This is a genomic window from Streptomyces sp. SID5469 (genome assembly GCF_009862865.1).
In the GTDB taxonomy this organism is placed as follows: domain Bacteria; phylum Actinomycetota; class Actinomycetes; order Streptomycetales; family Streptomycetaceae; genus Streptomyces; species Streptomyces avermitilis.
On sequence record NZ_WWIN01000001.1, the window covers coordinates 6,920,528 to 6,976,840 of the forward strand.

Below are 56,313 nucleotides of genomic sequence, written 5' to 3' on the forward strand. Positions count from 1 at the left end.
CAGTCCGGCGGCACACTGACCGAAGGGCGCAGCCGGCCGCCGCTCGTCGATGTCGGGTCCTTCACCGGCGGCGTGCTCACCGGCGTCCGGGGCAGGGCCGTGCTCGCGCGGCTCGGCGACGGCGTCGAGCCCACCGCCCTCGCCCAGGCCGCCCAGGACGCCGGCGCCAAGGCCCTGTTCGTGACCGACGACAGCGCCGGACGCCTGACCGCCTGGTGGGGGACGGACGACAACGCGGACCGGCCGTTGCAGATCGCCACGGTGAACGCGGCGGACGCGGCCCGGCTGCGGGCGGCCGGGGGGAGGATCGACATGACCGGGACGCCGAACACGCCCTATGTGTACGACCTCTCGGAAGGTCACCGGGGGCGGATTCCCGACCGTGACCTGACCTATCGGCCGGGCAGGCGTGAACTCGCCACAGTGCGGGCCAGGTTCCACGCCGTGCGGCCGGTGGGCGGCGGCGAGTTCCGGTACTCGCTCACGGACGCCTTCCCCGTCGGGATCGGCTTCCGGGAGCGGATCGACTACCCGGCCGAGCGAACGGACCACGTGTCCACCGGCCCCGGTCAGCTGTGGCACGAGTCGGTGACGGTCGGGGACGGCACGCTGGAGGAGCGCGGCGGGCTCAACCGCTACCAGGGCGGGGCGCACACGGCCCTCGACTGGTTCAAGCCGGTCTGGCATCCGTGGCTCGGCACCGGGCTCGGCTGGGGGCAGGAGCGCTCCGGCGCCATGATGCGGTTCAACACGCCCGGCTGGGGGGACTCCGGGCCCGACCACACCGGCTTCGGCGACGTGTGGAGCGACGACAGCGGCATGACCCAGGTCACCGCCGTCCACCAGGACGGCACGCTCGTCGACCGGCGGACCGGCTCCGGCGCCTACGTGTGGGACGCGCCGGCCGACGAGCACACCTACAAGGTCGTCACGGACACCACCCTGGACCCGGACCGCTGGAAGCTGTCCACGAAGGGCCACGCCGAGTGGACCTTCAGGTCCTCCGCCACCCCCGACGACCGCTGGACCTTCCTGCCGCTGCTCAACCTCGCCTTCGACATCGGCACCGGCCTCACGGGCGACGTGCGGGGCGGCGGCCGGGTGCCGGTCGGGCTCTTCGCCTCCTACGTCGCGGGCGCCCCGGACACCGGGACCATCGGCGCCGGGCACCTCGAAGTGTCGTACGACGACGGGACGTCCTGGCAGCCGGTCCGCCTCTCGGGCGGCACCGCCTCCTGGCACGGGACGCTCACCGTGCCCGGCACCGCCCACCACATCTCCCTGCGCGCCTCGGCGCGCGACGACCGGGGCGGCTCGGTCGAGCAGGAGATCATCCGGGCGGTGGGGGTGAGGTAGCGGCGCCACCGGGCACGATGCCGCGTACGACCCCCAGGGCGACCAGGTCCTGGGGGCGGACGCGGAGCTGGTCGGCGGTGCCGGGCGCCTCCTCGGGCGGGCGTTTGAGGATCGCGGCCGCCAGTTCGGGGGCTATGACCGAGAAGTAACTGTCCGGCGTGGCCCAGGTGTTGCCGGGCGCGGCCAGGGCGAGCGCGCCGCCCGAGCCGCCCTCGCCGATCAACAGCGTGGTGAGGGGCGTACGGGCGGTCGCCACCGCGCCGAACAGCTCCGCGATCGCGGCACCGACGCCCTGCCGCTCCGCCTCGGCGTCGTTGGCCGCACCAGGTGTGTCCACCAACGTGAGTACGGGGATGCCGAGTCGGTCCGCCAGCCGGATCAGCCGGGTGGCGGTGCGGTAGCCGGCGGGGCGGGTGGCGGTGCCGGTCTGGGCGGCGTACGCGACGACCCGCCCGCCGTGCTCGCCGGAGCCGGAGCCGGAGCCGGAGCCGGAGCTGAAGCCGAATCCGCAGAGCATCCCGTCGTCGGTGCCGCCGCAGCGGTCCCCGGCGATGGCGGCCCGGCGCGTGAAGTACGCGTCCAAATAGGCCTGCGCGCGGGGTCGTTCGGGAGAACGGGCACGCTGGACGGCGCTCCAGCCGGTGTCCGGGAGCCTGTCGGAGGTGCCGAGCGCGGGCGGAGGCGGCGCGGGCTCCGTCGACGGTGCCGTGAGCAGGGCCAGCCACAGGCCGACCGTCTCCCGCAGCTCCTGAGGCCGGACGACCGCGTCGATCGAGCCCGCCGCCAGCTGTGCCTGAGCCGTGTACGCGGCCGGATCCGCGTCGGGCGGGCGGACCCGGGAGCCGGCGAAGCCGACCTGGACGCCCGGCAGGGCCAGGACGACATCGGCGCCCGCGCCCAGCGTGGCCCAGCCGCCGCCCGTCGTCGGATCCCGCAGGACCGCGAGCTGCGGCAGCCCGGCCGCGCGGGTGAGCGCCGACTGCCGTGCCACGCGCTGGAGTTGGGTGAGCGCGAGCATCCCCTCCTGCATCCGGCTGCCGCCCGTCGCGACGAGCGAGACCACGGGCAGCCGGTGCGCCCTGGCGTAGGTGTACGCCGCCTCCAGCCGGTCCCCGGTGCGCTCGCCGAGCGAGCCGCCGAGGAAGCCGAACTCGAACGCGATCAGCACCGCCGGGGTGCCGTCGATCCTCGCCCGGCCGCAGACGACGGACTCGTCCTCGCCGGTGCGCTCGGTGGCGCGGGCGCGCGAGGCGTCGTAGCCCTGCCAGGACAGGGGGCCGTCGGGTGCGTACGCGCCTTCCGCGACGGGGAGCCGGTCGAAGTCGTCGCTGAGGAGGGCGATGGCTTCGCGGGCCGAGAGCCGGTCAGCCATGCGTCAGTGCCCGCTTCCCTGCGGCAGCGCCCGCTTCATGATCTTCCCCATGTCGTTGCGGGGCAGCGAGTCGAGGAAGCGCACGGTCCGGGGCCGCTTGTGCGGGGCGAGGCGGCGGGCCACATGGCCGGCCAGCTCGTCGGCGTCCGGCGGGGTGCCGGGGTCCGCGGGCACCACCCAGGCGACGATCCGCTCGCCCAGATCGTCGTCGGGCTCCCCGGTGACGGCCACCTCGCGCACCCCTGGGTGCTCCAGGAGCGCGTTCTCGATCTCGCCGGCGCCGATCTTGTAGCCACCGCTCTTGATGAGGTCGGTGGCCTTGCGGCCCACGATGCGTACGTACCCGTCGGCGTCGCGCACCGCCATGTCGCCGGTGCGGAACCAGCCGTCCTCGGTGAACGCGGCGGCGGTGGCGTCGGGCCGGTTGAGGTACTCGGTGAAGAGGTTCGGGCCGCGGACCTGGATCTCGCCGACGCTCTCGCCGTCGCAGGACGGGACGGGCGAGCCGTCCTCCTCGACCAGCCGCAGCTGGACGCCCGGCAGCGGCACGCCGACGGTACCGGCGCGCGGTTCTCCGTCCGCGCGGACGCTGGTGTTCATGAGGGTCTCTGTCATGCCGTACCGCTCGATGACCCGGCGCCCGGTCGCGGCGGCGATCCGCTCGTGGTCGTGGACGGGCAACGCGGCGGAACCGGAGACCAGCAGCCGGGCCCGGCCCAGCGCCTTGGCCAGCCCGGGGTCGTCGGGGAGGGCTTCGGCGATCCGGTGGTACATGGTGGGGACGCCGAAGACCATGGTCGCGCCGTCGTTCAGCTCGCGCGCCACACCGTCCGTGCCGAACCGCCCGAGGTGCCGTACGGAGCCGCCGCGGCGCAGCGGACCGAGGATGCCCAGGATCAGCCCGTGCACATGGAACAGGGGCAGCGCATGCACGAGGACGTCGTCGGCGGTCCACTGCCAGGCGTCGGCCAGCGCGTCCAGGGTCGTGGCGATGGCGTGGCGGGGGAGGACGGCACCCTTGGGCGGGCCGGTGGTGCCGGAGGTGTAGACGATGAGCGCGGGGGCGTCGTCCGTGACGCTCCCGGTGGCCGGGGCGGGGGCGCCGGCGGCGGGTGCGTTCACCTCGACGTCGACGCGCTCCAGTCCCCGTACGGCGGACGGGAGTTCGTCCCCGGCCGCGGCCAGGATCAGGGACGGCGCGCTGTCGGCGAGGATGTGCCCGAGCTCGCTCTCTCCCGACCTGGGGTTGAGCGGTACGGCGGGCACCCCGGCGAGCAGCGCGGCCACGACGCCGACGGCGGTCTCCAGAGTGGGGGTCGCCCAGACGGCGACCCGCCCCGAGCCGCTGATCCGGGCCGCCAGACAACCCGCGGCCGCGGCGAGTTCCGCGTAGGTCAGTGCGCGGTCGCCGAAACGCAGGGCGGGCCGCCGCTCGGCCGCACCGCCTGACAGGGCCGGGAAGAGGGAGGACACGCGGCGTACTCCTTGCCTGGACGTCGGGGAAAGCCTGCGGAACACCAAGAACGTTCCTACACCAGGGCCGGCGCAACCGTCCCTCGTAAGTGATGTGGGCGACCCCGGCCGCCGTTCACCGGGGCGGTGTGAAGCGGTCGATCAGGAGGGTGAGGCGGCGGGCATGGGCCTCGCGGGGCAGGCGGCCGCTGCGCATGAGCGTGACCAGGCCGTGCAGACCGCTCCAGAAGGTCTCGGTGAGCAGGCCCGGGTCGTCGTCGCCGGCGAGCGGTTCGACGGCGTGCAGCAGCCCGGCGAACGCGCCCTGGAGGGCGGCGGGCGCCTCGGGTGTCGCGAACGGCAGGTCGACGGCGTGGGTGAACATCGCGTCGTACAGGGCCGGGCGGCGCTCGGCGAACGCGGCGTAGGCCGTGGCGACGGCGGCGAGGGTCCCGTGCGTGCCGTCCGCCGCGGCGCGGGCCGCGCTCAGTTCGACCGCCAGCTCGGCGAAGCCCTGCACGGCGACGGCGGCCATGATGGCGTCCTTGCCCTTGAAGTGGCTGTAGAGGACGGGCTGGCTGTACTCGATCTCGGCGGCGAGGCGACGCGTGGTCACCGCGTCCCAGCCCTCGGTCTCGGCCAGCTCCCGCGCGGCGGTGATGATCAGCCGCTCGCGCTCCGCTCGTTCGCGTTCCCGACGCGTCTGGATGGACATGCTTGGAATTCTAGCAGCGCTAGCGAACATGTCGACGCTATGCTAGCGTCGATTTCATTGCTAGCGCCGCTAGAAAACAGTCTGGAAGGCAGGCGGCGCCGCGCCGAAGCGACGAGCGAGAAGGCCGCGGAAGCGCCCGGCACCAACAACCGCAGAAGCACCGAGCAAGGGGGATCCGGACATGCTCACCGCCACCGCCTACGGCCTCGCCGCCGTCCTCGACCTGTTCGTTCTGTTCATCGGCGCCCGTTTCCTGTTGCGGCCCCGGCCCGCGGCGGCCGGCTACGGCGTCCCCGCCAAGCCGGACGGGGACGCCGCCTACCTCGAGATCAAGGGCCTGCGCGACGCCACCTTCGGCATCCTGGGCCTGGTCCTGCTGGTTTTCGCCGGTGCCCGCCCCGAGGCGTGGTTCATGCTCGTCGTCGCGCTGGCGCCGCTCGGCGACACACTGATCGTGCTGCGCCACGGCGGCACCAGGGCGGTCGCGTTCGGCATCCACTTCGCCACCGCCGTCGTCGTCCTCGCCAGTGCGGCCCTGCTGTTCGCCGTCTGAGCCCGGTCACCCCTTCACACCCAGGAGTCATGAGATGACGCTCATCGTGCCGGACTTCGACGAGTCCGTGATCGTCCGTTCCGTGGACGCCGAGGTCGTGGGCCGGGCCCCCACCACCGTCCGGCTGCTGGCCGACAGCAGCTCGACCGGCGGCGCGCTGTCCATGCAGCGGGTCACGCTCACCAACGGCGCCGACGGCGCCAGGCCGCATCACCACGCGGGCTCCGCCGAGCTGTTCTATCTGCTCGACGGCACCGCCCAGATCCTGTCCGGCGAGCAGGTCGTCACCCTGGAGCGCGGCGACCTGGCCGTCGTACCGCCCGGCCTGCCGCACGCCTTCGCCGCCGCGCCCGGCTGCGACGCCGACATCCTCATCGTCATCACGCCCGGCGTCGAACGGTTCGAGTACTTCCGCCATTTGGAGCGCATCGCCTACGGCAAGGTGCCGCCGGAGAGCCTGCTGGAGGTCCAGGAGCTGTACGACACCCACTTCCTGAAGAGCCCGGCCTGGGACGAGCGACGCTGACGGTCCCCCTGGCCCGGCGGGCCGGGCGGCGTTCCTACTGCCGCCCGGCCTCCACCACGTCCGCCACCACACAACTGACGTTGTCCGGACCGCCGGCGGCGTTCGCCGCGTCGACCAGGGCCCGAGCCGCCGCCTGGGGAACGGGAGCGGCGGCCAGGAGCCGCCGGATCTCCTCGGTCGGTACGACGGTGGACAGGCCGTCCGAGCAGAGCAGATAACGGTCGCCCGGGCGGGCGTCGTGCAGCTTCAGGTCGGGGTCCGGCACCGGGCCGCCACCCAACGCCTTCAGAAGCAAAGCGCGTTGGGGGTGGACGGTGGCCTCCTCGGGCGTCAGCCGGCCCTCGTCGACCAGCGACTGCACGACCGTGTGATCGTGGGTGATCAGGAACAGCTCGCCGTCGCGGAGCAGATACGCGCGGGAGTCGCCGATGTGGACGAGGGCGAGCTGGGAGCCGGTCCACACGGCCGCGGTGAGGGTGGTGCCGATCTCGTCCCGGGCGGAGCCGCCCACGGCGGCGGCCACGTCCTGGACCGCCCGGCCCGCGCCCTGGACCGCGTCCTCCAGGATGTTGAGGACGCCCCCGGCGGGGAGCGGCTCCTCGTCCAGGAACTTCAGGGCCTCCACCGCCGCCGTACTGGCCGACGCGCCGCCCGCGCCGCAGCCGTCGGCCACGGCGAGGACGCGGGCGCCCGCGTAGGCGGTGTCCTGGTTCGCGTCGCGGACCAGGCCGATGTCGGAAAGGGCTGAGTAACGCAGCTCCAGCATGATGGTGTCCTTCCTCGATGACGGAGATGACTGAGATGACTGAGGCGACGGGGATGACGCGGACGACTGCGACGCCTGGGGCGCCTGCGACGACTGGGTGAGGTGGTCCACGAGAAACAGGGCCAGGTCCCGGCGCGCGGTCGTCTCGGCCTCGACCCGGGCCCAGTACGCCCGGATCTCCCGCGCCGCCCCGCCCGGGTCCAGCGCGCACACCTGCCGGATGCGGGCCAGCGGCATGCCGAGCCGCCGCAGCCACGCCACCAGACGTGCCCGCTCCAGCTGCTCGGGCGCGTAGTAGCGGTAGCCGGTGTCCGGGTCGACCCGGGCGGGGCGCAGCAGGTCCAGTTCGTCGTACAGCCGCAGCGCCTTCGGCGAGAGCCGGCACGCCTTCGCGAAGGCTCCGATCGTGAGCATTCCCGCTTCCCCCGTGGTCTCGTTCCTCGGTCCTCGTTCCGCCACCGATGCTGGGGCTTCACCGAAGGGGAAGGTCAAATGGGTTGCGCCGGTTGCGCGGCCGCTTGTTAGCCTGCGGCGGCATCCGACGTACGAAGAGGAGAGTCCGACGTGGCCCGTATCGCGCTCGTCACCTACCGGCCCGACGAGGGCGAGACCAGCGCGGACCGCGACCTCCCGGTGCTGGTCGAGGCCTTGCGGGCGGCCGGGGCCGACGCGGCGTCCCGGTACTGGGACGATCCGGACGCCGACTGGGGCTCGTACGACCTCGTGGTGATCCGCTCCACGTGGGACTACAGCTGGCGGGCGGCGGAGTTCGTGGCCTGGGCCGAGCGGTGCGGACAGCTCACCCGCCTCGCCAATCCGGCGGCGGTCGTGCGCTGGAACACCGACAAGCGGTACCTCGGGGAGCTGGCGGGGGCAGGGGTTCCCGTCGTCCCGACCCGGTATCTCGCGCCGGGTGACCCCCTCGGCCTGCCCGACGACCACGAGTACGTCGTGAAGCCCACCTCAGGCGCGGGCGCCCGGCTCGCCGCCCGCTACACCCCGGGCGAGCGGGAGACGGCCGTACGACAGCTCGCGCGGATGCACGAGCAGGGGCTCACCGCGATGGTGCAGCCGTACCTCACCCACATCGACACCACCGGCGAGCGGGCGCTCCAGTTCTTCGGCGGTCGCTTTCTGCACGCCAGCCGAAAGGGGGCCGTACTCGCCCCCGGCACGCCCTACGACGCCGACAAGATCCCCCACCCCCGGCTGCGGCCCTGGCAGCCGACCCCGGACGAACTCGCCGTCGCCGAAAGCGCGTTGGCCGCCGTACCGGACGCCCCCGAACTGCTCTACGCGCGCGTGGACCTCGTCGACGACGAAAAGGGCCGTCCGGTCGTCATGGAGCTGGAACTCGTCGAACCGAACCTCTTCCTGTGGCTGCACCCAAACTCGCTGCCCGTGGTCGTGGACGCGGTCATCGCGGCTGCCCGGTGACCGACACCCGCTGAAGCAGCCCCCAGGTGAACTCCGCCGCGCACTCCCGTCGGACGCCCTCCGCGTCCGCGGCCGTGAACGACAGGCCCCAGCGGGTGGGGGCCGTGCCCTCCAGCGGGCGGGCGGGGGCGAAGGCGCGGGCCACCTCGTCGACCGTGCAGCACCAGGGGCGCAGGTCCGCCGACGTGCGCAGCTCAGGGGCCGGCGCGCCCGGTGCCCGTACCAGCCACTCGTTCCAGACCGCGCCCTTCTGGGCCACCAGGACCTCGAAGCGCAGGTCGGGCCAGAGGGGGAGCGGCCACTGCCAGGCCTCGCAGGTCAGGTCGCCGATCCGGCGCTCGGTCACGGATTCGGGGGTGCCGAGGACCGAGCGGTAGCGCGAGGCGGCGGCCCGCCCGCGCGGCGCGTGCAGCATCGCCTGCCAGCGGCGGTTCGCCTCGCGCATGTCGGCGGCCGAGACGCCCAGTTTCCGGCGGGCGTCGTCGACGAGGTCCGGGTTGTGGTCGGCCATGCGGCGCAGCAGGACCAGCTGGAAGTCGAGAGACGTGAACGGGCCGGCGGATCCGGCGGCTCCGGTGGACCGAGCGGGCCTAGGGGGAGGACCGGATCGGTCGGGTCGCTTTGCGGAGGGCATGCGGTCCATCGTCGCGCACCCGCCGGGCGCCCGGGCGGCGGCCGTCCGGGAGGAAGAGCGCCGAGTTCACATAGCGCGGGCCGCGGAAGGGGAGGGCCCGGCGCAGCAGGCCGTGCGAGACCACGTACGACGTCCGGGCCTGGTGCGCCTCCAGGATCGCCCGGTCCAGCGGCAGCCAGGTCCGGCCGGGGAGGACCCAGCCCGCGTAGCCGAGGCCGGCGAGGAAGTCGACGACCGGGCCGATCGGCTGGATCCTGGTCTCCAGTTCGATGAACAGGGCCGGCCGGTCGCGGGTGAGTAGGGTGGTCGCGCCCCGCAGGACCGCCAGCTCGTTGCCGTCCACGTCGATCTTGACGAAGCCGACGTCGCGCAGGCCCAGGCCGTCGAGGGTGACGCACGGGACCTCCAGCGCGCGGGCGTGGATGTCCCGGCGGACCAGGGAGGAGACGCCCCGGTCGCCCGCGTCGTCCGGCGGCAGCCAGAGAGGGGCCGTGCCCGGACGGTCGGACGCGGCGGCCCGGACCACGCGGACGTTGGGCGGGGCGACGGCGGCCAGCAGCCGCGCCAGGTGGGGGACCGGTTCGATGGTGACGACCCGGTCGGCCCGTCTCGACATGAGGCGCGTCCAGGGGCCGTACCAGCCGCCGACGTCCACCGCCGTGCGGCAGTCCGGCGGGCAGAGGTCGCCGAGGCGGGCGAGTTCCGGTTCGAAGCGAGGGTAGAGGAGCCGGGCGGCCGCCGCGACCAGGCGGGTGGGCAGGAACGGGGCGAGCCGGGCGGCCAGTGTGAGGGTCATGGGGTCATCCGCCTCAGCAGCTCCTCGTGCTCGTCCTCGGTGACCTGTTCGCCCGAGGACGGCAGCAGCTGCGGGATGCCGTCGACGATGGGGTAACGGCGGTGCAGGCGCGGGTTGTAGAGCACCCCGTCCTTCTCGGAGTCCGGTACGAGCAGGTGCAGCGGACCCTTGTCCAGCGGGCAGGCCAGTATCTTCAGCAGCGGGTCGTCGGGGTTCACGGTGGCGTCAACTCCTTTGGCGCGGCGGAGGGTTGGGGTGCGGTGTCGTGCTTCGGCATGGCCAGCAGGACGGAGACCGCGAGCGCCGTGCCCGCCAGGCGCAGAGCCAGCCGCAGCGGTTCGTGCGGCAGCGCCTCGCCGAACGCGAGCGTGCCGAGCACCGCCGTGAACAGACACGTCACCGTGGTGCACACGGGCACGATCAGCGAGGCCCGGCAGCGCTGGAGCGCCGCCTGCGACATGACCAGGCCGAACACGCCGGTGAAGAGCAGGAGGTACGGGTAGGGGGAGCGCAGCAGGCCGACCACCGCCCCGCCCAGCCCGTCGGCCGGCGTCAGATAGCTCGACACCCCCTTGATCGCCAGCGAGCTGACCCCGTACAACAGGCCCACCGCCACGCCGTATTCGACCCCGGTCGTGGGCATCCGGTGCCGATGGCGGGCGCGGCGCTCGGCGGACCCGTACAGCCAGACGCCCATCGCCAGCGACGGCACGCAGACGAGGAGGATCAGCGGAACGGGGGCGCTTCGGCTGACCTTGTCCGAGCCCTCGCGCAGCGACAGCACCACCATCAGCAACGCGGCGAGGATGGCGCCGAGCGCGTACCGCTCGCGGCCTGTCGTCTCCTCGCCGAGCAGGCGCGCGGAGAGCAGGACCAGGAGGACCAGGCCGGAGACGAAGATGCCCTGGGCGGCGGCGATCGGCAGGGTGCGGTAGACCGCGAGCTGGGCCCCGAATCCGGCGGCCAGGGACAGCGAGCCGCCGATCCACAGCGGGCTGCCCAGGACCAGGCGCAGCAGTCGGGCGGGGCGGCGGATGTCCACCTCAGGCAGGCTCGCGAGCGCCCGCTTCTCCAGGACGAACCCGGTGCTGTAGAGGACGTTCGCCAGCAGGGCCGCGGCCACTCCCCACCACACGGCCTACGTCCTTCGGGCGTGCAGAAGCAGCAGCGAGGCCGCCGACGGGACCGCGCAGGCGAGGCGGTCCAGCGGGCGCAGGGGGCGCGGTACGCCGTGGAAGGGCGCACCCCGCAGCCGTACGACCTCGAAGCCCGATGCCGTCATCAGCTCCCGCAGCGCACGGGCGGTGCACAGCCGCAGATGGCCCACCACCTCGGTGCCCGGGCGGCCGTGGATCGCGCGCAGGCTGACCTCCGAGAAGACGGGCTGTACGCCGGCGAGCAGCAGCGCCCGGTTGTACCAGGCGGCCAGGTTCGGGGTGGAGAGCATGAGATGACCTCCGGGGCGCAGCACGCGGCGGATCTCGTCGAGGGCGCCGTCCGGGTCCACGAGATGCTCGATCACCTCGCTGAACAGGACGGCGTCGGCGGTGGCGGACGCGAACGGCAGCCCCCCGTCGGTGAGTTCACCGCGCACGGCGTACGGCAGCCGGGTGTGCGCGCGCCTGAGGGCGTCCTGGGACCAGTCGACACCGACGAGCCGGTGCCCGGCGAGGAACGGGGCCGCGGTGGCGGCCGCGGTGCCGTCGCCGCAGCCGATGTCGAGAACGGTCTTCGCGCCCGCGGTGGCCGGGCCGAGGGCGGCGGCCAGCATGCGGGCCTGCCGCAGGCTGCGCGGGGTGCCGGAGGCGACGGGGACGGCGGGATCCTCATAGAAGTCCCGAAGTCCATTGCGTACGGGGGTGGTTGTCGTCATGGGTGGCGCTCCTGCGTGGCGTGCAGACTCTGCTCGAACAGATCGCGGAGGTGGGCGCCGTCGCCGTGGCTGAGCAGGGTGCGCGACCAGCGCAGGGCCAGATGGAGGCGGCCGGCGGTGGAGGCGGTGGTGACCGTCAGGCCCCGGGGCATCCGCGCGGGCGCCGAGAACCACACCGCGCGGGCCCGGCCCGCCGTGTCGCCGAAGTCCAGGGCGTACGGGATGCGGCCGATGTTGCTCAGCAGGGTGGTCGACGTCCAGGGTGCGGCGGCCCTGCGCAGACCGCGGGTCAGGGCCGCGCGCCAGGGGACGGGGACCACGGGCGCGGTCAACAGAGCAGCACCGTGCCCCAGTTGGGGGCGCGGAAGGGATTTGAGGGCGCGGGTGCGGTCGGCGGTGCGGCGGAGCAGGTCGGGCATGGAACCGCGGTCGACGGAGGTCAACTCCGCGGGAGCGAAGGGGACTTCGACCAGGCGGGTGCCGTTGCCGATGGGCATGTCCGTGCCGCGCGGGCGGTCGTCGACGGGCATGGTGATGCGCAGGGGGCGGGGGCGGGCGCCGTGTTCCCGGTTCCAGTGGGCGATCATCAGGGCCGTGGCGACCATGAGCTGGTCGTTCACGGTGTAGGGGGCGCCCTTGGGGCGGTGCGGGACGGACAGTTCGGTGACGAGTACGCCGTTGCCGGGGGAGGGCTCGGGAGCGCCGTGGGCCACGCGGGCGGGCGGGGTCCAGGTCGACGGGGTGTCCACCTGCTCCAGGGGAGCGTCCGGCGTCCGTACGGGAGGCGCCGACGGGGAGTTGTCGCGGCCGCCGTACAGCTCCGCCGCGGTGGCCAGGACGCGCAGGCACGCGGGGCCGTCCAGGGCGGTGTGGTTGATGGTGAGGAAGAGGACGGTGCCGTGCGACGGGTCGTCCTCGTCGACCACTTCGAGGCGGATCGGCGGCGAGGCGGTGAGCGGCGGGGCGGCGCCCAGGGCGCGGTCCCGGGCGTGTTTGAGGGCGTCCCGGTCCGGCGGCGGGAACGACACCACGTCCACGTCCGGGTCCGGCGTCAGCTCCCACTCGTAGCGACGGCGGTACCAGGGGCCCTCGGCCTCGCGCATCAGGATGCGGGGGTGGCGGTGCAGGGCCCGCGTGAACGCCGTGCGCAGGCGGGCCGGGTCCAGGCGGCCCGGCAGATGCACCTCGATGTGGACCGTCTCCGGCTCCTCCTCCTGGAGACAGTGCCGGGCCACCTCGTCGACCACGGGGAACGGGATGCGCCGCGGCCGCCGCGCGGGGCCGTTCGTGCCGTCGCGTGCCGGGTGCTCCACCGCGGTCATGGGGTATCTCCCTTCCCCGTGTCGTCGTCCGGCGCGGCGTCCCTGAACCCCGGCCCGCGCAGCGGCGGACGTGCCGTCGGCGGATCGGGCTCCTGGCGGCCGGGACCGCGCGCGGAGACGGTGTGGCCGGCCGCGGGCTCACCCTGCGGCGAGCCCGCGGGCTCGGCATGCGGTGTCCTTGCGGGCCCGGCGCCCGGTGCGCTTGCGGCCTCGGCGCCCGGTGCGCCCGTGGCCCCCGGCTTCTCCTCGCTGGGCTTCGCCCCCGGCTTCTTGCCCAGGAGGCTCCCGCCGCGAGGCCGCCGCGGCAACGGCTCCGTCCGCAACGGCTCCGCCGGGGCCTGCGCCCCGGGCGGTACTCCGCCCCGGTGCGTCGTCCCGTCACCGCCGGAGGCAGCGCCCCGGTGCGTCGTCCCGTCACCGCCGGAGGCAACCGGCTCCGGGATGCTCACCAGACCGGCGAACAGCCCGATCAGCGCGAGCAGTTGAGCCACCGGACCGAACGCGCCCTCGCTCGCCGACACCGGCGACCCGGCCCCCGTCGCCGCCGCGATCCCCGCCCCCGCGAGCGCCAGGAACGCGATCGGTACGAGCAGCGCGTGCCGTTTCCACGCCAGCAGCGCCAGCACCGGCACCAGCAGGGCGAAGAACCCGGCGATCACGACGCCGACCAGCGTCAGCGCCACCGTGCCGAGCCAGAGGCCGGGCGCCGGCGGCAGCGGCTGCGGCTCGTCGGCGTTGGGGGCGCGGCGCCGCCACAGGGCGAGGCCCACGAGGGCCGCCACACCGGCCCCGCCGCCGATCAGCCCGGCCTCGTACGTCGTCGAGGGCGCGTACGACAGCTTGACCGTGCCGCCCGCGCCGGCCGGGACGCGCCAGCCCTGCTGCCAGCCGTCGAGCCGTACCGGCGTGAGTTTCCTGCCGTTCAGGGTGGCTTCCCAGCCGTCGTTGTAGTTCTCGTACGTCGTCAGGTACGAGGCCGCGCCCCCCTCGACCGTCACCGCGCGGCGGTCGCCCAGCCAGTCGGCGATCCGCAGCGCCCGCCCGGCGGCCGCGGCCTCGGTGACCGTCCCACGGGTCAGCGTCACGTCCGTCACCGCCAGCGGCCCCGCGTCCCCGGCCTCGACCCGGTGCGCTCCCGAGCCGAGGTCCACCGCCGCGCTCGCACGCCCCTTCCGGCAGAGCGTCAGCTCGATGCCCCGGCGCTCGACCAGATCCCGTACGGTCCCCCTCGCGCTCGTCTCGTACAGCTTGCCGTCGATCGCGAGCACCGGCCCCTTCCCACACGGCAGCGAGAACGTCCGGGTGCTCGACGGCTGCGGCGTCCGGTACTGGTCGAGGGCCGGGATGTACGCCTCCGTGAGGCCCACGGGGAGTTGCAGGTCGTCGTCCGCGACCGGGTTGTGCACCGTGACGGGGGCCGTCTCCGTGACGGTGATGTCCAGCCGATCGGTGGTGATCGGGTCGAAGCGGACCCAGCCGTTCTCGTCGACCCCGGCGATCGCCGCCCCGTCCGGGGAGCTGATCGACACCTTCGTCGGACGGGACGAGAGCCCGCCCGCCGGGGCGAGGACGAGGGAGCCGACCGCTTGCTTGCCCGGCCAGCTCAGCTGGATCGTCGGGTTGTCCCCGGCGATCCACGCGGTGGTCAGATCCCCGTCGGTGAGATTGCGCGCCGACAGGCCGGCGCCGAGCTTCGCCGTCGAGCCGGCCGTCGCGGTGATCCGGCTCCGCTGGTCCGGAGCCACCTCGTACAGCAGCCGGTCCAGCCCCTCGCCCGCGATCGGCACCGCGCTCGCCTTCACCTCGTACGTCCCCGCCGCCGCCGTCGAGAAGCGGCGGTGCAGGCCCGCCTCCGTGCCCGTCGGGGAGAGGCCGGTGGGGTCGGCGGCGCGGTGCAGCGACACGATCTCGGCCGCGGCGTCGGACCCGGAGGCGTCCGTGGGGAGCCGGAGCATCCGGGTCACCTGCACACCCGGGATCCGGATCTCCGAGAAGCCCGCTCCGGTGAGCCCGGTCCGCCGCTCCACCGAGTCGAGGATCGTGATCTTCAGCCAACTCGTCGAGCCGGGACGGACGTTGATCTTCTGGGTCATGCCGTCGGGCTGGAGATAACTGGTGACGGAACCCTTCTCCGTCTCCACGCGCACCCGCGTCGCCGCCGACCGCACCCCGCCCTGCGGCAGCGGGGTCACCTTGAACGACGACGGCAGGTCCACGGACCCGGTGAAGGCGATCCGCAGCCACTGCCCGTCGGCCGAGCCCGCCGCGCCCTCCGCCCACGCCGTGTCCGGGTTGCCGTCGAACGCGTTCACCGGGTCGTACTGCGGGAGGTGGAACAGCCAGTTGCCGCTGGAGGACGCCGTCACCGAGCGGGCCCCGCGCAGTTCGGCCACCGTCTGACGGTCGAGGCCCTTGGCCGGCAGGATCTGGTGCGGTGGCCTGCCGGGATCCTGGGCGCTGTCGCTCGCGTTCCGCTCGTCACGCGTATACGTGTACGAGGTGTTGGAGTTGACCAGCCCGAAGCGGGTGTCCGCCCTGCGCAGCCCGTCGCCCACCACCTGCATCTCCGGGGCGCCGAGGCCGGGGTGGCTGTCGCCGGTCAGCACGGCCGCCCGGTCGCGCATCGCGGGGTCGGCGGACAGCGGCAGCAGCGACTCCGGGCCGCCGGAGACGACGGCGGTGCCCGCGACGGGGGTGAGCCCGGCCTGCCCGGGCCGGGGTACGTCCGTGCCCGGCTCGTAGATCTCCACGGCGCGCTGGCGCGGATACAGGCCCTCGACCTGCATGGGGGTGTCGTCCGCGATCCGTCCCCCGGTCATGACCGGGCCGAAGCCGGTGACACGCTGGAAGCCGGACTGCTCCAGCGTGCGCTTCACGGTCGTGGTCGGTACATAGCCGATCTGGTCGGGGTCCAGGTCGTTGCGTACGACGACGTAGTAGAGCCCGGCCCGGCTCAAGTAGTCGGCCAGGCCCGGGACTTCGCCACCCGTCATCAGGGCCTGCTCGACCGCGTCCAGCGCGCGCCGGTTGCCGGGGGTGCCGAAGGGCACGTAGTCACGCTGGGCCCAGCGGGAGTCGGCGAGCACGTCGAGGGGCTGGTCGATGGGGGAGCCCCAGGTGTAGATGCCGTGCGCGGTGGCCGGGACGACGAGCGCCCGGGAGTCGGGCGAGTACTTCTTCAGCCAGTCGGCCGTCGTGTGCCAGTACCGGGGGAGTTCCTGGAAGGAGCCGGGCTGCAGGACCGAGCCGTTGAGGTAGGGCCAGGCGAGTCCCGGAAGGATCAGCACGGCGGCGATCAGCGGAGCGAACCGGCGGCCGCGCACGGGACGCGCCCCGCGGGCCTGCGCGGCGACCCCCAGCAGATGGGCCAGGCCGAACACGAGCGCGAGAGCGAGCCCCGTCTGGAACTTGTAGATGTTGCGGAAGGGGACGAGCCAGCCGTTCAGCCAGTCCTGGACGACCCCGTGGAAGGGCGCGCCGAACGAACCGCCGTACCCGGCCAGGGTGATGAGCGCGACCGCCAGCACGGTCAGCACCAGCCAGCGACGCTCGGGCAGATCCCGTCTGGCGAGCCCGGCGAGACCGAGGCCGGCCGCGAGCGCCGAGCAGACGATCACGAGGACGGAGGACGCGACGGTCCAGCCGGCCGGCAGCCAGGCCTCGCCGAAGTGCAGATACGCCACCCAGTTCCCGGCGCCGCGCAGCGACTCGACCGCCGACATGGTGTCCGTCGTGGTCCGCGCAGTCTCCACGTAGGGAAGGAAGTTCTCGCCGTAGATGCCGAGCATCAGCAGCGGGACCACCCACCAGGCCGTCGCCAGGAGCACGCCGAGGACCCACCAGCCGATCAGCTTGCGCCGGCGTGGTCCGCGCGGGCGGGACAGCAGGTAGAGGCCGACGGGCAGGAGCGAGGCGAGGGTCGCGGCGGCGTTGACGCCGCCCATGAACGGGATGAACAGGGCCGAGCGGAAGGCCGCGACCCGGGCGCTGTGCCGCTCGTTCGTCAGCGGCAGCAGCACCCACGGGAGGAACGCGCCGGGCAGCGCGGCGGCCGAGGTCGAGCCGACGACGACCGTGAACACCGGCCACAGCGCGTACGCCACGGCGGCGAGCAGCCGTGCCGGGCCGGTGCCGATCCGCAGCCGCTCGGCCAGCCGCAGCGCGCCCCAGAAGGCGACGGACACGACGAGGGAGAACCACAGCCGCTCCGCGAGCCACACCGGGAGGTGGATCAGCTTGCACAGCCCGTAGTACGGCAGCATCGGCCAGGCGTAGCCGACGTACTGGTCCTGGATGCCGCCGAAGCCGCCCCGGTCGTGCCACAGCTGCCCCAGGTCGGACAGGAACTGCCAAGGATCGAGGGCGACACCCAGCTTGGTGTCGAACGTCGTCCGCCCGGGGTGCACGGCCAGGAACAGGACGAACACCACGGCCCAGAACCCCAGCAGCCAGCGCCGCGACCGCGGGCCTTCCGGCGGCCCCTCGGCGGTCCCTACAGGTCGTACCGGCGCGGGAGGAGGGGCCTGGACCGTGCTCGTCATGGTGGACACCGCCGGAGGATGAGGAGGAGGTTCCAGGTGGCGAACTCGCGCAGCCCCGGCGCCTTCGCGACGGCTTCCGCGAGGAACGGCCAGTAGCGGGAGCGCGCCGAGACGACCGTGACGTCGTCGCGGGCGCGCACCTGCCGCAGGGTGGGTCCGATGTGCACGGCGAAGAGGTTCTCGCCGAGGGTGTGCTTGGCGGGCCGTCCGGTGCGCCGGCGGTAGCGGGCGCGGGCCCGCTCGGCGCCCAGGTAGTGCCATGGCGCCCACTCGTGACCGCCCCACGGGGACAGCCAGTTGGTGAACGACACGTAGATCAGCCCGCCGGGCCGGGTCACCCGCACCATCTCGCTGAGGAAGGTCTGCGGATCGGCCACGTGTTCGAGAACGTTGGAGGAGAAGCAGACGTCGGCGACCGCGTCCGCGAGGGGGAGCAGATATCCGTCCGCGACGACGGACCCGGCGGGGGGCTTCGGGCCGAGCTCCCCTACGTCCGGCTCGAAGAGGTAGGCGCCGGCCCCGCGCCGCCGGAACTCCTCGGTGAAGTAGCCGCCCCCGCCGCCGACGTCGACGACGGTACGGGCCTTCACCGGGCCGCCGTACGCCTCCACCTGGTCGGCGGCGTCCCGGGCGAGCAGGGAGTAGCAGGCCTCGGGGTCCTCCTGCTCGTGCCGGAAGGCACGGAAGAGGGCGAGGGAGCGGCGTATCGAGGGATCCTTCATGGGGTCCGGCCCCTCACCGCCTCCGCCGCCACCGCTCTGAACTGGCGGACCGTGTGCTTCCAGCGGTACTGGGCGGCGCGGTCGCGGGCCGCCTTGCCCATCAGTTCACGGCGGTGGGAGGAGAGCGCGAGGGCGCACCAGGCCGCCGCGAAGGACGACTCGCCGCGGGCCAGCACTCCCGTCTCGCCGTCGGCCACGGAGTCCCTGAGACCGGGTACGTCGAAGGCGATCGCCGGGGTCTCACGGGCGGCGGCCTCGGTCACCACCAGGCCCCAGCCCTCGACCGCCGAGGGGTGCAGCAGGAGCCAGGCCGCGCACAGCAGCCGGTGCTTCTCGGCCTCGGAGACATGCCCGGCGAACTCCACGCCGGGCCCCGCGAGCTGCTCCAGGCGCGCCCGTTCGGGTCCGTCGCCCACGATCACCAGGCGGCCGCCGGTGACCGGCCGTACCCGCTCCCACAGCCGCAGCAGCAGATCGATCCGCTTGTACTCGACGAGCCGTCCCATCGCCACGAACAGCGGCTCGGGCGAACGCGGCGCGCGCGGCCCCGGTTCCTCGACCCCGTTGTGCACGACCCGGATGCGCTCGCGCTCGACGCCGATCGCGCGCAACGCGTGTGCCGTCGACGGCGAGACGGCGACCAGCAGGTTCCGGCGCTGCGCACCGGCCAGTGCCCAGTGTTCGAGTCTTCGGCCCAGCCGCGCGGCCGGCGCCAGGGGCCCGCCGAACCGCATCCGCCACAGGTCCGTGTGGACGTGGTTGACCAGGCACAGGGTCGGCCCGCGATGCCACAGCGGAGCCAGGTACGGCATGCCGTTGCACACCTCGACGAGCAGGTCGCAGGCGCCGACCCGGCGGTGGAAGGCGGACCGGGCGCGCAGGTAATGGCCGAGGTCGCCGCCCGCCGAGACGACGCGGTAGTCGTGCCGGGGGGTACCTCCCCGCTCATGGGGGTCCCCGTTCGAGCGAGGCCGAGAGCCCGGGGGAGGAGCCGGGAGCCCCGGGGAGGCCGGTCCGCCGCACAGCAGGGTGACCTGATGTCCGAGGCGGGTCAGTCCGTCGGCGAGCCGGTCGACGAGCAGTTCGGAGCCGCCCGCCGCGGGATTGCCGAGATCGCGATGGGCGAGGAAGACGATACGGCGCGGCTGTGGGGGGAGCGCCGGAGGGTCCGGAGGGTACTGCGCGGCAGGCGGGAAGGCGTCGCGCAGTGAGGACGGCACGTGCTGGGGCATGGGTGCTCCAACTCGTCTCGGGGTGCGGAACTCAGCGTGGGGAGGGCGGGCGGGCAGCTCGCCGGTCGGCCGTGCGGGGGGACCTTCTGGGGGGTCTGAGCTCTTCTTGTCGCTCGGGTGTGGCCGGGTTGTGCTCGGGTGGGGTGGGACAGTTTTCGCCGAGCGGTCCGGCGCGGCTACTCACCGAGGTGACAATTTCCGGGGTTTGTGGAGCTGACGCCACGTCATATCGTGGGCGGAGGCGGGGAGGACTCGGACGTATCGGGATGTGAGCGCCCGCGTACCACCAAAACGGCACCCACCACAGCGAGGACGAATCCCGCCACACCGGCACCGATGGGCAACGTCCGCCCCACCATGCGCAGTTGACCACTCTCCTTCTTCGCCTGCTCGACCTGGTCCTTCTGGGTGGCCGCGGTGAAGGCGATCTTCCGGCTGTCGAGGAGGACGACCGCGTCCTTCTTCGCGCCCGGCGCCCGCAGCGTCTTGCGGGGCCCGACCTGGGCGTAGAGCACCCGTCCGGTGCGCTGGTCGGCGACCAGTTCGATCCCGTGATTGGCGTACCACTCCTCGGCCAGTACCTGGCTGCTCTTCGGGCGGCCCACCAGGGCGCCCGGCACCAGGCGGGTTCCGGTCCGCGTCGCGGGCACGGTGCCGGTGAAGCGGTAACCCTCGTAGCCCTGGATCTTCTTGACGCCCGAGTAGGTGAGGGTCACGGTCGCGCCGAGGGAGTTGTCCCACCAGCGGTAGGCGTGTTTGCGCACGTCGAAGGGGAACTTCAGATAGGCGTCGCCCTCGAAGTAGGGCTTCTCCCGGCAGCAGTGCGCCGGCCGGTTGGTCTTCCGGTCGGTGACCCAGCGGCCCGGCATGAACTCCAGCGCGTCGTGCGGGTCGGCGGCCGGCAGCGACTTGTCCGTGTCGACGGTGGTCGTCACGTCCCAGACCGCCTTGCCGCTGCGCTCGCTGTCGGCGACGTTCCCGCGCACGCGCTGGGTGACGGTGATCTTCTGGCCGGCCACGGTGTCGACCTTGTCGACGTCGAAGACGCTGCCGGTGCCGGTGTAGACGGCGGTGGTGTCGATGTCGATCGGATTCACGGCGGCACGCGGTTTCACGTACCAGGCGAGCAGCGGGGCCAGCACGAGGAGGAACGTCCCGAGGCCCAGCAGGATCAAGGAGACGGGTGAGGCGGTTCGGCGCATCCGGGCACTCCAGGGGCGTGAGACGGCTCGACACACCAGGTGAGGCGGATGGTACGGGTGGATATGCATGTCCACGGGTGAGTCGACACCGAGAGGGAAAGTGCGCGTGCGGTACGGGCCGGGAACCGTAGGCGCACCCTTGACGGGGTGTCAATGCATTGCCGAGACTGAGGACTTGCCGGACGGGACCGGCAAGCCGGGCAGGGACCACGGGGCCGTGCGCCTTCGGTCCCGTGGAGCGCTGGGGTGGGGACGACCTCCGACAGAGAGGCTCACCCTGCGATGTCCAGACTGCTTGCCGCCGCTCTCACCGTCGTGGCCGCCACCGCACTCGCCGTGGGCGCCGCGCTCGGCATCGTCGCCCTGCTCGACGCGACCCCGGACCAGCCGAACACCCCACTGATCACATACGAGCACACCGGCCAGGAGCGCTGACGGTGCCTGCCCGCCGGGAGAAACCGACTCCAGGAGCAGCCCCGTGACCGCCCGTCCGTCGGCCCTGCCGACCCGTTCGGCCTGGCGGGATGTGCCGCGTCTCCAGGTGCGGCAGTTCGCGGCGCTCGCGATGGCCGAGGCACCCTTGCTCGCCGAGGAGATCCTGTGCGAGATCCGCCGTGAGTACCCGCATCTGCCCGTCGTTCTCGACGACTCCGGCGAGCCCATGGCACTGGTCGGCATCCGCCGCGCCATCGAGGTCTTCGTCCAGCACCTGGAGACCGCCGAGGGCCGCCCCCGCGTCCCTCCCGAGGTCTTCCAGGAGTTCGGCCGCGGCGAGGGACTGAACGGCCGCAGCCTCGACTCCCTCCAGGCGATCTACCGGCTCGGCGTACGCCTGGCCTGGCGCCGCTTCGCGGAGATCGGCCAGCAGGTCGAGATCCCGCCTCCGGCGATGTACGAACTGGTCGACGCGGGCTACGAGTATCTGGACGGCCTGGTGGACCAGTCCGTACGCGGCTACGCCGAGGCCGCGGCCCGGCAGGCGGGCGAGCGCCTGCGCCTTCAGCGGCGTCTCATGGAGCTGCTGCTCGCCGAGCACCACCGCGGCGACCCGGCCGACGCGCTCGCCGAGCGGGCCGCCCGGGTGGGCTGGCCGCTGCCCGACAAGGTCGCCGTGGGCGTACTGCTGCGTCCGGCGCGCGAGGCCGTCGCCCCCGCGGTCGGGCAGGGTGTACTGCTCGACATGGAGTACGAGCAGCCCCACATGGTCGTGCCGGAGCCGGACGCCGCCGGGCGTCCGGAGCTGCTGCACCGCGCCCTGACCGGCTGGGCGGGCGCGATCGGCCCGCCCGTCCCCCTGGCCGAGGCGGCGAAGTCGCTGCGCTGGGCGGAGGCGGCGGTACGGCTCATGGAGCGCGGGCTGCTGCCGGGCGGCGAGGTGCTGCACTGCACGCAGCACACGGAGGCGCTCGTCCTGTTGCAGCCGGAGGAGCTGATCGACGACCTGGCGTCACGGTGCCTGGCACCGCTGGCCCACTGCGGCCCCACGCACCAGCGCCGCCTCGCGGAGACACTGCTGGCCTGGCTGGAGACCCGGGGCGGGGCTCCGGAGGTCGCGGCCCGCCTGGGCGTCCACCCGCAGACCGTCCGCTACCGCCTCCGGCAGATCCGCGAACTGTGGGGCGGCGAGATCGACGACCCCGACCGCCGCTTCGAGCTGGAGCTGGTGCTGCGGACACAGCGGCTGCGCGGCGAACTCGGCGGCCCCAGGGCCCGCCGGTAGCCGTGGACGCCGACAGCCCGGGCACGCCGACCGTCAGAGGTATGCGGTATCGGTGCACGCCGACAGCCAAAGGCACGCCGCAGAGCTGCACCCTCGTCACTTCCCGCAACGTCCGCACCGCAGGGCCATTGCCCGGCCAAGCCACTATGACTAGCCTGTGTTCGTCATGCCGATCGACTGTTGAGATTTCGAACACAGTCACCACAGACGCAAGGAGGGGGCCGGTTGTGGGACGCCTCGTACCTGCCGTGACCCGGGCTCTCGACATTCTCGAGCTCTTCCTCGACGGGGACGGCACGCTCTCCGCCCCCGACATCGTGCGCAGACTCCAGCTGCCACGCACCACCGTGCACGAGCTGGTCACCACGCTCGCCGCCCGCTCCTACATCGTCCAGGTGCCGGGGCAGCCGGGACGCTACCGCCTCGGCGTCCGGCCGTACCAGCTCGGCAGCCGCTACGCCGAGCAGCTGGACCTCGCCGCAGAGGGCCAGCAGGTCGCCCGCTCCGTCGCCGAGACCTGCGACGAGACCGTGCACGTGGCGATCCTGGAGGGCACCGACGTCATCTACATCGCCAAGGTGGACTCCACGCACGCGGTGCGCATGGTCTCCGCCGCCGGCCGGCGCCTGCCCGCCCACTGCACGTCCGTGGGCAAGATGCTCCTCGCCTCCCTCTCCGACCCGGAGCTGACCTCGCGGGTCCCGGACGGCGTCGAACTGGCCGCGATGACACCGAACAGCATCACGGATCCGGCCGTCCTGCGCGAGGCCCTCGCCGAGATCCGCAGCCGGGGCGTGGCCGTGGAGAACCGGGAGTCCAATCCGGACGTCAGCTGCGTCGCCGCGCCCGTGCGCGACCGGGCGGGGCAGGTCGTCGCCGCGCTGTCCATCTCCATCCCGATGATCCGCTGGAGCGACGAGCGCCGGGTGGAGCTGGAGCAGCTCGCCGTGAAGGGCGCGGCCGAGCTGTCGGAGCGGCTCGGGCACCGGAGCGTGGGGTGACCGGCCTCGACGTCGCGGTACGCGCGCATGCGGCCCTCGGCGAAGGGCCGACCTGGGACACCGCCGCCCAGCGGCTGATCTGGGTCGACATCCTCGGGTCCAGGGTGCACACCTACGACCCCGCCTCCGGCCGTCGTACGGTCCTGGCGACCGAACAGCACGTGGGCGCCGCCAAGCCGCGCGCGGGCGGCGGCCTGGTGGTGAACCTCCGCGACGGCGTCGGCCTCTACGGGCCCGAGGGCCCCGGGGGCCGCGACTTCCGGTGGCTGCACCGCGAGCCCGTCCCCGGCCGCCGGGGCAACGACGCGGCGGTCGCGGCCGACGGCTCGCTGTGGGCGGGGACGATGCGCTACGACGAGGCGCCGGGCGGCGGCACGCTGTCCCGCCTCGCCCCCGACGGCACGGCCCGGACGGTGCTGGACGACGTCACCATCAGCAACGGCGTCGGCTGGAGCCCCGACGGACGGCTGATGTACTTCAACGACACGCCCACCCGTCGGATCGACGTCTTCGACGTGGACGAGGACGGGCGCCCGGTCGGCCGGCGGACGCTGGCGACCGTCGAGGAGGGCGCCGGATTCCCGGACGGCCTCACCGTCGACGCCGACGGCTGTGTGTGGGTGGCGCTGTGGGACGGCGGCGTGGTCCGCCGCTACACGCCGTCCGGCGCGCTGGACCGCGTGCTCGAACTCCCCGTGCGCCGCCCGACGGCCTGCGCGTTCGGCGGCGCCGGCCTGACCGACCTGTACATCACGACGGCCCGTACGGGCCTGGCCGCCCCGCACCCGATGTCCGGTTCGCTGCTGGTACTCCCCGGCGCCGGAAAGGGCCTGCCGCAACCGGCGTTCGCCGGCTAGCGCGAGCCGCCGCCCCTTCACGGCCCGCACTCTTCACCACGACCCCCGCCCGGCCATCGGGCGGGGGTCGACTTTTGCGCAAAGCATTGACGCGAAAGCGCTTACTCCTTACGGTCCCGTTCGAAGTTACGAGCATGATCCGGAATATCGAACAGTAAGGGCAGGGCATGGGACGACCTGACCTGAACCGCAGCGTGCCGCTGTCGCTCCCGTCCCGAGGCTCAGCCTGAACAGGCTGCACACTCCCGAAAGGACACCATGCGCACTGCCCGCTTCGCCCTCGACCCCGCCTTCACCGTCGGCGAGGTCGACCCCCGTCTCTTCGGATCCTTCGTCGAACACCTCGGCCGCTGCGTCTACACCGGAGTCTTCGAGCCGGGCCATCCCGCGGCCGACGAGGCGGGTCTGCGCACCGATGTGCTGGACCTCGTACGGGAGTTGGGAGTCACCGCGATCCGCTATCCCGGCGGCAACTTCGTCTCCGGCTACAAGTGGGAGGACTCGGTCGGCCCGGTCGACGAGCGCCCCCGCCGCCTCGACCTCGCCTGGCGCTCCACCGAGACCAACCGCTTCGGCCTCTCCGAGTACGTCGCCTTCCTGAAGAAGGTCGGCCCGCAGGCCGAGCCGATGGTGGCCGTCAACCTCGGCACGCGCGGGGTCGCCGAGGCCCTGGAACTCCAGGAGTACGCCAACCACCCCTCGGGCACCGCCCTGTCGGACCTGCGCGCGGCCCATGGCGACAAGGACCCCTTCGGCATCAGGCTGTGGTGCCTCGGCAACGAGATGGACGGGCCCTGGCAGACCGGCCACAAGACCGCCGAGGAGTACGGCCGCCTCGCCGCCGAGACCGCCCGCGCCATGCGCCAGATCGACCCCTCCGTCGAACTGGTCGCCTGCGGTTCTTCGGGCCAGTCCATGTCCACCTTCGCGGAGTGGGAGGCGACGGTCCTGGCGGAGACGTACGACCTGGTCGACCACATCTCCCTGCACGCGTATTACGAACCTCTCGACGGCGATGTGGACTCCTTCCTCGCCTCCGCCGTCGACATGGAGTCGTTCATCGAGAACGTCGTCGCGACCTGCGACCACGTGGGCGCGAAGCTCAAGTCGAAGAAGAGGATCAATCTCTCCTTCGACGAGTGGAACGTCTGGTACCTGTCCCGCCACGAGGAGTCCGCCCTGGCCGACCCGCTGGACTGGCCCGAGGCCCCGCGCCTCCTGGAGGACAACTACAGCGTGCTGGACGCGGTCGTCTTCGGCTCGCTCCTGATCGCGCTGCTGCGGCACGCGGACCGGGTGACCGTCGCGTGCCTCGCCCAGCTCGTCAACGTCATCGCGCCGATCATGACCGAGCCGGGCGGCGCGTCCTGGCGGCAGACGACGTTCTTCCCGTTCGCCCAGGCCGCCAGGTACGGGCGCGGACAGGTCCTCGACGTACGGGTGGACTCGCCGCGGTACGAGACGAAGAAGTACGGCGAGGCGGACCTGCTGCACGCCACGGCGGTCCGCGCGGACGACGGCACGGTCACGGTGTTCGCGGTCAACCGCAGCCGCACCGAGCCGCTGCCGCTCGAAGTGGCCCTGAACGGCCTGGAGTTGACGTCGGTCGTCGAACACAGCGTGCTGACGGACACCGACCCGGACGCCCGCAACACCCTCGACGACCAGGAGCGGGTCGCCCCGCGAACGGTCTCCGGGACCGCACTCCAGGACGGCACCCTGACCGCTGCCCTCGCGCCGCTGTCGTGGAACGTGATCCGGCTGGCGTGAGGCAGGCATGACGTAGGCATGACGCAGGCGTGAGGCAGGGCGTGCGGCCGAAGCCCGTCCGGGAGGTGCTCCCCGGACGGGCTTCGGTTTGACGGACGGTCACCGTCACCGGTGTGGCGCGGCGCGGCGGGCCGGCGCGTACGTCAGATGTCGGGTTCGGAGACGTAGGTGAACGTTCCGGCCGGGGCGCCGCCGGGGCCTGTGACGGTGACGCCGACGGGGCCGGCGGCGCCACTGGGCGGGGTGGTGGCGGTCAGGGTGCTGTCGGAGACGACGGTGAAGGCTGCCGGGATGCCGTTGAAGGTGACCTGCTCGGTGCCGGCCAGGCCGGTGCCGGTGATGGTCACCTCGGTGCCGCCGGTGGTCGGTCCCGAGTCGGGGCTGACGCCGGTGACGGTGGACGGGTCGAGGTACGTGTAGGACAGGCCGCCCGCGCTCCCACCGGCGGTGATCACGGTGACGGCGGTGCCGCCCGGTGCGGGGGCGCCGGCGGCCCTGACGGTGACCTGGTTGTCGGAGACGGTTTGGATGACGGCTCGGGTGGTGCCGAAGTACACGTCGATGGCTCCGGCGAGATGACGGCCGGTGAGGACGATCTCGTCATCGCTGCCCGCGACGGGACCCGCTGCGGGGTTGATGCCGCTGAGGGCGGGGACCGGCACGTAGTAGAAGTGTCCGAGGGTGCCGGTGCCACCCGCGGTGGTGACCGTCACGGGAACGGCACCGGATCCGGCGGGAGCGGTGACGGTCATCGAGGTCGCCGTGTTGGCGGTGATGACAGCCTGGGCGGTGCCGAAGTGCACGGCGGTGGCGTTGGCCAGGTGGTGACCGGTGAGGGTCACGGTGGTCCCGCCTGCCGTCGAGCCCTGGTCGGGAATCACGGTCGTCGCCATGACACCGACCGTGCCCGCCACCGCGTTGGTCACGTAGGCGCGCGTTCCGTCGGGCAGGAGCGCGATGCCGGTGGGACCGTCTCCCACGCCGATGTTCTCGACGACGGTCTGGGTGGCGGTGTCGATCACACTCACCGTGTCCGGGCCGGAGTTCGCCACGTACACGTGGAAGCCGTCCGGGCTCACTGCCGCGAAGCGCGGCTGAGCACTGACGCCGACGGTGGCGATGACGGCGCTCGTGGCCGTGTCGATCACGCTCACCGTCGAGTTGCCGACGTTCGTGACGTAGACGTGTGTCCCACCGGGGCTGACCGCCAGCAGGATGGGAACCGGACCGACGGGGATCGTGGCGATGACGGTGTTGGTGGCGGTGTCGATCACTCTGACGGCATTCGCGAACAGACATGCGACGTAGGCGCGCGTCCCGTCCGGGGTGATGACCAGTCCGAGTGGCGTGCCCGCGGCCGGGATGGAGGCCGTGACGGTGTTGGTGGCGGTGTCGATCACACCCACCGTGTCCGAACTCTGCAGGGTCACGTAGACGCGACTGCCATCCGGAGTGACGGCCACCCCCGTCGCTCCCGCCCCGACGGCGATGTCCGTGACGATGGTGTTCGTGGCGGTGTCGATCACGCTGACGAGGCCGTCGTCGGCGACGGTCACATACGCCCGGGTACCGTCCGGGCTGAACGCTACGGCGTTGGGCCCGCCCCCTGTGGCGATGGTGTCGATGACGGTGTCGGTGACGGTGTCGAGCACACTCACCGTGTTCGAGCCGTGATTGGCCACGTAAGCGCGGGTCCCAGTGGGTGTGAGAGCGATTCCCCCGGGGGTGTCGCCCACGGGAATGACGGCCCCTGCCGCGAACGCGGCACTCAATCCGGAGCCCCGGGCCTGGGCGAGTGGCGGCGGCGTAGGCAAGGCGAGGGTGAACATGGCACTCCCTGAGGTGGGTGGGGGGTCTTGTCCCGCACACGGAAATGTCTGCTCCACCGCATGGGCCGACAGCGGGCGGACGACCGGTCCGAGACTGGACCGGCGAATACACACACTGCGCGAATTACCCTACCTGTGAAGGGTTTTAACATTCCTTCCATATGTCCGATTCTCTGCTTATCGCTCTACCGGGAGCCGGTGCGGGCCGGCCAGGGAGCGTGCATCCCGGCCCGGCAGTCCCCGTACCGCGATCCGCGCGCACACCCCCGCCAACGGCAGCTCGACACAGACGGCCAGCAGGCCGGCCGTCAGCAACTCGACGCCCGCCCGGGCCGTCAGGACGTCGAACCACGCGTCCATCACTAGCAGCGCCGACGTGGCCGCCGCAGCCAGGACATGACGCCGGTCACGGCGCCGCAGCAACAGCCCCGTACCGGCCAGCCCGACGGCGAGGGCCGCGTCCAGGCCCACCCATGCCGAAGACCAGTTCCGTACCTCCGCCGTCGCGGGCAGCGTCCTGGCGAGCACCACCATCCACGGCAGAAGAGCGGCACCCCCGCACACCAGCGCCGTGGACAGCGGACCCCCGGCGGCCGGCAGAGAGCGGGCGGGCGTCGCACAACGGGGCGGCGTCACAAGGGTGGACATGGCGTCTCCTGCTTCCGGTCGGGTACGCCCTCAAGCCAAGCCGCCCGGCCCACCCCGGGTCAGTAGCGCACGGTTCCGACCCCGGGGTGGTGCCAGGTACACCCCGGCCCTGAACCCCACTGCATGGCACCGCCCTGACCTGGCCGTCTACGGTTGTCTCATGCCAACCAACGGCCCGCGGCGGCGCGCACTCGACTGGGCCGCGGCACACGCGCCCTGGTCGGCCTGGGCGTGGCGCAACACCGCTTTCGTCACCGCCGGGTTACCCCTGGCGCTGCCCGCGGCGGCCGCCCTCTGGCTCGCCCTGTGCGCCCCCTGGAAGACCGGAACCGCCCTCCTGCTGATGCTGCTCGCCAGCGGGGTGCTCACCGCCCTGCAACGCGGCCGCTTCTGGTCGCTCCTCGAACTCGACGTGCCACGCGTCCCGGCGCCCGCGCCCTGGTACACCTGGCGCGGAGTGACCGGCCGGCTGCGTGCGGAGTCGACGTGGCGGCAGTGCGCCTATCACCTGGTGGCTGCGCCCCTGGCCGCCGTCGGAGGTGTCGTGGTGGTCGCCGCCTGGGGCGTGGGACTGGTCTGCACGCTGGTGCTGTCGTGGCTGTGGGCGGTGCCGCTGCGGGCCTCGATGCCCGACTGGTCCCGGCAGTATGTACCGCTCACGGTCCTCGGTGTCCTGCTGCTGCTTCTCACCCCGTGGGTGGCGGCCGCCGTGGTCCGGCTCGACACCGGTGCGGCGGCGGCGCTGCTCGGCCCCAGCCGGGCCGGTGAACTGCGGCGCCGGGTCGAGGACCTGGCCGTCAGCCGGGCCGGAGCCCTCGACGCGGCCGATGCCGAACGCCGGCGCATCGAGCGGGACCTGCACGACGGGGCCCAGCAGCGGCTGGTCTCCCTGGCGATGAACCTGGGGCTCGCCCGCGCCACCCTCACCGATCTGCCGCCGGAGGCGAGGCGGGTCATCGACGAGGCGCACCGCGAGGCCAAGGAGGCCATCGAGGAGCTCAACAACCTGGTGCGCGGCCTGCATCCGGCGGTGCTCGACGACCGGGGACTGGACGCCGCGCTCTCCGGGATCGCCGCCCGCGCCCCGCTGCCCGTGGAGCTGACCGTCGACATGGCCGAGCGGCCCTCGCCCACGGTGGAGGCCGTCGCCTACTTCGTCGTCTCGGAGACGCTCACCAACGTCGCCAAGCACGCGCGGGCCACCCGGGTCGGCGTGCGGTTGCGGCGCCGGGCCGACCGGCTGCGGATCACCGTCCACGACGATGGGACCGGCGGCGCGGATCCGGCGCACGGCACCGGACTGGCCGGCCTGGTCAAACGCGTAGGGTCGGTCGACGGGACCATCGAGATCGACAGCCCCCCGGGGGGCCCGACCCTCATCACCGTGGAGCTGCCGTGCGTGCTGTGATCGCCGAGGACTCGGTCCTGCTGCGGATCGGGCTGGTCAAGGTGCTGGAGATGGCCGGGTTCGAGGTGGCCGCCGAAACCGGTGACGCCGAGGGCCTGTTGACCGCGGTCGAGGAACACCGGCCGCAGCTGGCGCTGGTCGACGTCCGGATGCCGCCCGGCTTCACCGACGAGGGGGTACGAGCCGCCCTGCTGATCAGACGGCAGTGGCCCGAGACGGCCGTACTGCTGCTCTCCCAGTATGTCGAGGAGCGCTACGCCGCTGATCTGCTCTCCGCGCAGGCGGGCGGCATCGGCTACCTCCTCAAACAACGCGTTGCCGACGTCGAGGAGTTCATCGACGCGCTGCGCCGGGTGGCGGGCGGCGGTACCGCGCTCGACCCGCAGGTCGTCGCCCAGCTCCTGCTGCGCCGCGGCGGTGCCGACCCGTTGGAGCGGCTCACCCCACGTGAGCGCGAGGTGCTGGCGCTGATGGCGGAAGGCCGGTCGAACGCCGGTATCGCCGGGGAACTCGTGGTGAGCGAGAGCGCGATCGCCAAACACATCAACAGCATCTTCTCCAAGCTCGATCTGCCCCACGCGGACGGCGCCCACCGCCGGGTCCTGGCGGTGCTGCGGTTCCTGGACGGCGTATGAGTCTGCCGTCGCGTCCCCGCCACCGGGGCCTGTGGATCACCGTCGCGGTCATCAGCGCCCTCTTCGTCCTGGCCCCTCTCGGCAGTGAGGCGTACGGGCAGTTCGCCCGCCAGACCCGCTCGACCCACGTGACCGAGACCAGCGAACGGCACCGGATCGGATCCGTCGACGTGGAGGCGGGCAGCGCGGAGGTCAGCGTAGGCCCGGGCCGGGACGGCGGCATCCGCATCCAGCAGCGACTGTCCTGGTCGCTGAGCCGTCCCCCCAAGGTCGAACGGTGGTGGGTCGGCGACCGGTTGAAGATACGCACCGCGTGCGACGGCACGTTCGCCATGACCAGCATGGGCTGCCGGATCGCGCTGGACCTTCAGGTTCCCGACGGCACACCGGTGCACGTGGTGAGCGACTCCGGCACGGTCCGGGCCAGCGGACTCACCGGCCCGCTGGACATCCGCACGGGCTCGGGCACGGTCAAGCTGTACGCGGTCCACGGCCCCGTCACCGCCCACGCCGGCTCGGGGTCCGTGACCGGCACGGTGCTGTTCTCCCCCGAGATGCACGCCCGGGCCGACTCCGGCACGGTGGAACTGGACTTCGGCGCCGCACCCCGCCGGGTCACCGGCACGGTCGACTCCGGTTCCCTGACCGTCACGGTCCCACCGGGTTCCCGCTACCGCGTCCGTGGCCATGCCGGTTCGGGCCGGGTACACATCGACGACCAGCTCCAGCAGCCCGCGTCGCACCGGTCCGTCGAGGTGTCGGCCGACTCGGGGTCGGTGAGCGTGGGGTATCCCGGGTGGTGAGATCTCGCCGCAGCCGTCGCCGGATGCGAAGCGGACGGCAACCGATCAAGGCGGAGATCGACGCGACCGCCGACGCGGCGGCGGGCAGTCAGTTGAAAGCGTCCGTCACGCAGTCCGCCCGGCACCTGGCGGCCTCGTAGCGTCGGCGGAGGGCGGCAGCCGCCTGTTCGCGCTCCACAGAGACGTGCCCGTAGTGCTGACGCGCCACGCTGATCACGTCGCCGACCGTGACGACAACCGGTTCGTCGTGTGCGGCCCTCCGGCGAGCCTCGGCGATCGCCATGTCCGCGGCGCGCAGCAGATTCCTGGATCGGTCCCGGGCCAGGGCCGCCTGGGACCGTTTTGCTGAGAGGGGGCGCAGGACGCGCCCCTTCCAGACAAGTCCGGCGGCGACAAGTACGAGGCCGAGCGCTATGAACAGGACTGCGCCGGGGTCGTGGGACATCCACCCAGTCTCCACCATCCGTACCATCCGTGCGGCCCGTGGGCGCAACTCAACTCTGCTCCCCACGCCAACCCAACGAGCGCCCAAGCCGACAGCCACCCACACCCCCAACGACTTCTGTTGGGACCTCTAAGGGGTGGCTACCCAGGTATAGACGGCGCCGCTCAGCGACACGACTACGCCGATGAAGACCGTCTGCGTCGTGACCGGGCGGTGCCAGAACATCCTGCTTGAGGAAGAGGCGGCCCGCTCGCGTTCCACCAGTCGTAGTGAGTCGATGGTGAGTGTGGTCGCCAAGCGCTCCTGAATTTTCATGATGACGTCTTCGGCCAAGGCGGCTGAGGCGCGAAGCCTCTTACCTTCTCGGTAGGCGCCGCCCAGGCTCGCGCCGCAGATCAAGCTGATGAGCCCGGCGACGCCATGCATGTCCGCGTTCAGCGCCGCTGCGTACGCGGTAGCCAGGATGGCTGTCCAGATCAGCATGGCGTTGACGACCTGGTACCCCCGCCCAATGCGGTTTTCGTACCACCGCCACGCGTGGTCAAGGGCAAGAGCCAAGGCTTCGTGATCAGCCCCCGATGACGTCATGAGAGCAAGGTGACAGGCCCCTTTCGCGCTGTCCAGATCGCCTTGGACTCCCACTCCAAACGATCTTTCGGGGTCAGCTCCGGGCGGCCGCGTGCGTGATGAAGCCCGCCCAGGCGGTGGGGGAGAGGGTGAGGTGAGGGCCCTGGGTGTTCTTGGAGTCGCGGATGTGGATGGTGGAGGGGCAGGTGGCGATCTCGACGCAGTCGTCGCCGGAGCCACTGCTGTAGGTGGACTTGCGCCAGGAGAGGGCGACTTCGACGCAGTCGCCGGAACCGCCGCTGCTGAAGGTCGACTTTGGCCGTCGAGCCCCGCTTCTGGACGCGGTCGATGACTTCCCCAGTGAGTGTGAGGCAGGTGCGCGTCGAAGCCCGTCCGGGAGATGCTCCCTGAACGGGCTTTGGCTTGAAGGTTGATAGACCGTCGATCACCCGATTGATACAAATGATCGAATAGTTGAGTCTGTGATTGTCAGCGGGGGCTGAGGATGACGGGTTGGGACATCGATTCCGTGGGCGTGCGGGCCATGCCACGCGAGCGGGCCGGGCGAAGTCGTGCGCAGACCATCCGGGGTAGGACTGGAGGCGCTCTGAGAGGAACGGCGCTGCGGGTGGCGTTCCAGGGAAGGCGAACGGTGGCCTCGCGGCACTCGTCCTGCCACAGCTCGGTGAGCGAATCGGGGGTGCAGTCCGGGTGATCAAGCCGGAGGCGATTCCGCAGTTCACGGGGAATCTGGAACAGCTGGAGAAGGACTACGGCAGTCTGAAGACGGTTGCCGGGAGTATTCGGACCACCGGCAAGGACGTGCACTCGCAGTTCCAGGGGTTGTCGGCGTATTACACGGCGCCGGAGGCGGAGCAGTTGTTCGCGTCGACGAAGCCGGTGGCCGATCGCGCGGACGGTTTCGCGGACGATCTGGAGAAGGTGTCCGGTGCCCTGTCGTCGTATGCGACCGAGGTGCGTCCGCTGGTCCAGAAGCTGGAGCAGCTGAAGCTGGACGCGACGAAGTTCGTCAGCTCGGTCGAGGGTGACGACGACTGGGAGTACGACGAGGACAAGATCGACGAGCACAACAAGATCCGGGATGACGTGACGGCGACGGTCGCGGCGTTCTGGGCGGCGGAGCGGACGTGTCACAACGCGATCACCAAGCTGTTCGGTGGGACGCAGATGGTGGCGGGTGACGGTTCGGACCGTAAGGACCAGTACGGGTTCAACGCGGACGACCTGAAGAACGCGAAGCTTCCCTGGGGTGACCCGATGGAGGAGAAGCATCACGTCTGGGAGGTCGGGCACTGGGTCAAGTCGTTCGTGTGGGACGGCCTGATCGTGGACGGCGTCTGGGGCACCATCAAGGGTCTGGGCACGCTGGTCGGGTTCGGCGGCTGGGACGCGATGGGGCAGGCCTGGAAGGGCCTCGCACAGCTCGCGACCGGTCTGGCGATCTCCTCGATTCCGGGTGCGAGCGCGCTGTTCTGGACTCTGCCGGACGACAAGCTGCCCTCCTGGCTGCGGGATTCGCGTACCGCGATGAAGGAGACCGGCAAGGCGCTGGTGGCGTGGGACGAGTGGGGCAAGAACCCCGGGCGTGCTGCCGGTGCGGTCACCTTCAACGTGCTGACCACCGTGTTCACCGGTGGTGCGGGCGGGGCGGCGGCCGGTGCCGGGAAGGCGGGCGCGGTCGCGAAGGTGCTGTCCGTCGCGGGCAAGGCGGGCAAGTTCATCGACCCGATGACGTACATCACCAAGGGCGCGGGCGCGGGGCTGTCGAAGATCGGTGACATCGCGAAGGGTCTGAAGGGGATCGGGAACATCGAGATCCCCAAGCTCCCCGACAACGCGATCACTCTCCCGGAGGGCGCGCTCAAACTCCCCGACGGGTCGGTGCATATCCCGGAGGGCGCGGCGATTCCGGAGGGCGCGGTCAAGCTGCCCGACGGCAACTTCAAACTCCCCGACGACACCCCGGCGTTCCCCGAGGGCACGACGAAACTGCCGACCGAGCCGGGTGCCCCGGCCCAGTACCTGGACCCGAAGGGCAACATCCTCGACCACCAGGGCAACGTGGTCGACAGCGTCGACAACGCGCCCACCGACGTGGTCGACAAGCCGTCCGCCGGCGGTAACCCGGCGGACGGTTCGGACGTGCCGCACACGCCCTCTCCGGTCAGGGAACCGGCGCTGGTCGGAGCGGGCTCGCACACCGCGGACAACGCCGCTCACGTCGGCGACAACGCCGGCCAGACGGTCCGCCTCGGCGACAGCCTGGGCGATGACCTCGGCGACGTAGGCCGCACCGGAGACAACGCGGGCACCCCGACCGTGCACGCGGGCGACAGTCTCCCCGGCCAGGCGGGCCACGATCTGTCCGGCGGACGTGCTGACGACGTGGACTCCACTCCCACCGCCGGCCACGACATGCCGGGCGGATCCACCACGGACACACTGCCTGGCGGCGGCCACGAGGTTCCGCACAAGGGCAGTGGCCTGGATGACGCAGGTCGCATAGGGGAGGATGCGAGCCATACCGGTGACCATGCGCCTGGTGAGCACGGGCACCACGGCGCAGGCGCTGAGGTCGCCCACGGCGGACATGATCCGGTGGATCACGGAATACCGGACGGCAATCCGGCGCATCCCTTCGACGACCACGCGGTTCCGCACGCGAGTGCACCCCACGACGGGCCCGGACTCGAAGGCAGGGGCACGCCTACGCCCACTCCACAGACGCATTCTCTGGGGCTGAAACGGGACGGCTTCTCCATGATGCGGCCGGATGACGCCTTCTACCGGGAAGCCTTGAAGTCGAAGCCGCTTCCCGGGCATTACGACGTCGTGGCTCATGGCACGCCACACAACACGTTGATGGACACGGCCGGAGGACGGGAACTCAATCCTCGGCAGTTGGCGGACATCGTTCGAAGGCGAGCCGACTACGCTCCTGGGACACCCATTAGGCTTCTGTCATGCAACACGGGCCATGTGGACGGGTCGTTCGCCTCGCAACTCGCACGCGATTTGGACGCACCCGTCATCGCTCCCGACGGCTTCCTCTACGCCGACCAGTGGGGACGCTTCGGAGTGCACCGTGACCTTCTTCTGTTCGTCAACAGCGTGCCAGCACTTCCGAATACCTTCTACCGCTACCATCCCGGTGGCTACGTCGAGGAAATCCCCCGCTCTGAGTGGGCTGTGGATTAGAGATAGGAGTCCTATGCGCATCCTCCCAGCCTTTACGGAAATCGATTCAGCGGATGCCGAACGATTTGAACAGATCTCCTTGCGGGAGCAGATCGGTCAGCTCGACGATTCTTTGCGTGAACCGTTGGCTCAGTATCTCGAGGGATCCCAGATGCTGATGTCTGCGGGGAACATCATTGACCCCCTCGGCGTGGAGAAGGGGCCTGTCGTTCCCTTTGGTTTCTCAACCGATGGGGAGTGGGCGTGGCCGACGTACTGGGCGTACTTTGTCCGCGAGTACGGAGTCTCGGCCCCGGATGACTTTATGGAGCACGTCAAGTCTCGCGGATTTGTGCCGACGGATCTCACGGACGAGCAAGCGCAGCAGGCGGCTGACGGTATTCAGAAGGCGCTGTACGGATAGCGTCGAGTCTCCTCCAGTGCAGCTGGCTCGGTGAATTTTCCACGTGAGGCTCGTCGGCCGGCTCCCGGAAACGCAGTGGCAGCGCGCCGATCCCGCTGGCTAGGGGCGCGGGATGAGTGATCGCATCTTCCGCGTCATCGTCCGGGGTGTCCTCGACGGGCTCACGCCCGACCAGCGTGCCGGGCTCCTCGCCCGTGCCGCGGAACACTACGTTCTGCGCGCGGCCTTCACGCCCGAGGGGTACCTCAGCTACGAGCCCGGCCCGCCTTCACGTTCCGCTTCCTGGACTTGGGAGAGGCCGAGGACCTCTCTCAGGCGCCCCTGGGCAAGCGGCAGCGGCGGGCTGCCGCCCAGAAGAACGGCTGAGGGGCAGAGGGGCAGAGGGTCAGGGCCGGGCGGTGTGGGTGACGAAGTCCGCCCAGGCGGTGGGGGAGAGGGTGAGGCGGGGGCCCTGGGTGTTCTTGGAGTCGCGGATGTGGATGGTGGAGGGGCAGGTGGCGATCTCGACGCAGTCGCCGTCGCCGCTGCTGCTGTAGCTGGACTTGCGCCAGGAGAGGGCGACCTCCACGCAGTCGTCGCCGGAACCGCTGCTGTAGCTGCTTTTGAACCAGGCCAGGTCGGTGCTCATAGTTCTCCTCGCATCCGTTCCAGCAGGCTCAAGGAGTCCACCAAGGTGAGAGCCTGTGAACGCATCCTGGCATACCGCTGCTTGAGCACGCTGACCACTTTTGAGTCGGAGATCAACAGCCCGCTTTGCTGGCCCTCGTTGTAAGCGAACCACTGGTTCTCTGGGGTCTCCAGCAGTCGGATCGGACCATGTAGCCCGGCATGCGACTCCCGCACCAACGGCATGATCTGGATCTCGACGTTTCGCAGCTGCGCGACCTCCATGATGTGGTCGATGAGCCCTCGTGTGACCCCCACACCGCCTGTCCGTCGCAGGAGCAGGTGCTCTTCGAGGATGAAGCTGAACGCGCTATTCGGGCGGTCCCGCAACAGCCGCTGACGGTCCGCCCGCGCCGCCCACTGAGCTTCGACCTGTTCGTCGTCCAGCGGCGGCAACTCATCCGCGAACAGTTGCCGCGCGTACGCCTCCGGCTGCAACAACCCCGGAACCATCCGGCATTCGTACGTATACAGGGTGATCGCGTTCGCTTCCAACCGCGCCCACTGCCTGAACCACGCCGCCAACCCCGGCTGCCGCGCCAGATGCCCCACCGCCTTCCGTAACGCCCCCGTGTTCCCCAGTACCTCCTCCGCCCGCTCCACGAACGTCGGATCCGGCATGCGTCGGCCCAACTCCACCGACGCCACCGTGTGTTTGGAGAACCGCACCCGCTCCCCGAACTCCTCCCGGCTCAGCCCCGCATGCTCCCGCAGCGCCTGGACAACCGCCCCGAACGTCCGCAGACTGTCCGACGCGTCCGGCTCGCCGCCGCCCGTCCCCACCGCACCATCGACCGCCATCGGTCACCTCCCGCGGGCCATGGTTACGCCCAGTGACCGGTACTGTCCACCCCGTAGCCACGTACGCTCGCGCAACGTACGTGGCGCCGACCTGGTGAAGTGCCCTCGATCACCGCCACATTGGGGGCATGACCGCACCATCCGTCCCCCAAAGCCCGGTTACCGTACGTGTGTTCACCCAGCGCCTCAGTGCCACCCCGCTCGGCGCCCGCCTCGCCCGGCATCTCGCCCTGAACCAGCTGCACGCCTGGGGCATCCCGCACGGCTCGCGCGCGTCCGACACCGTCGCCGTGATCGTCGCCGAGCTGGCGGCGAACGCCGTGACCCACGGCCGCGTACCGGGCCGCGACTTCGAACTGCGGCTCTCGCTCGTCCCGGGCAGCGTCCGTATCGAGGTCACCGACACCCGCGACGAACTGCGCCCGCCCGGCCCCGGCGACGTACGGTCGCCGGAGCCCTTCGAGGAGTCCGGGCGCGGGCTCCTCCTCGTCGAGGCGCTCGCCGACCGGTGGGAGGTGCTGGACCGCGACCCGCCCGGCAAGACCGTACGAGCCGAGGTCGACGTGCCGCGCGGAAAGCGGGCGTGATGCCTCCTCAGTTCCTCCGACCCGGAGAGTCCACCAGCGTCACCGGGACCCCGCCGGCCGCCCGTCCCAGCAGCGTCAGTTCCACCTTCCCCGGCCCCGACGACGTCGTCCCGTCGGACAGGACGGCGAGGGCGAGTGTGTTCGGCCCACGTGTGTTCAGTACCCCGTTCGGCAGGACGAAGGTGTGCTGGGGACCTACGTCGTTGATGTACTGGCCCATGTTCCAGCCGTTGAGGAAGATCTGTACGCGGTAGGCGCGGGCGGGGTCGTCGTCCGTGAGGGTCAGTCCGATCGAGGCGTCCACCTCCGGGTCCACGGTCAGCCGGAAGCCCGTCCGGTACCAGGTCACGCCCTGCCGACGCTCGCTGCGCGGGAAGTCGGCCGCCGGCCAGCGGCCGTCAGCGAACCCGGGCAGGTGCCAGCCGTTGCGCTCCCCGTACAGACCGCCGTTGTTCAAAGGCCCCCGCACCGGGTCGGGGGCCGCCTCACCCTGAATGCGCCAACTCACCTCCGGTGAGGCGCCATTGAAGGTCACCGAGGACAGACCCCGCCCCGCCTTGTGGCTGTCGTTCGCCTTGCCGTCCTCGTCGTGCTGCATCCGGCGGACGAGGACGGCAAGGACGTGCGGGCCGGCGTCCGTCGTCTCCCTCACCTCGACCGGGAAGGTCGCCGTCGCCGACCAGGTCCCCTTCCGCACCGTCTTCTTGTCCGGCACCGGCATCCGGTGCGTGCCCAGCGGCTTCCCGTCCAGCCACGCCATCAGCAGCCCCTGCGTGCCCGTGACATAGGAGAAGGACACCGTGTCGGCAACGGAGCCGCCCTCGAAACGGCCCCGGTACCAGACGTCCCCGTAGTGGAAGCCGTAGTCGTCGGAGAAGAGGACCGGCCCGCCGGTGGGTACGGGCGTCGTGCTGTACGACGACGTCCGGTCGGCCGTCCGCCATGCCGAGTCGTCGAAGTCGGCGGCGGACTCCGGGTTCTCGGCCTGTCGGCGCCAGCCGGTGAGCGCGGGCAGCGTCACCTTCGGAGCGCCGGGCAACCGCCGCACGGCCCGCAGACTGCCGGAGGCCGTGGCGCGCGTCCGCACCGTGCGCCGGTTCCACACCACGTCGGACACCCCGCGCGGCGCCCACACCTCCAGGTCCGCGTCCTTCACCGTGTCCCCGGCGAGGTGCACGGTGGTGCCGCGTACCGTCGCCGTCCGCAGCAGCGCCGGGCCGCGTACCAGGACCGACCCCGACGGGGTGTCGTACCGCCACAGCCGCGCGGAGGCCTCGTCGTCGGCGAAGAGCAGGAGGAGAGGGGCGGTGGCGCCGCCGCCCTCCACCAACACCCTTGCCGCGGCGCCGGGTTCGGCGTCCACCCGTAGCGCGCCGTCCGTGTACGCGTAGCGGGCCGTCCCCTCCAGCACCGTGACCTTCGGCTTGCTCGCGCACTCCAGCAGCGTCTCCGTCGGATCGCCCGGCCGGCCGGTGAACACGGCGATGTCCTGGCGCCCGGCGGTGAGCCACAGCATGGGCTGGGCGCTGGAGTACCGCAGCCTGCGGCGCCCGAGCGCGATTCCGGTGGCGATCAGCCGGGCGTCGAGGCCGGGCACGGGCACGGTGACGGACGTCTCGGAGTCGAGGTGGAGGGAGACGCGGCGGTCGTCGGATGTGTCGTTGCGCAGCACGTGGAAGTGCGCCTTCGTGTCCGGGTTGACGAGGTGGTACGCCTTGATTCCCTCAATCCCCTTGATCCCCAGGTCGGCGCCCCCCTCGCCGCCCGCCTCGTCGATCGTGACGTCGTCCGCCCGGTCCAGCTTCGCCAGCTCGGGCACGGACTGGAGCAGATGCCCGAGCTGATGCATCGGGACCAGCTTCGCGGTCGGCTGCCGGGCCTCGTCGAGGGCGGCTCCGTAGTCGTACGACGTGTAGACGATCGGCGCGGGCAGCCAGCCCCAGGATGTGCCGCCGAAGGTCATGTAGACGTTGTGGAGCTTGATGCCGTTGGCGAGGTTGGTGAGATAGAAGCGCCGCTCGTACGCCGCGTCCCGCGTCCGGCGCGACTCGGCGTACCCCTTGCCGTCGAACTCGGCCCCGCCCCAGGGATCGAACCAGCCGCCGCCGAACTCGGGGACGAACCCCGGGGTCCGGGGGCTGGCCGTCGACCCGCCCTTCACCCCGCCGACGCCGAAGTACCCCCAGTCGGGCGGCGGCGCGGAGGGGGAAGGATAGCCGTCGAAGCCGTACAGCCAACGCCCGGTCTCGCCGCCCGTGTCGAAGGTGCCGGGCGCCCAATGTCCGTTCCGGCCCTTGTCGTTGTGGAAGAGGGGGACGTCGATGCCGTCAGCGCGGACCTTGGCGTACAGGTGGGCCATGTAGTCGCGGCCGAGGGGACTGGTGACGTGGTCGGCGTACTCGTTCTCCACCTGGTAGAGGACGATCGTGCCGTCGCCCCGGGTGAACAGGTGCCGGGCCGCGATCCGGTCGACGGCCGTCAGCCACTCGTCCACGTACGACAGGTAGGTCGGGTCGGAGGTGCGGGCCGTGCCCTCGGTGGCGGTCAGCCAGCCGGGGAAGCCGCCAGCGTCGACCTCGGCGTTGATGTACGGGCCCGGTCGCAGGATGACGTACAGGCCGGTCTCGGCGGCGATGCGCAGGAACAGGTCGAGGTCGCGGACACCGGTGAAGTCGTACGAGCCGGGGGCGGGGGAGTGGTAGTTCCAGGAGACGTAGATGCTGACGGCGTTGTAGCCGTGGGCGCGCATCTTCTGCAGGACGTCCCGCCACAGGGACGGGCTCGGCAGCCGGAAGGGGTGCACCTCGCCGGACCACAGGACGACCCGCTTGCCGTCGATGAGCAGGGAGTACTGGTCGAAGCCCACCGTGTGCGGGCGGCCGTCCGGGGCCGGGGGGCCGGGGGCCGGGCCGGTGGGGGCGGTGGCGGCGGCGTACACGCCGGTGCTCCCGCCGAAGCGCCAGACCGAGCGCGGCGGTGCCGGCGATCGCGCTGAAGGTACGTCTGCTCAACACCAACGGAGTCTCCTCGGGGGCGCGGGTGCGGCCATTGTCCACAGCGCGACGCCCGACAATGGGCGTATGAGGATCTCGGCACGAGCGGATTACGCGGTACGGGCGGTACTGGAACTCGCCGTCCGCGAGGACGACGGCCCGGTGAAGGCGGAGGCCATCGCCGCCGCGCAGGACATTCCGCACAAGTTCCTGGAGGGGATCCTCGGCGATCTGCGCCGCGGCGGCCTGGTCGCCAGCCGGCGCGGCGGCAACGGTGGCTACCGCCTCGCGCGCGCCGCCGACACGATCACCGTCGCCGACGTCATCCGCGCGGTCGACGGCCCGATCGTGTCCGTACGCGGTGAACGGCCCACCGGCCTCACCTACACCGGCTCCGCCGAACCGCTGCTGCCGCTGTGGGTGGCCCTGCGCGCCAATGTGCGCAAGATCCTGGAGGGCGTCACGCTCGCCGACATCGCGGCGGACGCACTGCCCGCACCGGTACGGGAACTGGCCGCGGAACCGGCGGCCTGGGAGAACCCGTGAGGCCGGAGCCCGCGGCCTGGGAGAACCCCTGAGGATTCCGGGTGTGGTGTGGTCCGCCGCGCGCTGTGGGCTGCCGCCCTGGCGTACTCGATCCGCGCCCGTCCGGGGGAGAGGGCGGCGGAGGCCGAGTCGGCCGAGGAGCGGCAGCCCGTGACCGCGTAGCGGGAGTCGACGGCTCAGCTGGAGCTGTCGACACCCACGGTCAGTGTCGCCTTGTAACCGTCCGACACACTGGAGCCGAGCGCGGTCAGCGTCAGCAGACCACTCGACGCGCCGCCGTCGTCGTAGATGGAGTCGTCGTCGAGCTGGGTCTCCTTCGTGGTGTTGTCCGAGTACGGCGAGATGGCCTGGATCTCGGTGTTGATGTCGGCGTCGAAGAACAGCTGGCCGGTGTGGATGACCTCGCCGCCGGTGTACGAGTCGTCGGTGAGCGTCACATCGGTGTGCACCCGCATGTGGACGTGCACGGCCCGCGAGACGTAGTGCCCGGGCCAGATGGAGATGAGCTTGACCTGGCCGTCGGAGTCGGTCAGCTGCCCGCCGCGCAGGAAGGTGCCGTCGTCCTCCTCGGTGTGGCCGTTGCGGCCGACGAAACCGGAGTACTCGCCGAGCGCGTCGCAGTGCCAGATCTCGACGAGGGCGTCGGCGAGCGGGGCGCAGTCGTTCGCGGTGTCGACGACGGTGAGGGTGTACTGGACCTCGACGCCCTCCTTGTCCTCCCGGATGTCCTCGCGGACGAGGGCGCCGTCGAGGGAGTACGGGCCCTCGGTGACCTCGGCGTTCAGGGTGCAGACGCCGGAGGAGGTGGTGGCGGACGTGGAGGCGGACGTGGTCGCGGAACCTGATGTGTCGGCCTTCGTCGTGCTGTCCGTGACCGGGTCGGCCGAGGCCATGCCCGCGATGGCGAGTCCGCCCGCCACTGCCATGGTGCCGCCGCCGATGAGGATACGGCGCCGCTGAACACTCTTGTCCCGACGGTGGCTCGCGGGCTGCGGGACGTTGTTGTCGTTCTGCTCGTGTTGCGCTTGGTTCTCAGTCATGGACATGGAAATTAGGGGCGCACCTGAGGACAGCCTTGATGCGGCGCTGTGAATGAGCTGGGGACCTAACTCCCAACCTCTGTGTTATGCACCGGAGTTGGGACGCACTCCGCGCGTCGCGTGCCTTATTCGGTCAGCGGTCGGACGGCTCGTGCCCACTCATCATGCCGACCAGTTCCTCCAGGGCGTTCGGGCCGAACATGAAGGTGAGGTTCGCCGCGGACTCGCCGGCGGCCCGGTGGCTGCGGGGGAACAGGGACCGCTCGTAGGCCGTGAGGGCGGACTCCGGGTCGGCGGGGTGGGCGGCCAGGGCCGTGGCCAGTTCCGCGCCGTCCAGCAGGGCGAGATTCGCGCCCTCGCCGGCGAACGGGGACATCAGGTGGGCCGCGTCGCCGAGGAGCGTCACGCCCGCGGTGCGCTCCCAGCGGTGGTCGACGGGCAGGGCGTGGATCAGGCGCGGGACCAGCGCTCCGTCGGCGTCGGTGATCAGGGCGCGCAGACGGTCGTCCCAGTCCTCGAAGTGCGTCAGGAGGGTCTTCTTGGCGGTGTCGGTGTCGGTGCCGGTGAAGTCGATGGTCGACAACCAGTCCTCGTCGGCCTTGAGGGCGACGTACGCGTGCACCGAGCCGTCGGTCTCCAGGTGGGTGAGGATCCCCTTCCCCTCGGCGAGCGCGAACATCGATCCGCCGCCGACCAGTTCGGCCGCCGCACGGTGCCGGGTGGCCGCCTCGTGCAGGTCGGCCTCGACGAAGGAGATGCCCGTGTAGGCGGGGGTGGCCGGGGAGAGCAGCGGGCGGATCCGTGACCAGGCCCCGTCCGCGCCGATCAGTACGTCCGTCGTGAACACGCTGCCGTCCGCGAGCGTCACCTCGTGACGGCCCCCGCCCAGCGCCCGCGCGCCCGTCACCTTCGCGCCCCAGCGGATCGTGCCCTCGGGCAGCGAGTCGAGGAGGATGCGGCGCAGATCGTTGCGGTCCACCTCGGGGCGGTCGCCCTCCTCCGGACGGTCGCCCTCCTCGTGCCGGACCGTGCCGTCCTTGTCGAGGATGCGGGTCGCCTCGCCTCCGGGGTGCACGATCGCCCGGAACTCCTCGTAGAGCCCGGCGGCCCGCAGTGCGGCCTGCCCCGACTCCCCGTGGATGTCGAGCATCCCGCCCTGGTGGCGGGCGGTCGGGGACGCGTCGGCTTCGTAGACCGCCGCTTCGATGCCGTGGACGTGCAGGACCCGGGCCGCGGCGAGACCGCCGAGACCGGCGCCGATGACGGCTATGGGGTGGTGGGTGGATGTGTGGGTGGATCCGTGCGCGGATGCGTGCGTGGACATGGTGAGCTCCTTGAAGGGTGGTCTTACGGTGTGGTGTCCGTGGCCGTGTCCGGGGCTGAGTTCTTGTCCGCGCCCGCGCCCGCGCCCGCGCCCGTGCCCGCGTCCGCGCCCGTGCCCGCGGCCGGGGTCGTGTCCGGGTCCGGTGCCGTCACGATTCCGCTGAGCAGCACCTGGAAACCCCAGGCCAGGCGGGCTTCGCCGGCCCCGGCGATCAGGTCGGGGCCAAGGGCGGTGATCTGCGGGTGCCGGTCCGGCGAGGAGTTGTCCAGTACGGCGGTCAGTGCCTCCCGGTCCCGCTGCGCGTCGGCGCTCTCGGCCCGCGTGGAGTGCTCGGCCGCCGTCGCCGTCCCGTACTGGAGCAGCAGGTCCAGGCCCCAGGCCGCCCGCTCCGGCGCCGCCCCGCCCTCGGCGAGCAGCGCGAGGACCGCCTCCACCAGGTCGAGGTAGTGCTCCCCGGACGGGCGGGCCACCAGCGCCGAGCGGGCGAGCGCCGGGTGCTCGAACAGCACCTCCACGTACGACGTCAGCAGGCGTGCGAGCCGGTCGCGCCAGTCGCCCGCGGACCGGACGGGGGACAGGTCCACCTCGCCCAGCAGCTCGTCCAGGACGGCCGCGTGCAGCTCCGCGGTGTTGCGGACGTACACGTACAGCGACGCCGGGCCCGTGTCGAGCTCCTGGGCCAGGCGTCGCATGGTGACCCGCTCCAGCCCCTCGGCGCGCATCAGCTCGACGGCGGTCGCGACGATCCCGGCCCGGGTCAGGGCCGGTTTGGCGGGCCGCTCGCGGCGGCTTCGGGGGGAGGGGGAGTGCGGTGTCATACGAAGACAGTAACGAACATGTTCGCTACGAACAAGGACGTAGCGAACATGTTCGTTCGCGATGTCGCGCAGGGACGAGATCACGCAGGCACGAGATCACGCAGGCACGAGATCACGCCGGAACGGGATCACGTCGGGACGAGATCGCGCCGGAACGGGATCACGTCGAAACCGGATCAGCTCAGCCCTGGTCGACCCCCAGCGTGAGCGTCCCGGCGTACCCCGATGACGTCGAGCTGCCCAGTGCCGTGAGCGTGAGCAGGCCGGACGCGGCGCCTCCGTCGTCGTAGATGGAGTCCTGCGCGAGCGTGGTGCGGGTGACCGTGTTGGTCGAGTACGGGGAGATCTTCGCGACCGCCGTCGTCACCGTCTCGTTGAAGAACAACTGGCCGGTGTGCAGCTCCTGGCCGCCCGTGAACGAGCCGTCGGAGGTGAGCGTGACGCCGGTGTGCACCTTGACGTGGATGTGGACGCAGCGGCCGCGGTACCAGCCGGGGTAGATCGAGGTGATGTTCGCGACGCCGCTGGAGTTCGTCAGCACGCCGCCGCGCAGGAACTTGCCGTTGTCCGGCTCCGAGTGGCCGTTGTTGCCGACGAATCCGGAGTACTCGCCGAGCGCGTCGGAGTGCCAGAGCTCCACGAGCGCGTTGCTGATGGGGGCGCAGGTGGAGTCGTCGACGACGGTGAGCGCGAGCTTGAGCGGTATGCCCGCCTTGCCCTCGGTGATGTCGGCGCGGACGAGGGCGCCGTCGAGGTAGTAGGGGCCTTCGGTCATCTCCTTCGTGAGGGTGCAGACGGCCGCCGCGGCGGCGGGGGCCGCGTCCTTCGCGTCGGCTGTGGGGGCTTCAGTCGCGGCGGCGGCGCTCACGGCCAGGGTGACGGCCGTGGCGCCGGTCGCGATCAGTACGGTGCGACGCCCGATCGAGGGCTCTGAAGTGTCTGTCATGAACACGGCACCGTAGGAACACTTCCTGTTGAAGCGCTGTGCGTTGGGCAAAGTGACATGCCGTCAAGTACCTTGCCGGACGCGGTGGTTCACCTATGGCTGCGTCGGCCGATGGCTGACGCGGGCGCTGGCGGTGAACGGCAGCCCGCACTGAACACCCTTCACGCGTCCCGCCTCGGCGAGGCTTCCGGGTTCCGTGATTGTGACGTAAGTGGCCTGAAATCACGGGCATGTGACGGGAGCGGGGTGTGCCGCAGGCGTCGTTCGGGTGCGCCGGAAGCGTTGACGCGCGCGGGTGCCGAGTTCGCGAACGGCGTCCTGGTCGAGCGTGTTGAGGTCGTCGCCTGATGGCACGTCACCCAACCTGCCTCTGTTGGCAATTGCTCTGCACCTCAAGGTCGGGAGCCTCGTCCTCGGTGCAGCCGGCCAAGCGCAACGGTGTCCCCGGGGGACGACCTATGATCATGAACCGGACATCACGCACTTCCTCAAAATGTAGAGCGTCAAGGAAAAGCAAAGAACCCCATGGATGGGGCGGGTCAAATCGGGATATATTTCGGTTATTTCTGTCTTCATTTTTCCTGCCTCCTGTTAAGTTTTGCCGCGACTCTGGACGTAACACGACCAACCAGGGCCAAGTAAGAAACGGGAGGAATAATGCGTAAGTTGGCAGTCGGTGTTCTTGCCGGCGGACTTTTCGCCCTTGGCGCCGGGACCGCGATGGCGGTCTCCTGGCACACCATTCCGACGCTCAGCACCGGTGGCGCCTCGTTCACGGGCGGCACGTACGCGTTCTGACCCTCGGGCCAGAACCACGGCGCGTTCGAATGGGCGGGGAATCTGAACGACGCCGACAACGGTGACGGGCACAACGTCTACATGCAGGTGCGGGTCGAGGGCTACGACTGGAGCCGCTACAACGGCAAGCAGAAGAAGTCCGTCCCCCTCGACAAGCTGAACTGGGACGGCGCCGCCCTTCACACCGACGACGCGTACATACGCGTCTGCCGTGACAAGGGCTCACTGAACCCTGACAACTGCTCGCCGACCAAGCACTACCAGAGGTAGTCGGTCGCTCCGGCAAGACCGCGGGCTCAGGGCGTACCCCTGGGCCCGCACGCTTCTTTGGGGGAAGCCAACAGCATGTCAGAAATTCTTACTGCTACGGGAGTTGACCTCTCCTACGGCAATCAGCCGGCCGTTCGCGACGCTCACCTCTCGGTCTCCCCCGGGGAAGTCGTGGCGATCACCGGGCAGAGCGGTTCCGGCAAATCCTCGCTGCTGTATTGTCTCGCCGGCGTCCTGCCCGCCACCCGCGGTCAGGTGCGGTTCGAAGGGCGGGCACTCGGCGACCTCGCCGACGAGGAGATCAGCGTGCTCCGCCGGGAGCGCTTCGGATTCGTCTTTCAATACGGCGAGTTGCTCCCGGAACTCACCGTCGAGGAGAACACCGCCCTGCCGCTCCGCTTGGCCGGGCAGCGCAAGGGACCCGCGCTCGCGGCAGCCGGCGAGGTGCTCGAACGTCTCGGACTCGGCGGACTGCGTGAGCGTCGGCCCGCACAGGTCTCCGGCGGGCAGAGCCAGCGCGTCGCTGTCGCGCGTTCTCTGGTCCACCGACAGTGCGCCCAAGTCGTGCTGCCGCTGGGTTTCGGCCTGGTTCTGGCACTCGTCACGGGCAAACTCGCCGAGTCCAGTTACCTGATCACCGGGGGCGGCACGGTCCGCTGGGATCTGCCCGGCGTCCCACTGCTGGCACTCGCCGCGGCAGGCGTGGTAGCGGCTGCGGCGGCGAGCTCGCTGCCACTGGTAGGCCGCCGTGTCGACCCGGAACTGATCCGCCGCGACTGACCGGCCGGCCGCACACGACCGACGACCGGTCGTGCGTATGCCTCCGCCGCTCCTCTGCCGGCAGCCCCCACCGGAATCACCTTCCAGCGGGGGCTGCCGGATGAGAGCACCCGTCCCAGCGTCGTTCGGTGGTTCTTCCGCCCTGCGCCGTACCGTCTCGCCCGATTGAAAGATCCGGCTCGCCCCAGTCGAAGGCCCCATCGTGCGCCGTACCCCGACCTGCGTTCTGAGCGACGCGGCTCCCCCCGACGTCGGCGACGGTCATGCCCTGGACCGTTTCGTCGAAATCGGCTCGCTCACCAAGGTCGTCACCGGCACCGCACTGACCCGCATGGCCGCGGCCGGGGTGCTCGAGCTCGACGATCCCGTCGAGCGGTGGCTTCCCGCGGCCCCCGGTACCGGGATCACGCTCCGGCACCTGGCCCAGCACACCTCCGGCCTCCCCCGTCTGCCGCCCCGCGTCTCCCGTCGGGACCCGTACGCGGAGTTCGACCGTCCCGCGCTGCACCGGCTGCTGCACCGGCTCGACGCGATCGCCACCCGCCCTGCCGGCCGTCAGGAGGAGTACTCCAACCTCGGCTACGCCGTCCTCGGCGAGGCCCTGAGCGCCGCGGCCGGCACCGGCTACGAGGAGCTGGTGACCGAGTACGTCCTTCGTCCGCTGGACTTGGCGGAGGTGACCGCGCACCCGGACCCGAGCAGGCGCCTGCCCGCCCCGGGGCTCTTCGGTTGGCCCCGCAGGCCGTGGACGATGCACGGCGCGATCCTGCCCGCGGGAGGCCTGTGGGCCACCCCGCGCGCGGCGGCCGACCTGGTCGTACGCCTCCTGGTGGAACGCCGGCTGGGGGAGCCCGCGCCGACCTGGCAGACGGCGGGCCCCCTGCGCTGGCACAACGGGGCCACGCGTGACGCCTCGGTCTTCGCCGGAGCGCTGGACGACGGCCGCTGGGTGCTGATCCACCGCCTCAACGCGGCGCCGGACGACACCGACCGGGCCGGCATCGAGGCGCTCAAGCGGAGCCGGGCCGCCTCCTGACACCGGCGCCCGCCTCGACCGGCAGGCCCGGCAGGGAACGCCGGGGGCGACGGGAGGGTGCCGACGGACCTAGCCGACCTGGTTGTACATCGCCCCCGCGGCCGGCCAGCCCGTCGGCTCCGGTGTCGGTTCCGGCTGGGTGCGGCCTCTGACCTGGGCGGCGGTCAGGCCCTGTGCGGCGCCCATGCCCCGGCGGTTGTTCTGTGCGGCGCTGGCGAGACCGGGCATGCCGGTCTGCGCCACCGCCGTCAGCCCGGCGGCCGGGGCGGGGGCCATGCCCGGCATGGGCGCGTTGGGGGCGGGAGCCATGCTCGGCATGGCCGCGGCCGGCGCGGCGTACGGCATGGGGGCCGGCGCGGGCATCGCGGGGGCGGGCATGGGAGCGGGCGCCGGCATCGCGGCCGGGGCCGGTGTCGGGTACGGAGACTGCGGCGGGTAGGGGTTCTGCGCCTGGGCGGCCCCCGGTGCCAGGGACTGCATCCCCGCCGCCTGGGCCGCCAGACCCGGCATCCCCGCCCCGTTCGTCTCCCCCACCAACCGGTCCACCGCCGCCGTACCCGAGCTGTAGCTGGTCCCTGTGCCCAGCTCGGGCACGGCGGCTCCCCTCCTGGTCCCGTAGAGCACCTGTTCCAGGCCGGACACCAGGCGACGCACGTCCACCTGGGGGCGCACCACGAGTCGCAGGAAGCGGCTGGATGAACCGATCTTGTTGCCGCACTCGCGGACCAGGATGCGGTGCTCGGTGAGCAGTCGGTCCCGGACCACGGTGCCTTCGGCGCCCACGGGGAGGCGCACGAAGAGGAAGTTGCCCTGCGACGGGTAGACCGTCAGACCGGGCAGCGCGGAGAGCTGGCGGGCCATGTCGAGCCGGTCCCGGCGGACCATGTGCAGGCTCTCCAGGTATTCGGCGCCGTGCTCCTTGAGCATGAACACCACGGTCTCCGCGAAGGAGTTGAGGTTCCACTTGGGCAGCATGGAACGCACCTTGCCCGCGAGGGCAGGGTTGGCGACGAGATAGCCGAAGCGGATGCCGTGCAGGCCGAAGTTCTTGCCGAGGCTGCGCAGCACGATGACGTTGGGGCGCATCACCGCGTCCTCGACCACGCTCGGTTCGTTCTCCGCGTCGGCGAACTCCAGGAACGACTCGTCGATGACGATCAGGTCCAGGTCCGCCATCGCGTCCATGAACTGGATCAGCGACTGGCGGGGGATGAAGCCGCCGTCGGGGTTGTTCGGGTTGCAGATGACGGCGACCCGGGTGCCGCGGGCCCGTATGAACTCGGCGTACTGGGCGAGGTCGAGGGCGAAGCCGCTGGACTCCTGGAGCGGGAACATGTCGACGCGCTTGCCGGTCTCCATCGGCTGGTCGGTCCAGCGGCCGAAGGTGGGGACGGGGATGGCGAGGGACTCGCGGACCAGCAGATGGTCGATCCAGGTGATGAGTTCGGTGGATCCGTTGCCCATCGCGACGCACTGCGGCGGCAGCTGGAGCAGATTGCACAGCTCGGCCGTGATGGTGTCCGCGCTGCTCGGGTAGTACGTGATGATCTCCCGCAACCGGCCGGCCAGGTCGTCGAACATGGCGGGCGTCGGGAAGTACGGGTTGCAGGGAATACAGAAGTCCACCGGGCCGGCCCCGTCGCTCTCCCGCGTCAGCGCGGCCATCGACGGGCTGTGCGCCGACGTGCTGCGGAACAGCGAGGTGACGTTTTCGGCCATGGAACCTCCGTAGGGGACGGGCCCGCTGGGGAGGACGGGCCCTCCGTCTTTGGGTGGCCCGTGCGGGGGAGCACGGGCCACCCACTCATACGGATACGGAGGTGGCGCTGTTCAACTGGTGTGAATGAAGTGTGACTTCGGGAACCCCGAAGCCCCGCGGCGCGTCAGGCGTCGAACCCGCGGCGCGTCAGGCGTCGAACGAGTGCACCGTCGAGCTGCGGTAGGTCTCGCCCGGCCGCAGCACCGTCGACGGGAACGCCGGCTGGTTCGGCGAGTTGGGGAAGTGCTGGGTCTCCAGGCACAGCGCGTCGCCCTGGCGGTAGATGTGCCCGCCGGGGCCGACCAGTGTGCCGTCCAGGAAGTTGCCGGAGTAGAACTGAAGGCCCGGCTCGGTCGTCGCGATCCTCAGCGTGCGGCCCGAGGACGGGTCCCGGAGCGTCGCGACGTGCGCGGGCTTCGCCGTGATCCCCTTGTCGAGGACCCAGTTGTGGTCGATGCCCTTGCCGTACAGGAGCTGCTGGTTCGCCTCTCGGATGTCCTCGCCGACGGTCTTCGTACGGCGGAAGTCGAAGGGGGTGCCCGCGACCTTGGCCAGCTCACCGGTGGGGATCAGGCCCGAGTCGACGGGGGTGTAGCGGGCGGCGGCGATCTTCAGTTCGTGGTCGTAGATCGAGCCGCTGCCCTCGCCCGCCAGGTTCCAGTAGACATGGCTGGTGAGGTTGACGACGGTGGCCTTGTCGGTGGTGGCCTCGTAGTCGATGCGCCAGTCGCCGTGCCTGGTCAGCGTGTAGGTGACCTTCGCCTTGAGCGTGCCCGGGTAGCCCATCTCGCCGTCGACGCTCGTGTAGTACAGGTGCAGGCCCACGTCCGAACCGGAGGTGAAGCCCTCGATGTCCCAGGGGCGCTTGTCGAAGCCCTTGGCGCCGCCGTGCAGGCTGTTGACCCCGTCGTTGACGGACAGCTGGTAGGACTTGCCGTCGAGGTCGAACCGGCCCTTGGCTATACGGTTTCCGTACCGGCCGATGAGCGCGCCGAAGTACGGGGTCTTCGCGACGTAGTCCTCGATGGTGGCGAAGCCCAGCGACACGTTCTTGTAGCGGCCGTGCCGGTCCGGGATCTCCAGGGACTGGACGATGCCGCCGTACGACAGGACCTTCAGCCGGGTGCCGCCGTTCTCCAGCGACCAGCGGTAGATCTTCGTCCCGTCGGCGAGCTTGCCGAAGAGCTCCTTCACCGGCCTTCCGCTTCCCGGGGCGGCCTGTGCCGTCCCGCCGAGCGTGGTCGCCGCGATGCCCGCGGCCGCGGTGCCCGCGATGAGTGTGCGTCTGTTCAGTTCCATGTGCGGCTCCTGTACAAGGAAGGGCCCCGCCGGTGACCGGCGGGGCCCGAGCTGACTTACGAACCGACCTTGCGCTTGTTCCACACGTCGAAGCCGACCGCCGCGAGCAGCACGAGGCCCTTGATGACCCCCTGCCAGTCGGTGCCGACGCCGACGAGGTTCATGCCGTTGTTGAGCACACCGAGGACCAGGCCGCCGATGATGGCGCCGAGGATGGTGCCCACGCCGCCGCTCATCGAGGCACCGCCGATGAACGACGCGGCGATGGCCTCGAGTTCGAAGTTGACGCCGGCCTTCGGCGAGGCTCCGTTGAACCGCGCCGCGAAGACCAGGCCCGCGAGCGCGGCCATCATCCCCATGTTGAGGAAGACGAGGAAGGTGACCTTCTTGTCCCTGACGCCCGACAGCCTGGCCGCCGGCAGGTTGCCGCCGATCGCGTACACGTGGCGACCGACCACCACGTTGCGCATGACGTAGCCGAAGCCGACCAGGAGCACCGCCAGGACCAGCAGGACGACCGGCGCGCCCTTGTAGCTGCCGAGCTCCATGGTGAGGGCGATGATCGCCGCGGTCAGCAGGGCGAGCTTCACCGCGAACAGGTTGGCGGGCAGCACCTCGAGGGAGTACTCCGCCTGCCGCTTGCGGTCCTTCATCTCACGCCAGATCACGAAGCCGACCAGTGCGAGACCGAGCAGCAGCGTGAGGTTGTGGTAGTTGGTCTTCGGGCCGACCTCGGGCAGGAAGCCGTTGGCGACCTTCTGAAGGCCCTCCGGGAACGGGCCGAGCGTCTGGCCCTTGAGGAAGACCTCGGTCAGACCGCGGAAGATCAGCATGCCGGCGAGCGTCACGATGAACGACGGCATGCCCAGATAGGCGATCATGAACCCCTGCGCGGCCCCCGCGGCCGCTCCCACGGCCAGGCACAGCAGCACCGCGAGCGGCCAGGGCACGTCGTGGTTGACCATCAGCACCGCGGCCACACCGCCCACGAAGGCGGTGATCGAGCCGACCGACAGGTCGATGTGGCCCGCGATGATGACGATCATCATGCCGATCGCGAGGATCAGGATGTAGCTGTTCTGCAGCACGAGGTTGGACACGTTGCGCGGCAGGAGCAGGTCGCCACCCGTCCACACCGCGAACAGGGCCACGATCACCCCGAGGGCGATCAGCATGCCGTACTGGCGCATGTTGCTGCGCATGCCGTCGACCAGCAGCCGGAGCAGGCCGGGACCGGATCCGGAGGGACTTCCCCCGGGTGACGCTTCGGCCGGTGTCTTGGCCGTGACATTGGCACTCATGGGTACTACCTCTTGTCCTTGGTCATGTGGCGCATCAGCACTTCCTGCGTCGCTTCGGAACGCGGAACCTCACCGGTGAGCCGCCCGGCTGCCATGGTGTAGATGCGGTCGCACATGCCGAGCAGTTCGGGGAGTTCGGAGGAGATGAAGACGACCGCCTTGCCCTCGGCGGCCAGCTGGTCGATGACCGTGTAGATCTCGTACTTGGCGCCCACGTCGATCCCGCGGGTCGGCTCGTCCAGGATCAGCACATCGGGACCCGCGAAGATCCACTTGCTGAGGACGACCTTCTGCTGGTTGCCGCCCGACAGCCGGCCGACCGGCTCGAAGACGGTGGGTGCCTTGATGTTCATGGACTTCCGGAAGCCCTCGGCGACCTTGCGTTCCTCGTGGTCGTCGACGACACCCCGTTTGGCGACCTTGCCCAGCGCGCTGAGCGAGATGTTGCGGCCGATGGTGTCCATGAGGTTGAGCCCGTAGTGCTTGCGGTCCTCGGTGACGTACGCGATGCCGTGGGCGACCGCCTCGGGGACGGTCTTCGTACGGATCTCCTTGCCGTCCTTGAGGACGGTGCCCTGCGCGTACCGGCCGTAGGTGCGCCCGAAGACGCTCATCGCGAGCTCGGTGCGGCCCGCGCCCATCAGACCCGCGATGCCGACGATCTCCCCGCGCCGCACGGAGAGTGACACATCATCGACCACCTTGCGCTGCTGGTCGATCGGGTGGTGCACGGTCCAGTTGCGGATCTCCAGGGCCGGTGCCGCGTCCGCTTCCGGCTGGTGCGGGGTGCGCTCCGGGAAGCGGTGGTCGAGGTCACGGCCGACCATGCCGTTGATGATCCGCTCCTCGGTGGTCTCCGGGGCCTTCACATCGAGGGTCTCGATGGTCCGGCCGTCCCGGAGGATCGTCACCGAGTCGGCGACCCGCTCGATCTCGTTGAGCTTGTGGGAGATGATGATCGAGGTGATGCCCTGGTTCTTCAACTCCAGGATGAGATCGATGAGTTTGCCGCTGTCCTCGTCGTTGAGCGCCGCGGTCGGCTCGTCGAGGATCAGCAGCTTCACCTCCTTCGCCAGGGCCTTCGCGATCTCGACGAGCTGCTGCTTGCCCACGCCGATGTCGGCGACACGGGTCTGCGGGTGATCGTCGAGACCGACCCGGCGCATCAGCCGGCTCGCGTGCTTCAGCGTGTCGTTCCAGCTGATGACCCCGCGCGCGGCGTGTTCGTTGCCGAGGAAGATGTTCTCCGCGATGGAGAGGTACGGCACCAGCGCCAGCTCCTGGTGGATGATCACAATGCCGTGCTGCTCGCTCGCCCGGATGTCCTTGAAGCGGCAGGTCTCCCCCTCGAAGAGGACCTCGCCCTCGTAACTCCCGTGCGGGTGAACGCCGGAGAGCACCTTCATCAGGGTGGACTTGCCGGCGCCGTTCTCCCCGCAGATGGCGTGGACCTCGCCCGGACGGACGGTCAGGGTGACGTCCGAGAGCGCCTTGACGCCGGGAAAGGTCTTGACGATCGAGCGCATTTCCAGGACGGGTCCCGCCATGGTCGTGCCTTCCAATCCTTGAGAAACCTTGAGAAACGGGCGGTTACTGGACGTCGCTCGCCTTCAGGTATCCCGAGTCGATGAGCTCCTGCTTGTAGTTGCTCTTGTCGACGCTCACCGGCTGAAGCAGGTACGCCGGGACGACCTTGTCGCCGTTGTCGTACGACTTGGTGTCGTTGATCTCCGGCTTCTTGTCGTTGAGCGCGGAGTCGACCATGTTCGTGGCGACCTCGGCGAGCTTGCGGATGTCCTTGTAGACGGTCTGCGTCTGCTCACCCGCGATGATCGACTTCACCGAGGCGACCTCGGCGTCCTGGCCGGTGACGACCGGCAGCGGCTTGGACTTCGAGCCGTAGTCGTCGGACTTGAGCGCCGACAGGATGCCGATGGAGATGCCGTCGTAGGGCGAGAGCACCGCGTCGACCCGGGCCTTCGAGTACGTCGAGGTCAGCAGGTCGTCCATGCGCTTCTGCGCGGTGCCGCCGTCCCAGCGCAGGGTGGTGACCTGGTTCAGCGCGCTCTGGCCGGACTTGACGACCAGCTTCTTGTCGTCGAGGTACGGCTTGAAGACCTTCATCGCGCCGTTGAAGAAGTACTTGGTGTTGTTGTCGTCGTTCGAGCCCGCGAACAGCTCGATGTTGAACGGGCCCTTCTTGGAGCCGTCCTTCAGACCGAGCTTGTCGACGATGTACGTGGCCTGGAGCTCGCCGACCTTCTCGTTGTCGAAGGAGGCGTAGTAGTCGACGTTCTTGGTGCCGAGGATCAGGCGGTCGTAGGAGATCACCGGGATCTTCGCGTCGGCCGCCTGCTGGAGCACGTTGTCCAGGGACTTGTTGTCGATGGCCGCGATGATCAGGGCCGAGACACCCTGGGTGATCATGTTCTCGATCTGCGAGACCTGGGTGTCGGGGTCGTCCTCGCCGTACACCAGCTTCGTCTTGTAGCCGGCCGCCTTCAGGTCCTTCTCCACGTTGGCGCCGTCGGCGATCCATCGTTCCGAGGACTTGGTGGGCATGGCGATACCCACCGTGGAGCCCTTGGCGCTCTTCTTCTCGTCCTTGCTGCCGCCCTCGCTGTTCTGCCCGCAGGCGGACAGCGTGAGGGCGAGGGAGGCGGCGGAGGCTATGACGGCGAGGGCGGCTCTGCGATTGCGCATGATCATCTTCCTTGATGTGTGGGCGCGGCTCGGTCTCGCGGTGCGGGCACGCTCCGAAGAGTGGGGCGAGGAAAGACCGAGAACAGGTGTGTGGGATTGTGCGCGGCTGTGTCGTCTTTTGTGAAGAGGGTTTGTTCGAACGTTATGAGGAGGTGTCGAACCGTCTGAGCGTGCCGGGCAGCCGCGAACCGAGCGGCGCCATGTCGCCGTCCGCTCCGTGCCGCGCGAGCAGGTCCAGGGCGAGCCGGCCGCGCCGCACTCTCTCCCGGGCGGTGTTCAGGGTCAGGTCCCGCAGGTGGTGCCCGTACGGGTAGATCCCGGGCGCCTTGGACAGGCCGAACTTCAGGTAGAGCGGTGCGCCGCGCCGGATCAACTCGGCGACCTCGTACATCCGCACATAGCCGCCGAGATCGTCGGGGGCCTCGATGTACATGTCCATGGGGGCGGCGGAAACCCGCCGGATCTCCGTGAGGTGAGCGAGCGTCAGATCGCTCGGTACGTTGACGGAGTCGGCGCCGAGGTTCTCGTACACGGCGTACGCGGCCGGGTTGACGGGACCGATCAGCGCCGAGACCTTGAGGGTCGTGTCGGCCGGGATGATGCCCGCGACGCGCGCCCGGTGCAGGGTCCACAGCACGCCCTCGTCGGCGACGAGCAGGCACTTGACGCCCAACTCGGTGGCGCGGACGGCGTCTTCGACACAGCCGGCCACCGCGTCGTGGCCCCGGGCGCGCAGTCCGCCGCCGCGCGAGTCGCTGCGGGTGGAGCCGCCGATGTCCCAGGTGCCGCGCGGGCCCGTGAACAGACAGAGTTCGATGTCGCGTGCGGCGGTGGCCTCGACC

Annotated in this window: 51 protein-coding genes and 2 pseudogenes (2 of these 53 only partly in view); 21 read left to right on the top strand and 32 right to left on the bottom strand. The window is 71.0% G+C overall.

The window, feature by feature from the left end:
• Window positions 1-1,356, top strand: the end of a protein-coding gene (locus GTY58_RS29855; protein ID WP_010987123.1) for a S8 family serine peptidase. The gene continues 2,271 nt to the left of window position 1, outside the view; 1,356 of the gene's 3,627 nt are visible here — the last part of the coding sequence; the start codon falls outside the window, past its left edge; the stop codon is at window positions 1,354-1,356.
• Here the strand turns inward: GTY58_RS29855 and GTY58_RS29860 are convergent.
• From GTY58_RS29860 to GTY58_RS29870, 3 genes are all read right to left on the bottom strand, one after another.
• Complete coding sequence (locus GTY58_RS29860) at window positions 1,331-2,728, bottom strand: carboxyl transferase domain-containing protein (RefSeq protein WP_010987124.1); 1,398 nt, start codon at window positions 2,726-2,728, stop codon at window positions 1,331-1,333. The genes GTY58_RS29855 and GTY58_RS29860 overlap by 26 nt on opposite strands.
• A gap of 3 nt (window positions 2,729-2,731) precedes the next feature.
• The gene (locus tag GTY58_RS29865; RefSeq protein WP_010987125.1) at window positions 2,732-4,201 is read right to left on the bottom strand and encodes an acyl-CoA synthetase; all 1,470 of its coding nucleotides are present in this window, start codon (window positions 4,199-4,201) and stop codon (window positions 2,732-2,734) included.
• A 115-nt stretch (window positions 4,202-4,316) separates the two neighbouring features.
• Entirely contained in the window at window positions 4,317-4,895 is a 579-nt protein-coding gene (locus tag GTY58_RS29870) for a TetR/AcrR family transcriptional regulator (protein WP_010987126.1), read from the bottom strand.
• 181 nt (window positions 4,896-5,076) lie between these two features.
• Between GTY58_RS29870 and GTY58_RS29875 the strand changes: the two genes are divergently transcribed.
• Both GTY58_RS29875 and GTY58_RS29880 read left to right on the top strand, forming a co-directional pair.
• Entirely contained in the window at window positions 5,077-5,448 is a 372-nt protein-coding gene (locus tag GTY58_RS29875; protein WP_010987127.1) for a DUF4267 domain-containing protein, read from the top strand.
• Between the two features lie 34 nt (window positions 5,449-5,482).
• Complete coding sequence (locus GTY58_RS29880) at window positions 5,483-5,974, top strand: cupin domain-containing protein (RefSeq protein ID WP_010987128.1); 492 nt, start codon at window positions 5,483-5,485, stop codon at window positions 5,972-5,974.
• A 34-nt stretch (window positions 5,975-6,008) separates the two neighbouring features.
• Here GTY58_RS29880 and GTY58_RS29885 read toward each other — a convergent pair whose 3' ends face one another.
• Window positions 6,009-7,154, bottom strand: coding sequence for a MerR family transcriptional regulator (locus GTY58_RS29885; RefSeq protein ID WP_010987129.1), 1,146 nt, complete (start codon window positions 7,152-7,154; stop codon window positions 6,009-6,011).
• Window positions 7,155-7,304: 150 nt separating this feature from the next.
• Between GTY58_RS29885 and GTY58_RS29890 the strand changes: the two genes are divergently transcribed.
• Window positions 7,305-8,177 (top strand): hypothetical protein, encoded by an 873-nt coding sequence (locus tag GTY58_RS29890; protein ID WP_010987130.1) that lies wholly within the window; start codon window positions 7,305-7,307, stop codon window positions 8,175-8,177.
• Here GTY58_RS29890 and GTY58_RS29895 read toward each other — a convergent pair.
• The 10 genes from GTY58_RS29895 to GTY58_RS29940 form a co-directional block, all read right to left on the bottom strand.
• Window positions 8,158-8,811, bottom strand: coding sequence for a hypothetical protein (locus GTY58_RS29895; protein ID WP_237528910.1), 654 nt, complete (start codon window positions 8,809-8,811; stop codon window positions 8,158-8,160). The two genes, GTY58_RS29890 and GTY58_RS29895, sit on opposite strands and share 20 nt — an antisense overlap.
• The gene (locus tag GTY58_RS29900; protein ID WP_010987132.1) at window positions 8,768-9,607 is read right to left on the bottom strand and encodes an FkbM family methyltransferase; all 840 of its coding nucleotides are present in this window, start codon (window positions 9,605-9,607) and stop codon (window positions 8,768-8,770) included. The genes GTY58_RS29895 and GTY58_RS29900 overlap by 44 nt, the downstream gene beginning before the upstream one ends.
• A complete protein-coding gene (locus tag GTY58_RS29905) occupies window positions 9,604-9,825 on the bottom strand; it encodes a Trm112 family protein (protein WP_010987133.1) in 222 nt (73 codons plus the stop codon). The genes GTY58_RS29900 and GTY58_RS29905 overlap by 4 nt, the downstream gene beginning before the upstream one ends.
• Window positions 9,822-10,730, bottom strand: a complete 909-nt coding sequence (locus GTY58_RS29910; RefSeq protein ID WP_037645510.1) for a hypothetical protein — start codon at window positions 10,728-10,730, stop codon at window positions 9,822-9,824. The genes GTY58_RS29905 and GTY58_RS29910 overlap by 4 nt, the downstream gene beginning before the upstream one ends.
• Window positions 10,731-10,745: 15 nt before the next feature.
• The gene (locus tag GTY58_RS29915) at window positions 10,746-11,480 is read right to left on the bottom strand and encodes a class I SAM-dependent methyltransferase (protein WP_010987135.1); all 735 of its coding nucleotides are present in this window, start codon (window positions 11,478-11,480) and stop codon (window positions 10,746-10,748) included.
• Window positions 11,477-12,802: a condensation protein gene (locus GTY58_RS29920; RefSeq protein WP_010987136.1), complete on the bottom strand. Its 1,326-nt coding sequence runs from the start codon at window positions 12,800-12,802 to the stop codon at window positions 11,477-11,479. The genes GTY58_RS29915 and GTY58_RS29920 overlap by 4 nt, the downstream gene beginning before the upstream one ends.
• Window positions 12,799-17,343, bottom strand: coding sequence for an alpha-(1->3)-arabinofuranosyltransferase (locus GTY58_RS29925; RefSeq protein ID WP_010987137.1), 4,545 nt, complete (start codon window positions 17,341-17,343; stop codon window positions 12,799-12,801). Before GTY58_RS29925 ends, GTY58_RS29920 begins: the two co-directional genes overlap by 4 nt.
• Window positions 17,340-18,065, bottom strand: coding sequence for a class I SAM-dependent methyltransferase (locus GTY58_RS29930; protein WP_010987138.1), 726 nt, complete (start codon window positions 18,063-18,065; stop codon window positions 17,340-17,342). Before GTY58_RS29930 ends, GTY58_RS29925 begins: the two co-directional genes overlap by 4 nt.
• Window positions 18,062-19,297: a glycosyltransferase family 4 protein gene (locus GTY58_RS29935; RefSeq protein WP_010987139.1), complete on the bottom strand. Its 1,236-nt coding sequence runs from the start codon at window positions 19,295-19,297 to the stop codon at window positions 18,062-18,064. The genes GTY58_RS29930 and GTY58_RS29935 overlap by 4 nt, the downstream gene beginning before the upstream one ends.
• A gap of 224 nt (window positions 19,298-19,521) precedes the next feature.
• A complete protein-coding gene (locus GTY58_RS29940; RefSeq protein WP_010987140.1) occupies window positions 19,522-20,499 on the bottom strand; it encodes a DUF3068 domain-containing protein in 978 nt (325 codons plus the stop codon).
• A 282-nt stretch (window positions 20,500-20,781) separates the two neighbouring features.
• Here GTY58_RS29940 and GTY58_RS39850 point away from each other — a divergent pair, with 282 nt between their 5' ends.
• The 5 genes from GTY58_RS39850 to GTY58_RS29960 all read left to right on the top strand — a co-directional run bounded on the left by GTY58_RS39850 (window position 20,782) and on the right by GTY58_RS29960 (window position 25,847).
• Window positions 20,782-20,934, top strand: coding sequence for a hypothetical protein (locus tag GTY58_RS39850; RefSeq protein WP_167544203.1), 153 nt, complete (start codon window positions 20,782-20,784; stop codon window positions 20,932-20,934).
• A 43-nt stretch (window positions 20,935-20,977) separates the two neighbouring features.
• Window positions 20,978-22,219: a helix-turn-helix domain-containing protein gene (locus GTY58_RS29945; RefSeq protein ID WP_010987142.1), complete on the top strand. Its 1,242-nt coding sequence runs from the start codon at window positions 20,978-20,980 to the stop codon at window positions 22,217-22,219.
• 227 nt (window positions 22,220-22,446) lie between these two features.
• Window positions 22,447-23,220 (top strand): IclR family transcriptional regulator, encoded by a 774-nt coding sequence (locus GTY58_RS29950; RefSeq protein WP_010987143.1) that lies wholly within the window; start codon window positions 22,447-22,449, stop codon window positions 23,218-23,220.
• Entirely contained in the window at window positions 23,217-24,077 is an 861-nt protein-coding gene (locus GTY58_RS29955; protein ID WP_010987144.1) for an SMP-30/gluconolactonase/LRE family protein, read from the top strand. Before GTY58_RS29950 ends, GTY58_RS29955 begins: the two co-directional genes overlap by 4 nt.
• A 258-nt stretch (window positions 24,078-24,335) precedes the next feature.
• Window positions 24,336-25,847, top strand: coding sequence for an alpha-N-arabinofuranosidase (locus GTY58_RS29960; RefSeq protein WP_010987145.1), 1,512 nt, complete (start codon window positions 24,336-24,338; stop codon window positions 25,845-25,847).
• Window positions 25,848-25,990: 143 nt separating this feature from the next.
• Here the strand turns inward: GTY58_RS29960 and GTY58_RS29965 are convergent, their stop codons facing one another.
• Together GTY58_RS29965 and GTY58_RS29970 are read right to left on the bottom strand one after the other, a co-directional pair.
• Window positions 25,991-27,583, bottom strand: coding sequence for an IPT/TIG domain-containing protein (locus GTY58_RS29965; protein ID WP_042493723.1), 1,593 nt, complete (start codon window positions 27,581-27,583; stop codon window positions 25,991-25,993).
• A gap of 270 nt (window positions 27,584-27,853) precedes the next feature.
• Window positions 27,854-28,324 carry an LPXTG cell wall anchor domain-containing protein gene (locus GTY58_RS29970; protein WP_042493727.1) on the bottom strand — a complete coding sequence of 157 codons (471 nt, stop codon included), beginning with the start codon at window positions 28,322-28,324 and terminating at the stop codon, window positions 27,854-27,856.
• Window positions 28,325-28,484: 160 nt separating this feature from the next.
• Between GTY58_RS29970 and GTY58_RS29975 the strand changes: the two genes are divergently transcribed.
• From GTY58_RS29975 to GTY58_RS29985, 3 genes are read left to right on the top strand one after another with little or no spacing between them, the layout of a single operon-like run.
• Window positions 28,485-29,732 carry a sensor histidine kinase gene (locus tag GTY58_RS29975; RefSeq protein WP_037645515.1) on the top strand — a complete coding sequence of 416 codons (1,248 nt, stop codon included), beginning with the start codon at window positions 28,485-28,487 and terminating at the stop codon, window positions 29,730-29,732.
• Window positions 29,720-30,367 carry a response regulator transcription factor gene (locus GTY58_RS29980; protein ID WP_010987149.1) on the top strand — a complete coding sequence of 216 codons (648 nt, stop codon included), beginning with the start codon at window positions 29,720-29,722 and terminating at the stop codon, window positions 30,365-30,367. The genes GTY58_RS29975 and GTY58_RS29980 overlap by 13 nt, the downstream gene beginning before the upstream one ends.
• Entirely contained in the window at window positions 30,364-31,170 is an 807-nt protein-coding gene (locus GTY58_RS29985) for a DUF4097 family beta strand repeat-containing protein (protein ID WP_010987150.1), read from the top strand. The genes GTY58_RS29980 and GTY58_RS29985 overlap by 4 nt, the downstream gene beginning before the upstream one ends.
• 88 nt (window positions 31,171-31,258) lie before the next feature.
• Here the strand turns inward: GTY58_RS29985 and GTY58_RS29990 are convergent, their stop codons facing one another.
• The 3 genes from GTY58_RS29990 to GTY58_RS30000 form a co-directional block, all read right to left on the bottom strand.
• Complete coding sequence (locus GTY58_RS29990) at window positions 31,259-31,615, bottom strand: hypothetical protein (protein ID WP_037645762.1); 357 nt, start codon at window positions 31,613-31,615, stop codon at window positions 31,259-31,261.
• Between the two features lie 129 nt (window positions 31,616-31,744).
• Window positions 31,745-32,203, bottom strand: a complete 459-nt coding sequence (locus GTY58_RS29995) for a hypothetical protein (RefSeq protein ID WP_107082948.1) — start codon at window positions 32,201-32,203, stop codon at window positions 31,745-31,747.
• A 73-nt stretch (window positions 32,204-32,276) separates the two neighbouring features.
• Entirely contained in the window at window positions 32,277-32,543 is a 267-nt protein-coding gene (locus tag GTY58_RS30000) for a DUF397 domain-containing protein (protein WP_078234540.1), read from the bottom strand.
• Window positions 32,544-32,893: 350 nt separating this feature from the next.
• Here GTY58_RS30000 and GTY58_RS30005 point away from each other — a divergent pair, with 350 nt between their 5' ends.
• The 3 genes and pseudogenes from GTY58_RS30005 to GTY58_RS40970 all read left to right on the top strand — a co-directional run bounded on the left by GTY58_RS30005 (window position 32,894) and on the right by GTY58_RS40970 (window position 36,170).
• Window positions 32,894-35,401 carry a hypothetical protein gene (locus GTY58_RS30005; protein WP_010987153.1) on the top strand — a complete coding sequence of 836 codons (2,508 nt, stop codon included), beginning with the start codon at window positions 32,894-32,896 and terminating at the stop codon, window positions 35,399-35,401.
• A gap of 13 nt (window positions 35,402-35,414) precedes the next feature.
• Entirely contained in the window at window positions 35,415-35,804 is a 390-nt protein-coding gene (locus tag GTY58_RS30010) for a hypothetical protein (RefSeq protein ID WP_037645519.1), read from the top strand.
• Window positions 35,805-35,916: 112 nt separating this feature from the next.
• Window positions 35,917-36,170 (top strand): annotated as a pseudogene (locus GTY58_RS40970) (DUF6204 family protein).
• A gap of 19 nt (window positions 36,171-36,189) precedes the next feature.
• Here the strand turns inward: GTY58_RS40970 and GTY58_RS30020 are convergent.
• Together GTY58_RS30020 and GTY58_RS30025 are read right to left on the bottom strand one after the other, a co-directional pair.
• Window positions 36,190-36,432: a DUF397 domain-containing protein gene (locus tag GTY58_RS30020; RefSeq protein WP_010987155.1), complete on the bottom strand. Its 243-nt coding sequence runs from the start codon at window positions 36,430-36,432 to the stop codon at window positions 36,190-36,192.
• Complete coding sequence (locus GTY58_RS30025) at window positions 36,429-37,271, bottom strand: helix-turn-helix transcriptional regulator (protein WP_010987156.1); 843 nt, start codon at window positions 37,269-37,271, stop codon at window positions 36,429-36,431. Before GTY58_RS30025 ends, GTY58_RS30020 begins: the two co-directional genes overlap by 4 nt.
• Before the next feature lie 128 nt (window positions 37,272-37,399).
• Here GTY58_RS30025 and GTY58_RS30030 point away from each other — a divergent pair, with 128 nt between their 5' ends.
• Window positions 37,400-37,858, top strand: coding sequence for an ATP-binding protein (locus GTY58_RS30030; RefSeq protein WP_010987157.1), 459 nt, complete (start codon window positions 37,400-37,402; stop codon window positions 37,856-37,858).
• 7 nt (window positions 37,859-37,865) lie between these two features.
• Here the strand turns inward: GTY58_RS30030 and GTY58_RS30035 are convergent.
• Window positions 37,866-40,875: pseudogene (locus GTY58_RS30035) on the bottom strand (beta-galactosidase).
• 63 nt (window positions 40,876-40,938) lie between these two features.
• Here GTY58_RS30035 and GTY58_RS30040 point away from each other — a divergent pair.
• A complete protein-coding gene (locus GTY58_RS30040) occupies window positions 40,939-41,397 on the top strand; it encodes an Rrf2 family transcriptional regulator (RefSeq protein ID WP_010987159.1) in 459 nt (152 codons plus the stop codon).
• A gap of 176 nt (window positions 41,398-41,573) precedes the next feature.
• On the opposite strand, the gene GTY58_RS30045 is transcribed toward GTY58_RS30040, so the two are convergent.
• The 4 genes from GTY58_RS30045 to GTY58_RS30060 form a co-directional block, all read right to left on the bottom strand.
• Window positions 41,574-42,437, bottom strand: a complete 864-nt coding sequence (locus tag GTY58_RS30045; protein ID WP_107083265.1) for an intradiol ring-cleavage dioxygenase — start codon at window positions 42,435-42,437, stop codon at window positions 41,574-41,576.
• 133 nt (window positions 42,438-42,570) lie between these two features.
• Window positions 42,571-43,761, bottom strand: a complete 1,191-nt coding sequence (locus GTY58_RS30050) for an NAD(P)/FAD-dependent oxidoreductase (RefSeq protein ID WP_010987161.1) — start codon at window positions 43,759-43,761, stop codon at window positions 42,571-42,573.
• A gap of 23 nt (window positions 43,762-43,784) precedes the next feature.
• On the bottom strand, window positions 43,785-44,579 hold the full coding sequence (locus GTY58_RS30055) for a TetR/AcrR family transcriptional regulator C-terminal domain-containing protein (RefSeq protein ID WP_010987162.1): 795 nt from the start codon (window positions 44,577-44,579) through the stop codon (window positions 43,785-43,787).
• Between the two features lie 181 nt (window positions 44,580-44,760).
• Window positions 44,761-45,525 carry an intradiol ring-cleavage dioxygenase gene (locus GTY58_RS30060; RefSeq protein WP_010987163.1) on the bottom strand — a complete coding sequence of 255 codons (765 nt, stop codon included), beginning with the start codon at window positions 45,523-45,525 and terminating at the stop codon, window positions 44,761-44,763.
• 657 nt (window positions 45,526-46,182) lie between these two features.
• Here GTY58_RS30060 and GTY58_RS40975 point away from each other — a divergent pair.
• From GTY58_RS40975 to GTY58_RS30075, 4 genes are all read left to right on the top strand, one after another.
• A complete protein-coding gene (locus GTY58_RS40975; protein WP_237528912.1) occupies window positions 46,183-46,323 on the top strand; it encodes a hypothetical protein in 141 nt (46 codons plus the stop codon).
• An 81-nt stretch (window positions 46,324-46,404) separates the two neighbouring features.
• Complete coding sequence (locus tag GTY58_RS40980) at window positions 46,405-46,593, top strand: hypothetical protein (RefSeq protein ID WP_010987164.1); 189 nt, start codon at window positions 46,405-46,407, stop codon at window positions 46,591-46,593.
• Between the two features lie 75 nt (window positions 46,594-46,668).
• The gene (locus GTY58_RS30070) at window positions 46,669-47,373 is read left to right on the top strand and encodes an ATP-binding cassette domain-containing protein (RefSeq protein WP_078234528.1); all 705 of its coding nucleotides are present in this window, start codon (window positions 46,669-46,671) and stop codon (window positions 47,371-47,373) included.
• Between the two features lie 202 nt (window positions 47,374-47,575).
• A complete protein-coding gene (locus GTY58_RS30075; RefSeq protein WP_010987166.1) occupies window positions 47,576-48,409 on the top strand; it encodes a serine hydrolase domain-containing protein in 834 nt (277 codons plus the stop codon).
• Between the two features lie 69 nt (window positions 48,410-48,478).
• Here GTY58_RS30075 and GTY58_RS30080 read toward each other — a convergent pair whose 3' ends face one another.
• The 6 genes from GTY58_RS30080 to GTY58_RS30105 form a co-directional block, all read right to left on the bottom strand.
• Window positions 48,479-50,128, bottom strand: coding sequence for a histidinol-phosphate transaminase (locus GTY58_RS30080; protein WP_010987167.1), 1,650 nt, complete (start codon window positions 50,126-50,128; stop codon window positions 48,479-48,481).
• Window positions 50,129-50,315: 187 nt separating this feature from the next.
• Window positions 50,316-51,467, bottom strand: a complete 1,152-nt coding sequence (locus GTY58_RS30085; RefSeq protein ID WP_010987168.1) for an aldose epimerase family protein — start codon at window positions 51,465-51,467, stop codon at window positions 50,316-50,318.
• A gap of 56 nt (window positions 51,468-51,523) precedes the next feature.
• Window positions 51,524-52,768, bottom strand: a complete 1,245-nt coding sequence (mmsB, locus tag GTY58_RS30090) for a multiple monosaccharide ABC transporter permease (RefSeq protein WP_010987169.1) — start codon at window positions 52,766-52,768, stop codon at window positions 51,524-51,526.
• Window positions 52,769-52,773: 5 nt separating this feature from the next.
• Window positions 52,774-54,315, bottom strand: a complete 1,542-nt coding sequence (gene mmsA, locus GTY58_RS30095; RefSeq protein ID WP_010987170.1) for a multiple monosaccharide ABC transporter ATP-binding protein — start codon at window positions 54,313-54,315, stop codon at window positions 52,774-52,776.
• Between the two features lie 43 nt (window positions 54,316-54,358).
• On the bottom strand, window positions 54,359-55,471 hold the full coding sequence (gene chvE / locus GTY58_RS30100) for a multiple monosaccharide ABC transporter substrate-binding protein (protein WP_010987171.1): 1,113 nt from the start codon (window positions 55,469-55,471) through the stop codon (window positions 54,359-54,361).
• A 142-nt stretch (window positions 55,472-55,613) separates the two neighbouring features.
• Window positions 55,614-56,313, bottom strand: partial view of a hypothetical protein gene (locus tag GTY58_RS30105; protein ID WP_010987172.1) — the 3' portion only. The gene runs 269 nt beyond the window's last position; only the last 700 of its 969 coding nucleotides appear in the window; the start codon falls outside the window, past its right edge; the stop codon is at window positions 55,614-55,616.

Excerpts from the sequence above, each read along its gene's own strand:
- GTY58_RS29860 (WP_010987124.1), bottom strand. The coding sequence starts at position 2,728 with ATGGCTGACCGGCTCTCGGCCCGCGAAGCCATCGCCCTCCTCAGCGAC.
- GTY58_RS29870 (WP_010987126.1), bottom strand. The coding sequence starts at position 4,895 with ATGTCCATCCAGACGCGTCGGGAACGCGAACGAGCGGAGCGCGAGCGG.
- GTY58_RS29875 (WP_010987127.1), top strand. The coding sequence starts at position 5,077 with ATGCTCACCGCCACCGCCTACGGCCTCGCCGCCGTCCTCGACCTGTTC.
- GTY58_RS29880 (WP_010987128.1), top strand. The coding sequence starts at position 5,483 with ATGACGCTCATCGTGCCGGACTTCGACGAGTCCGTGATCGTCCGTTCC.
- GTY58_RS29885 (WP_010987129.1), bottom strand. The coding sequence starts at position 7,154 with ATGCTCACGATCGGAGCCTTCGCGAAGGCGTGCCGGCTCTCGCCGAAG.
- GTY58_RS29895 (WP_237528910.1), bottom strand. The coding sequence starts at position 8,811 with ATGCCCTCCGCAAAGCGACCCGACCGATCCGGTCCTCCCCCTAGGCCC.
- GTY58_RS29900 (WP_010987132.1), bottom strand. The coding sequence starts at position 9,607 with ATGACCCTCACACTGGCCGCCCGGCTCGCCCCGTTCCTGCCCACCCGC.
- GTY58_RS29915 (WP_010987135.1), bottom strand. The coding sequence starts at position 11,480 with ATGACGACAACCACCCCCGTACGCAATGGACTTCGGGACTTCTATGAG.
- GTY58_RS29920 (WP_010987136.1), bottom strand. The coding sequence starts at position 12,802 with ATGACCGCGGTGGAGCACCCGGCACGCGACGGCACGAACGGCCCCGCG.
- GTY58_RS29925 (WP_010987137.1), bottom strand. The coding sequence starts at position 17,343 with ATGACGAGCACGGTCCAGGCCCCTCCTCCCGCGCCGGTACGACCTGTA.
- GTY58_RS29930 (WP_010987138.1), bottom strand. The coding sequence starts at position 18,065 with ATGAAGGATCCCTCGATACGCCGCTCCCTCGCCCTCTTCCGTGCCTTC.
- GTY58_RS29935 (WP_010987139.1), bottom strand. The coding sequence starts at position 19,297 with ATGCCCCAGCACGTGCCGTCCTCACTGCGCGACGCCTTCCCGCCTGCC.
- GTY58_RS29940 (WP_010987140.1), bottom strand. The coding sequence starts at position 20,499 with ATGCGCCGAACCGCCTCACCCGTCTCCTTGATCCTGCTGGGCCTCGGG.
- GTY58_RS39850 (WP_167544203.1), top strand. The coding sequence starts at position 20,782 with ATGTCCAGACTGCTTGCCGCCGCTCTCACCGTCGTGGCCGCCACCGCA.
- GTY58_RS29960 (WP_010987145.1), top strand. The coding sequence starts at position 24,336 with ATGCGCACTGCCCGCTTCGCCCTCGACCCCGCCTTCACCGTCGGCGAG.
- GTY58_RS29970 (WP_042493727.1), bottom strand. The coding sequence starts at position 28,324 with ATGTCCACCCTTGTGACGCCGCCCCGTTGTGCGACGCCCGCCCGCTCT.
- GTY58_RS29975 (WP_037645515.1), top strand. The coding sequence starts at position 28,485 with ATGCCAACCAACGGCCCGCGGCGGCGCGCACTCGACTGGGCCGCGGCA.
- GTY58_RS29985 (WP_010987150.1), top strand. The coding sequence starts at position 30,364 with ATGAGTCTGCCGTCGCGTCCCCGCCACCGGGGCCTGTGGATCACCGTC.
- GTY58_RS29990 (WP_037645762.1), bottom strand. The coding sequence starts at position 31,615 with ATGTCCCACGACCCCGGCGCAGTCCTGTTCATAGCGCTCGGCCTCGTA.
- GTY58_RS29995 (WP_107082948.1), bottom strand. The coding sequence starts at position 32,203 with ATGACGTCATCGGGGGCTGATCACGAAGCCTTGGCTCTTGCCCTTGAC.
- GTY58_RS30010 (WP_037645519.1), top strand. The coding sequence starts at position 35,415 with ATGCGCATCCTCCCAGCCTTTACGGAAATCGATTCAGCGGATGCCGAA.
- GTY58_RS30020 (WP_010987155.1), bottom strand. The coding sequence starts at position 36,432 with ATGAGCACCGACCTGGCCTGGTTCAAAAGCAGCTACAGCAGCGGTTCC.
- GTY58_RS30025 (WP_010987156.1), bottom strand. The coding sequence starts at position 37,271 with ATGGCGGTCGATGGTGCGGTGGGGACGGGCGGCGGCGAGCCGGACGCG.
- GTY58_RS30030 (WP_010987157.1), top strand. The coding sequence starts at position 37,400 with ATGACCGCACCATCCGTCCCCCAAAGCCCGGTTACCGTACGTGTGTTC.
- GTY58_RS30040 (WP_010987159.1), top strand. The coding sequence starts at position 40,939 with ATGAGGATCTCGGCACGAGCGGATTACGCGGTACGGGCGGTACTGGAA.
- GTY58_RS30045 (WP_107083265.1), bottom strand. The coding sequence starts at position 42,437 with ATGACTGAGAACCAAGCGCAACACGAGCAGAACGACAACAACGTCCCG.
- GTY58_RS30050 (WP_010987161.1), bottom strand. The coding sequence starts at position 43,761 with ATGTCCACGCACGCATCCGCGCACGGATCCACCCACACATCCACCCAC.
- GTY58_RS30055 (WP_010987162.1), bottom strand. The coding sequence starts at position 44,579 with ATGACACCGCACTCCCCCTCCCCCCGAAGCCGCCGCGAGCGGCCCGCC.
- GTY58_RS30060 (WP_010987163.1), bottom strand. The coding sequence starts at position 45,525 with ATGACAGACACTTCAGAGCCCTCGATCGGGCGTCGCACCGTACTGATC.
- GTY58_RS40975 (WP_237528912.1), top strand. The coding sequence starts at position 46,183 with ATGCGTAAGTTGGCAGTCGGTGTTCTTGCCGGCGGACTTTTCGCCCTT.
- GTY58_RS40980 (WP_010987164.1), top strand. The coding sequence starts at position 46,405 with ATGCAGGTGCGGGTCGAGGGCTACGACTGGAGCCGCTACAACGGCAAG.
- GTY58_RS30070 (WP_078234528.1), top strand. The coding sequence starts at position 46,669 with ATGTCAGAAATTCTTACTGCTACGGGAGTTGACCTCTCCTACGGCAAT.
- GTY58_RS30080 (WP_010987167.1), bottom strand. The coding sequence starts at position 50,128 with ATGGCCGAAAACGTCACCTCGCTGTTCCGCAGCACGTCGGCGCACAGC.
- GTY58_RS30085 (WP_010987168.1), bottom strand. The coding sequence starts at position 51,467 with ATGGAACTGAACAGACGCACACTCATCGCGGGCACCGCGGCCGCGGGC.
- mmsB (WP_010987169.1), bottom strand. The coding sequence starts at position 52,768 with ATGAGTGCCAATGTCACGGCCAAGACACCGGCCGAAGCGTCACCCGGG.
- mmsA (WP_010987170.1), bottom strand. The coding sequence starts at position 54,315 with ATGGCGGGACCCGTCCTGGAAATGCGCTCGATCGTCAAGACCTTTCCC.
- chvE (WP_010987171.1), bottom strand. The coding sequence starts at position 55,471 with ATGCGCAATCGCAGAGCCGCCCTCGCCGTCATAGCCTCCGCCGCCTCC.